The organism is Chitinophaga vietnamensis, assembly GCF_902167635.1.
Classification (GTDB): Bacteria; Bacteroidota; Bacteroidia; order Chitinophagales; family Chitinophagaceae; genus Chitinophaga; species Chitinophaga vietnamensis.
Map to the genome: position 1 here is coordinate 576,717 of NZ_CABHMS010000004.1, position 57,510 is coordinate 634,226.

56 protein-coding genes and 2 tRNA genes (2 of these 58 running past the window's edge) are annotated in these 57,510 nt (G+C 49.3%); 34 read left to right on the forward strand and 24 right to left on the reverse strand.

All coding sequences use genetic code 11. The features are described from left to right. Together FPG75_RS13585 and FPG75_RS13590 are read left to right on the forward strand one after the other, a co-directional pair. A protein-coding gene (locus FPG75_RS13585; protein ID WP_143307397.1) for an efflux transporter outer membrane subunit crosses the window boundary here: on the forward strand, window positions 1–580 show its end. 836 nt of this gene lie to the left of the window's left edge; only the last 580 of its 1,416 coding nucleotides appear in the window; its start codon lies beyond the left edge, outside the window; the stop codon is at window positions 578–580. Window positions 581–843: 263 nt separating this feature from the next. Continuing rightward, window positions 844–928, forward strand: a tRNA-Ser gene (locus tag FPG75_RS13590). A 163-nt stretch (window positions 929–1,091) separates the two neighbouring features. On the opposite strand, the gene FPG75_RS13595 is transcribed toward FPG75_RS13590, so the two are convergent. Then, complete coding sequence (locus tag FPG75_RS13595; RefSeq protein WP_143307398.1) at window positions 1,092–1,415, reverse strand: MmcQ/YjbR family DNA-binding protein; 324 nt, start codon at window positions 1,413–1,415, stop codon at window positions 1,092–1,094. A 63-nt stretch (window positions 1,416–1,478) separates the two neighbouring features. Between FPG75_RS13595 and FPG75_RS13600 the strand changes: the two genes are divergently transcribed. From FPG75_RS13600 to FPG75_RS13655, 12 genes are all read left to right on the forward strand, one after another. Further along, window positions 1,479–2,441, forward strand: a complete 963-nt coding sequence (locus FPG75_RS13600; RefSeq protein ID WP_143307399.1) for an SRPBCC family protein — start codon at window positions 1,479–1,481, stop codon at window positions 2,439–2,441. Between the two features lie 37 nt (window positions 2,442–2,478). After that, window positions 2,479–2,958 carry a DinB family protein gene (locus tag FPG75_RS13605; RefSeq protein WP_143307400.1) on the forward strand — a complete coding sequence of 160 codons (480 nt, stop codon included), beginning with the start codon at window positions 2,479–2,481 and terminating at the stop codon, window positions 2,956–2,958. A gap of 388 nt (window positions 2,959–3,346) precedes the next feature. After that, complete coding sequence (locus FPG75_RS13610) at window positions 3,347–3,715, forward strand: response regulator transcription factor (RefSeq protein WP_143307401.1); 369 nt, start codon at window positions 3,347–3,349, stop codon at window positions 3,713–3,715. 33 nt (window positions 3,716–3,748) lie between these two features. Continuing rightward, complete coding sequence (locus tag FPG75_RS13615) at window positions 3,749–4,897, forward strand: HEAT repeat domain-containing protein (RefSeq protein WP_143307402.1); 1,149 nt, start codon at window positions 3,749–3,751, stop codon at window positions 4,895–4,897. Between the two features lies 1 nt (window position 4,898). Further along, window positions 4,899–6,344, forward strand: a complete 1,446-nt coding sequence (locus FPG75_RS13620) for a glycosyltransferase family 2 protein (RefSeq protein ID WP_143307403.1) — start codon at window positions 4,899–4,901, stop codon at window positions 6,342–6,344. Then, a complete protein-coding gene (locus FPG75_RS13625; protein ID WP_143307404.1) occupies window positions 6,341–9,205 on the forward strand; it encodes a tetratricopeptide repeat protein in 2,865 nt (954 codons plus the stop codon). Before FPG75_RS13620 ends, FPG75_RS13625 begins: the two co-directional genes overlap by 4 nt. A gap of 224 nt (window positions 9,206–9,429) precedes the next feature. After that, complete coding sequence (locus tag FPG75_RS13630; RefSeq protein ID WP_236652915.1) at window positions 9,430–9,966, forward strand: RNA polymerase sigma-70 factor; 537 nt, start codon at window positions 9,430–9,432, stop codon at window positions 9,964–9,966. Window positions 9,967–10,028: 62 nt separating this feature from the next. Continuing rightward, entirely contained in the window at window positions 10,029–11,093 is a 1,065-nt protein-coding gene (locus FPG75_RS13635) for a FecR family protein (protein WP_143307406.1), read from the forward strand. 254 nt (window positions 11,094–11,347) lie between these two features. Then, window positions 11,348–14,809: a TonB-dependent receptor gene (locus FPG75_RS13640; protein WP_161596801.1), complete on the forward strand. Its 3,462-nt coding sequence runs from the start codon at window positions 11,348–11,350 to the stop codon at window positions 14,807–14,809. Between the two features lie 31 nt (window positions 14,810–14,840). Beyond that, complete coding sequence (locus FPG75_RS13645) at window positions 14,841–16,640, forward strand: RagB/SusD family nutrient uptake outer membrane protein (RefSeq protein ID WP_143307408.1); 1,800 nt, start codon at window positions 14,841–14,843, stop codon at window positions 16,638–16,640. A gap of 1 nt (window position 16,641) precedes the next feature. Further along, window positions 16,642–17,538, forward strand: a complete 897-nt coding sequence (locus FPG75_RS13650; RefSeq protein WP_143307409.1) for a metallophosphoesterase family protein — start codon at window positions 16,642–16,644, stop codon at window positions 17,536–17,538. Window positions 17,539–17,670: 132 nt separating this feature from the next. Continuing rightward, the gene (locus tag FPG75_RS13655) at window positions 17,671–18,171 is read left to right on the forward strand and encodes a VOC family protein (protein WP_143307410.1); all 501 of its coding nucleotides are present in this window, start codon (window positions 17,671–17,673) and stop codon (window positions 18,169–18,171) included. Here the strand turns inward: FPG75_RS13655 and FPG75_RS13660 are convergent. Together FPG75_RS13660 and FPG75_RS13665 are read right to left on the reverse strand one after the other, a co-directional pair. Beyond that, a complete protein-coding gene (locus FPG75_RS13660; RefSeq protein ID WP_143307411.1) occupies window positions 18,168–19,028 on the reverse strand; it encodes an SDR family oxidoreductase in 861 nt (286 codons plus the stop codon). The two genes, FPG75_RS13655 and FPG75_RS13660, sit on opposite strands and share 4 nt — an antisense overlap. 77 nt (window positions 19,029–19,105) lie before the next feature. Next, a complete protein-coding gene (locus FPG75_RS13665) occupies window positions 19,106–19,921 on the reverse strand; it encodes an AraC family transcriptional regulator (protein ID WP_143307412.1) in 816 nt (271 codons plus the stop codon). A gap of 18 nt (window positions 19,922–19,939) precedes the next feature. Between FPG75_RS13665 and FPG75_RS13670 the strand changes: the two genes are divergently transcribed. Genes FPG75_RS13670 through FPG75_RS13680 form a run of 3 tightly spaced genes read left to right on the forward strand, consistent with a single transcriptional unit; the run spans window position 19,940 to window position 21,169 of the window. After that, window positions 19,940–20,326 (forward strand): helix-turn-helix domain-containing protein, encoded by a 387-nt coding sequence (locus FPG75_RS13670; RefSeq protein ID WP_143307413.1) that lies wholly within the window; start codon window positions 19,940–19,942, stop codon window positions 20,324–20,326. Window positions 20,327–20,378: 52 nt separating this feature from the next. Next, window positions 20,379–20,774, forward strand: coding sequence for a VOC family protein (locus FPG75_RS13675; RefSeq protein ID WP_143307414.1), 396 nt, complete (start codon window positions 20,379–20,381; stop codon window positions 20,772–20,774). Next, window positions 20,771–21,169, forward strand: a complete 399-nt coding sequence (locus tag FPG75_RS13680; protein ID WP_143307415.1) for a VOC family protein — start codon at window positions 20,771–20,773, stop codon at window positions 21,167–21,169. The genes FPG75_RS13675 and FPG75_RS13680 overlap by 4 nt, the downstream gene beginning before the upstream one ends. 12 nt (window positions 21,170–21,181) lie before the next feature. Here FPG75_RS13680 and FPG75_RS13685 read toward each other — a convergent pair whose 3' ends face one another. Both FPG75_RS13685 and FPG75_RS13690 read right to left on the reverse strand, forming a co-directional pair. Further along, on the reverse strand, window positions 21,182–21,598 hold the full coding sequence (locus FPG75_RS13685) for a nuclear transport factor 2 family protein (RefSeq protein WP_143307416.1): 417 nt from the start codon (window positions 21,596–21,598) through the stop codon (window positions 21,182–21,184). An 11-nt stretch (window positions 21,599–21,609) separates the two neighbouring features. Beyond that, entirely contained in the window at window positions 21,610–22,497 is an 888-nt protein-coding gene (locus FPG75_RS13690) for an NmrA family NAD(P)-binding protein (RefSeq protein WP_143307417.1), read from the reverse strand. Between the two features lie 76 nt (window positions 22,498–22,573). On the opposite strand from FPG75_RS13690, the gene FPG75_RS13695 reads away from it, so the two are divergent. The 5 genes from FPG75_RS13695 to FPG75_RS13715 all read left to right on the forward strand — a co-directional run bounded on the left by FPG75_RS13695 (window position 22,574) and on the right by FPG75_RS13715 (window position 27,170). Continuing rightward, a complete protein-coding gene (locus tag FPG75_RS13695; RefSeq protein WP_143307418.1) occupies window positions 22,574–22,954 on the forward strand; it encodes a winged helix-turn-helix transcriptional regulator in 381 nt (126 codons plus the stop codon). A gap of 414 nt (window positions 22,955–23,368) precedes the next feature. After that, window positions 23,369–23,773, forward strand: a complete 405-nt coding sequence (locus tag FPG75_RS13700) for an HNH endonuclease (RefSeq protein ID WP_236652789.1) — start codon at window positions 23,369–23,371, stop codon at window positions 23,771–23,773. Between the two features lie 64 nt (window positions 23,774–23,837). Then, a complete protein-coding gene (locus FPG75_RS13705; RefSeq protein ID WP_236652790.1) occupies window positions 23,838–24,347 on the forward strand; it encodes a hypothetical protein in 510 nt (169 codons plus the stop codon). A gap of 11 nt (window positions 24,348–24,358) precedes the next feature. Next, window positions 24,359–25,351, forward strand: a complete 993-nt coding sequence (locus FPG75_RS13710) for a DUF4407 domain-containing protein (protein ID WP_143307420.1) — start codon at window positions 24,359–24,361, stop codon at window positions 25,349–25,351. A 208-nt stretch (window positions 25,352–25,559) separates the two neighbouring features. Then, window positions 25,560–27,170 carry a serine hydrolase domain-containing protein gene (locus FPG75_RS13715; RefSeq protein ID WP_161596802.1) on the forward strand — a complete coding sequence of 537 codons (1,611 nt, stop codon included), beginning with the start codon at window positions 25,560–25,562 and terminating at the stop codon, window positions 27,168–27,170. A 144-nt stretch (window positions 27,171–27,314) separates the two neighbouring features. Here the strand turns inward: FPG75_RS13715 and FPG75_RS13720 are convergent, their stop codons facing one another. Both FPG75_RS13720 and FPG75_RS13725 read right to left on the reverse strand, forming a co-directional pair. Further along, complete coding sequence (locus FPG75_RS13720) at window positions 27,315–27,725, reverse strand: VOC family protein (RefSeq protein WP_143307422.1); 411 nt, start codon at window positions 27,723–27,725, stop codon at window positions 27,315–27,317. A 197-nt stretch (window positions 27,726–27,922) separates the two neighbouring features. Beyond that, window positions 27,923–28,007: transfer RNA gene (locus tag FPG75_RS13725), tRNA-Ser, on the reverse strand. A gap of 383 nt (window positions 28,008–28,390) precedes the next feature. On the opposite strand from FPG75_RS13725, the gene FPG75_RS13730 reads away from it, so the two are divergent. From FPG75_RS13730 to ppsA, 5 genes are all read left to right on the forward strand, one after another. Then, complete coding sequence (locus FPG75_RS13730) at window positions 28,391–28,771, forward strand: MauE/DoxX family redox-associated membrane protein (RefSeq protein WP_143307423.1); 381 nt, start codon at window positions 28,391–28,393, stop codon at window positions 28,769–28,771. Between the two features lie 11 nt (window positions 28,772–28,782). Next, window positions 28,783–29,100: an ArsR/SmtB family transcription factor gene (locus FPG75_RS13735; protein WP_143307424.1), complete on the forward strand. Its 318-nt coding sequence runs from the start codon at window positions 28,783–28,785 to the stop codon at window positions 29,098–29,100. Further along, window positions 29,100–29,600 carry an SRPBCC family protein gene (locus tag FPG75_RS13740; RefSeq protein ID WP_143307425.1) on the forward strand — a complete coding sequence of 167 codons (501 nt, stop codon included), beginning with the start codon at window positions 29,100–29,102 and terminating at the stop codon, window positions 29,598–29,600. The genes FPG75_RS13735 and FPG75_RS13740 overlap by 1 nt, the downstream gene beginning before the upstream one ends. 131 nt (window positions 29,601–29,731) lie before the next feature. Next, window positions 29,732–30,187 carry a MarR family winged helix-turn-helix transcriptional regulator gene (locus FPG75_RS13745; protein WP_143307426.1) on the forward strand — a complete coding sequence of 152 codons (456 nt, stop codon included), beginning with the start codon at window positions 29,732–29,734 and terminating at the stop codon, window positions 30,185–30,187. Next, window positions 30,187–32,799, forward strand: coding sequence for a phosphoenolpyruvate synthase (gene ppsA, locus FPG75_RS13750; RefSeq protein WP_143307533.1), 2,613 nt, complete (start codon window positions 30,187–30,189; stop codon window positions 32,797–32,799). Before FPG75_RS13745 ends, ppsA begins: the two co-directional genes overlap by 1 nt. 13 nt (window positions 32,800–32,812) lie before the next feature. Here the strand turns inward: ppsA and FPG75_RS13755 are convergent, their stop codons facing one another. The 5 genes from FPG75_RS13755 to FPG75_RS13775 are packed head-to-tail and all read right to left on the reverse strand — an operon-like array spanning window position 32,813 to window position 36,198. Continuing rightward, window positions 32,813–33,274: an SRPBCC family protein gene (locus tag FPG75_RS13755; RefSeq protein ID WP_143307427.1), complete on the reverse strand. Its 462-nt coding sequence runs from the start codon at window positions 33,272–33,274 to the stop codon at window positions 32,813–32,815. Between the two features lie 46 nt (window positions 33,275–33,320). Next, window positions 33,321–34,565, reverse strand: a complete 1,245-nt coding sequence (locus FPG75_RS13760; protein WP_236652791.1) for an MFS transporter — start codon at window positions 34,563–34,565, stop codon at window positions 33,321–33,323. Between the two features lie 4 nt (window positions 34,566–34,569). Then, window positions 34,570–35,253 carry an ArsR/SmtB family transcription factor gene (locus tag FPG75_RS13765; protein ID WP_143307428.1) on the reverse strand — a complete coding sequence of 228 codons (684 nt, stop codon included), beginning with the start codon at window positions 35,251–35,253 and terminating at the stop codon, window positions 34,570–34,572. Window positions 35,254–35,257: 4 nt separating this feature from the next. Beyond that, window positions 35,258–35,761 carry a TlpA family protein disulfide reductase gene (locus FPG75_RS13770; protein ID WP_143307429.1) on the reverse strand — a complete coding sequence of 168 codons (504 nt, stop codon included), beginning with the start codon at window positions 35,759–35,761 and terminating at the stop codon, window positions 35,258–35,260. A gap of 2 nt (window positions 35,762–35,763) precedes the next feature. Beyond that, a complete protein-coding gene (locus FPG75_RS13775) occupies window positions 35,764–36,198 on the reverse strand; it encodes a rhodanese-like domain-containing protein (protein WP_143307430.1) in 435 nt (144 codons plus the stop codon). 110 nt (window positions 36,199–36,308) lie between these two features. On the opposite strand from FPG75_RS13775, the gene FPG75_RS13780 reads away from it, so the two are divergent. Beyond that, the gene (locus FPG75_RS13780) at window positions 36,309–36,869 is read left to right on the forward strand and encodes a hypothetical protein (RefSeq protein WP_143307431.1); all 561 of its coding nucleotides are present in this window, start codon (window positions 36,309–36,311) and stop codon (window positions 36,867–36,869) included. Between the two features lie 31 nt (window positions 36,870–36,900). Here the strand turns inward: FPG75_RS13780 and FPG75_RS13785 are convergent, their stop codons facing one another. From FPG75_RS13785 to FPG75_RS13795, 3 genes are all read right to left on the reverse strand, one after another. Beyond that, the gene (locus FPG75_RS13785) at window positions 36,901–37,257 is read right to left on the reverse strand and encodes a DUF4180 domain-containing protein (protein WP_143307432.1); all 357 of its coding nucleotides are present in this window, start codon (window positions 37,255–37,257) and stop codon (window positions 36,901–36,903) included. A 21-nt stretch (window positions 37,258–37,278) separates the two neighbouring features. Further along, a complete protein-coding gene (abc-f, locus tag FPG75_RS13790; RefSeq protein WP_236652792.1) occupies window positions 37,279–38,883 on the reverse strand; it encodes a ribosomal protection-like ABC-F family protein in 1,605 nt (534 codons plus the stop codon). 124 nt (window positions 38,884–39,007) lie between these two features. Continuing rightward, on the reverse strand, window positions 39,008–39,892 hold the full coding sequence (locus FPG75_RS13795) for an NmrA family NAD(P)-binding protein (protein WP_143307433.1): 885 nt from the start codon (window positions 39,890–39,892) through the stop codon (window positions 39,008–39,010). Between the two features lie 94 nt (window positions 39,893–39,986). Between FPG75_RS13795 and FPG75_RS13800 the strand changes: the two genes are divergently transcribed. Continuing rightward, the gene (locus tag FPG75_RS13800; RefSeq protein WP_143307434.1) at window positions 39,987–40,844 is read left to right on the forward strand and encodes a helix-turn-helix transcriptional regulator; all 858 of its coding nucleotides are present in this window, start codon (window positions 39,987–39,989) and stop codon (window positions 40,842–40,844) included. 93 nt (window positions 40,845–40,937) lie between these two features. On the opposite strand, the gene FPG75_RS13805 is transcribed toward FPG75_RS13800, so the two are convergent. The 3 genes from FPG75_RS13805 to FPG75_RS13815 form a co-directional block, all read right to left on the reverse strand. Then, window positions 40,938–41,726 (reverse strand): alpha/beta fold hydrolase, encoded by a 789-nt coding sequence (locus FPG75_RS13805; RefSeq protein ID WP_143307435.1) that lies wholly within the window; start codon window positions 41,724–41,726, stop codon window positions 40,938–40,940. A gap of 97 nt (window positions 41,727–41,823) precedes the next feature. After that, window positions 41,824–42,240, reverse strand: coding sequence for an SRPBCC family protein (locus tag FPG75_RS13810; RefSeq protein ID WP_143307436.1), 417 nt, complete (start codon window positions 42,238–42,240; stop codon window positions 41,824–41,826). A 196-nt stretch (window positions 42,241–42,436) separates the two neighbouring features. Beyond that, a complete protein-coding gene (locus FPG75_RS13815; protein WP_143307437.1) occupies window positions 42,437–43,441 on the reverse strand; it encodes a YXWGXW repeat-containing protein in 1,005 nt (334 codons plus the stop codon). Window positions 43,442–43,649: 208 nt separating this feature from the next. On the opposite strand from FPG75_RS13815, the gene FPG75_RS13820 reads away from it, so the two are divergent. The 4 genes from FPG75_RS13820 (at window position 43,650) to FPG75_RS13835 (ending at window position 48,375) form a co-directional block, all read left to right on the forward strand. After that, window positions 43,650–46,436 carry a TonB-dependent receptor gene (locus tag FPG75_RS13820; protein WP_143307438.1) on the forward strand — a complete coding sequence of 929 codons (2,787 nt, stop codon included), beginning with the start codon at window positions 43,650–43,652 and terminating at the stop codon, window positions 46,434–46,436. Window positions 46,437–46,457: 21 nt separating this feature from the next. Beyond that, window positions 46,458–47,210 (forward strand): GLPGLI family protein, encoded by a 753-nt coding sequence (locus FPG75_RS13825; protein WP_143307439.1) that lies wholly within the window; start codon window positions 46,458–46,460, stop codon window positions 47,208–47,210. 118 nt (window positions 47,211–47,328) lie between these two features. After that, window positions 47,329–47,589, forward strand: a complete 261-nt coding sequence (locus FPG75_RS13830) for a hypothetical protein (RefSeq protein WP_143307440.1) — start codon at window positions 47,329–47,331, stop codon at window positions 47,587–47,589. 285 nt (window positions 47,590–47,874) lie between these two features. Further along, the gene (locus tag FPG75_RS13835) at window positions 47,875–48,375 is read left to right on the forward strand and encodes a hypothetical protein (protein ID WP_143307441.1); all 501 of its coding nucleotides are present in this window, start codon (window positions 47,875–47,877) and stop codon (window positions 48,373–48,375) included. 80 nt (window positions 48,376–48,455) lie between these two features. On the opposite strand, the gene FPG75_RS13840 is transcribed toward FPG75_RS13835, so the two are convergent. The 6 genes from FPG75_RS13840 to FPG75_RS13865 all read right to left on the reverse strand — a co-directional run bounded on the left by FPG75_RS13840 (window position 48,456) and on the right by FPG75_RS13865 (window position 53,576). Next, on the reverse strand, window positions 48,456–48,887 hold the full coding sequence (locus FPG75_RS13840) for an acyl-CoA thioesterase (RefSeq protein ID WP_143307442.1): 432 nt from the start codon (window positions 48,885–48,887) through the stop codon (window positions 48,456–48,458). A gap of 9 nt (window positions 48,888–48,896) precedes the next feature. Then, a complete protein-coding gene (locus FPG75_RS13845) occupies window positions 48,897–49,907 on the reverse strand; it encodes a GlxA family transcriptional regulator (protein ID WP_143307443.1) in 1,011 nt (336 codons plus the stop codon). A 102-nt stretch (window positions 49,908–50,009) separates the two neighbouring features. Beyond that, window positions 50,010–50,918, reverse strand: a complete 909-nt coding sequence (locus FPG75_RS13850) for a bestrophin family protein (protein WP_143307444.1) — start codon at window positions 50,916–50,918, stop codon at window positions 50,010–50,012. Window positions 50,919–50,928: 10 nt separating this feature from the next. Continuing rightward, a complete protein-coding gene (locus FPG75_RS13855) occupies window positions 50,929–51,414 on the reverse strand; it encodes a hypothetical protein (RefSeq protein WP_143307445.1) in 486 nt (161 codons plus the stop codon). 109 nt (window positions 51,415–51,523) lie between these two features. Continuing rightward, window positions 51,524–52,882, reverse strand: coding sequence for a sensor histidine kinase (locus FPG75_RS13860; protein ID WP_143307446.1), 1,359 nt, complete (start codon window positions 52,880–52,882; stop codon window positions 51,524–51,526). Continuing rightward, window positions 52,866–53,576 (reverse strand): response regulator transcription factor, encoded by a 711-nt coding sequence (locus FPG75_RS13865; protein WP_143307447.1) that lies wholly within the window; start codon window positions 53,574–53,576, stop codon window positions 52,866–52,868. The genes FPG75_RS13860 and FPG75_RS13865 overlap by 17 nt, the downstream gene beginning before the upstream one ends. A gap of 324 nt (window positions 53,577–53,900) precedes the next feature. Here FPG75_RS13865 and FPG75_RS13870 point away from each other — a divergent pair, with 324 nt between their 5' ends. Continuing rightward, window positions 53,901–57,510, forward strand: the 5' portion of a protein-coding gene (locus FPG75_RS13870; protein WP_143307448.1) for a LamG-like jellyroll fold domain-containing protein. Its footprint extends 509 nt past the window's final position; only the first 3,610 of its 4,119 coding nucleotides appear in the window; the start codon lies at window positions 53,901–53,903; its stop codon lies beyond the right edge, outside the window.

The window sequence follows — 57,510 nt, forward strand, 5'->3', positions numbered from 1 at the left end:
GCCCACCGGCGTTCCTGCCGCCATGATCAGCCGCCGCCCCGATGTACGCGCCAGCGAAATGGGACTGGTAGCCGCCAATGCGCAGGTAGGCGTGGCCCAGGCCAGCATGTACCCGGCGCTCAACATCACCGCACAGGGCGGACTGAACTCCTTCAAAGCCAGCAACTGGTTTACCATGCCGGCCTCCCTGTTTGGTATTGTGGGTGGAAGTCTTACCCAGCCTATCTTCCAGCGCCGTCAGCTGAAAACACAGCTGGAAGTAGCCAGGATACAAAGAGAGCAGGCAGTGATACAATTCAGGCAGTCGGCCCTCAACGCCATCGGCGAAGTAAGCGACGCCCTCGTGAAGCTCGACAAGCTCAAAGCCCAGCAGACGATCGCAGGGGAGCAGGTGGTAACATCGCGCAGGGCCGTGCAACAGGCACAGATGCTGTTCCGCAGTGGTATGGCCAATTACCTGGAAGTGATCACCGCACAGAGCCGCGCTTTGCAAGCGGAACTGGGACAAACAGATATTGACCGCCAACGCCTGGGCGCCATGGTAGACCTCTACCGTTCCCTCGGCGGCGGCTGGAAATAATGGCTGGCCATTTACGGACCGGGCGAATGATGAATTATACTCTCAGATTTACAGACAAACTCAAAGAAAAACAGCACGGTAAAGAGTTTCGCTTCGGTCCGTAAATGGCAGCACCTTATAACGGTAACGGCTATATAATAGCCGGGACAGCCCGAGTCCCCGGAATGGCGTATGCTGTTCCGGGGATTTTTTATACCGGAAAAAGAAGCTTTGAAAATTTTTTTTGCTGATTCGGTTTCATTCTATACTTTTGCGTCCCACACGGAGAGTTGGCAGAGCGGTCGATTGCGGCGGTCTTGAAAACCGTTGACTGTAACAGGTCCCGGGGTTCGAATCCCTGACTCTCCGCACCCAACGGGGCAAAGCGTCGGAAAGATGTTTTGCCCCGTTTTCATTTTGGCGCAAAACCTTAACAGCTTATCTAACATTACAGACCCATGAAAACGATCTTCTCTATAGCTCTTTTTGCTATCGTTGGTATGCAGTCATAAAGCTTCCACGCAGGCGCGACTTATTTTTTCTTCTTCACAATATCATTGTACGCAGATAGCAATGCTTCCATCACCAGTTCCCGTGCTACTTTGTCCAGCACAAAGGTGGTAATGCCTCTCAGTCCCCATTTGTTAGGCACCGGGAAGATGTTCTTTTGATCCATTTGGCAGAACACCGCTTGTTCCTGTGGAGTGAGGAATATGTTAGCGGTATTGTCTTGCTCAAGATAGGTGGCATACATACGTTTGCCGGTCACTTTGAAGCCGGTCCGCTCACCATGTGGGTGAAGCTCGGTGCCGGGGAAGGAGAGCGCCATATCCATGAATCCTTTTCCGGTGATCATAGCGGTGGATTTATGTAGCACAAATATATCCAATAGGCGTAAACGTTATATATTTACGCCCGTATGAACCCTCGGAGCTTAAAAACATTTCTGATAGCGATAGGTATCCCTGTATTGTATGCCATCCTGCTGCGGTTGGTCTTTGGTGTAAAGACCTGGATGGACCTCTACAAAGTCATGTCTGTTACCTTTATATTTTGCCTGCCTGTTGTGGTGGGTGTGCTTACAGTATATTTTTCTTCTGCAAAACGGGCCGGTAAGCTGACGTATCGCCTGCTGGCGCCCTGGATACCGATCTTTTTATTCTTTGCCATCACGCTGTTGACTTCGCTGGAAGGCTGGGCATGCTGGATCATGATATTACCCCTGTTCCTGGCAGGGGCTTCCATTGGCGGGTTGATTGGCGCTTATCTCAAATTCCGCCGCCGTAATAAAACTTATGTTTCGTTGCTGGTATTGCTGCCGTTTGTTGCTGGTCCGCTGGAAAGCATGGTGGGCGCCATTCCCGGCACATATAAGGCATATACGTATATTGATATCAAAGCTTCGCCGGCCACGATCTGGAAGAATGTAACGCGGGTAAGGGCAATACCTGCACAGCAAGACAAAGGCTGGCTCACACGCTCCCTGGGCTTTCCGCGACCGGTGCGCGCGGAGCTGAATTTCAACGGGCCAGGGGCTTATCGCGCAGCGATCTTCACCGGTGGCCTCATCTTCCATGAAACAGTTACGGAATATATCGATCAACAAAAAATGGTCTTCTCTATAAAAGCTGATCCTCATGAAATCCCGGCTACCACAATGGACGAGCATGTGGTGATAGGAGGAGATTATTTCGATGTATTGAATGGTACTTATGAACTGGAAAGATTGAATGAAACCACTTGCAGGCTGCATCTGTACAGCCATTTCAAGCTAACGACCACTTTCAATTTTTATGCAAGCTGGTGGGCCAGGTGGATCATGCAGGATATACAACGGAATATTTTACAGGTAGAGAAACAACGGGCAGAGAATGATAATTAAAATTAACAACGTATATTCATATACGTAATACCGGATAATGACACCATCAACCAAACAGATCGCTAAACATTTCCGCGATGTTCATTTCGGGGGCAACTGGACCAGCGTCAATCTGAAAGATACATTGGCGGATGTTAACTGGAAGCAGGCCACCACGAAGGTGCAGGACCTCAACACGATCGCTGTTTTAGTTTTTCATGTGAACTATTATGTGGCGGCTATCCTGAAAGTGATGCAGGGCGGGCCTTTGGACGCGCACGACAAATTCAGTTTCGATCTTCCGCCGATCAGCTCGGAGGCGGAATGGCAGGCATTGAAAGAGAAAACATTTTCCGAAGCGGAGCAACTGGCCCTGATGATAGCCCAACTGAAAGATGAAAAATTGTACGATGATTTTGCTGATCCGAAATATGGCAGCTACTACAGAAATCTGCTGGGAGTGATAGAGCACACGCATTACCATCTCGGACAAATAGCACTGATTAAAAAGTTGTCAGGAACTTCATTACCTTTGTAGCGGAAAATCTGCCGAATGCAATTTTACCCGGGAGCAACCCGGTAAAATATTATTATATTTTTTATCTGTTAGGCCTTCATTTGCACAAGAAAAAATTATTGGCACGGAATATGCCAAAGGCCTGATTGAAGTGAGAACAACGAGGGTATAGTATCACTAGTGAGTCTGCAAAATTTACCATTCTTTTATTGAACATACCAAAACGCTTCCATGTTAGCCATGGGTATGTCCTAGTTATTTATACTCCTATTTTATTTCATGATCAGCCTGAGGCCGCATGCACTATGCCATGTATCAGATAACTTGCGTGCCTGCATGAAATAAACCGGGGAATAGAAAAATTGTCAATAAGTTATCAGTTATCAGTAAACACCTAACACGAAGATTTATGCGCCACATTCTCCTAGTAGAAGATGATGAGTTTGTATGCAGAACCATCGAGATTATTTTGAGGAAACAGGGTTACAACATTACGATCGCAAAAAATGGGCAGGATGGTTTGAGGTTCTTGCAACAGGGGAAGTTTGATCTGGTGATCACAGACCTGATGTTGCCCTACGCCAGTGGACTGGAGCTTGCAGGGAAAATCCGTCATGAATTGCATTCGGATGTGGCCATCCTGATATTATCTGCTATTACACATGAGAAGACGGTTACAGAAGGATTTGATATCGGCGTGAATGATTACCTGAAAAAGCCGTTCAACCCCGCTGAACTAACATCAAGGGTGAACCGCCTGATCGGTGCAAAAGCCTGAACACCTCTTCCCATTAACTAATCAATAACAAATATGCATTTTTTATCGTCGTTTCAGCAGTGGCTGGAAGACCTGACCTTCTATTTTCCTTACTTCCCCGTGATCATCCAGATCGCGATAGTAGTGAGCGTGCTGGCGATCGCCGGCACGGTAGGGGCCTACACGGCGATGCTTATATATCGTTGGCAACAGCAGCGGCATTTGAAAAAAGAAATGCCCTTGCGTGCCGTTGGCGATACCTTGTTACTCGATCATGTGATTGCTCCTGCTGTAAATACACCGGAAGGGGAGCAGCCCCTCGCGCTCCAGGCTTTTGAGCAGCTCGGCCTCGGCCGCCGCTGGGCAAGGGCCACCTTCACCAGCCAACTCATTGAATACCGTCAGAACTTTACCGGCGACATTCCCCAACGCCTTCGTGAACTATACCTTGAACTGGGCCTTCAGCATGATGCCGTCAGCCACCTGCATTCCGGCCGTCGTAAGAAAGTGATCGCCGCATTGGTGGAACTGTCGGGCATGGGCGTACTGGTAGAAAAAGATTTTATCCTTCAGCTTACCGACAGCAAGGATAAATACATTCGCGAAATGGCCCGCTGCTACATCGTGCAATGCTCTCCCGATCATCCTTTTGAGTTCCTCGATCATGTAAAAGAGCCGATCCTGCTATGGGAACAGTTTGAGCTTTTCCGGATCATCTCCCTGCGGAAAGACATACCAGCGCCGGCTTTCGAGCGATGGATCGCGGCGGAATATCATCCTACAGTGATCACGCTGGCGCTCAAGCTGGCAACGTATTACCAGCAACCGGAATCCATCCGGGCGATGCTTCGCCTGATGCCGGTATGTGTAGAACCGCTGCGCGCCCTCATCATCAATTGTCTTGGCAAACTGGTGGCCGAAACCGCAGAACCCACGCTGGTGGCGATGTACCCGCAAGAGTCGCTGTCCGTTAAAATGGAAATACTCAAAGCGCTGGGCCGTATCGGCTCCGGTCATTATCTTGACTTCCTGCGGCATGAACTGGAACACGCAGATGAGTTCCTGCTCATGAAACACGCGGCACGCTCCATCGTGAGCCATCACGCGCTGGCCAGAGACCTGATCGCACAGTTACAACAATCACTCACCGGGACCAGGCTGCTCGTACTGCAGCACAGCCTGAACCCTCTGATCAAATATTAACATGTTCAAGGATCTTTTTAAATATATCACTGACTTTTACGAAAGCGCAATATTTATCTATTGCGCCGGGTTATTCCTTTTCTATATCCTGCTGGCGGTGCTTTCGCTGATCGCTATCAGGCGTAGTTTATGGAAGAATAAAGTGAGAGGGCAACATATGCTGGTGGCGTCGCCGCTTACACCGGGCATCTCCGTGATCGCGCCGGCGTATAATGAAGGCGTGACCATCATCCCGAACGTACGTTCCCTGCTGGCCCTCAACTACAGCCGTTTTGAAGTAGTGATTGTGAACGATGGCAGCAAAGACGATACGCTCGAAAAACTGATCGGTGAATTTGAACTGGTAGAAGTGAAGTTTGCCTACCGTGAAGAGATCGTTACCAAACCAGTGAAACGCTTTTTCAAATCATCCAACCCGGCATATTCCAAATTGATGGTGGTAGATAAAGAGAACGGCAAAAGCAAGGCAGATGCCATCAATGCCGGTATCAATGCATCCTCTTTCGATTACTTCCTGAATACAGATGTGGATTGTATCCTCGACCGGGATACGCTGCTGAAGCTCATCAAGCCCTTCATGGATGATAAAGACCGTGTGATCGCTACTGGCGCGCCTTTGCGCGCCGCCAACTCCTGCGAAGTGGAAGCAGGCGTGATCACCCGCAAACGTATTCCGAAACAATTGCTGCCCCGCTTCCAGGAAATGGAATATGTACGTTCCTATCTCCTCGGAAAAATGGGCTGGACCTTCATCAACGCGGTGCCTAATGTATCTGGCGGCCTTGGTTTATTTGATAAAGAGATCGTGATCCGCTCCGGCGGTTATGATCCCGGCTCTTTCGGTGAAGACATGGATATGATCGTGCGCATGTGCCGTTATATGTGCGAGCAGAAACTGCCTTACCGCGTGCATTATATCCCTGAAACCCTTTGCTGGACAGAAGTTCCGGCTACGATGAAAGTGTTCTTCCGCCAGCGTATGCGCTGGGCGAGGGGATTGTTCCAGATATTTGCCACCCATCGGAAAGTGTTGTTCAACCCCCGTTACCGTAAACTGGGGCTGATCATCTTCCCCTATAATTTCTTTTTCGAATTACTGGCGCCGGTGATCGAATTTGCAGGGATCATCTATTATATCTACATCGTGGTGAACCATCTCATCAACTGGGATTATGCCCTCATCCTGCTGGTGTTCATCTACACATTCTCTGTATTGATCACTTCTTTGTCGATCCTCTGGGACCACCTGATATTCCGCTACTACAGCAGCTGGAAAGAAGTGATGCAGCTTTGTTTGCTTTCAATGGCAGAACCTTTTATATACCACCCGATCGTGCTTTTCAGCGCTATCCGGGGATATCTTAACCAGTTGACCGGCAAGAAACATACCTGGGGAAATATGCAGCGGCAAGGGTTTACGCAGTCAACAACAAAAAAAGAAGGATGATCATGGGAAGAGTGAGAATAATCATATTGACGATGTTGTTGCAGCTGGCGGCTGTATCGTTGTTTGCACAACGCAGCGGCCTGGTGTCTTCCGATGTGCTGTACAAGATGGCGCTCGAGGCGCGCAACGAACAAAAAGATTATCCCAAAGCGATCAAGTTGTGCAAGAAAGCGCTGGCGCAAAGTCCGGACTATACGGATATCCGCATACTACTGGGACGCCTATACGAAGAAACCGGGCAGTACATCGCTGCGAAGCATGAATGGAACACTGCCCTGAAAACCGCGCCGGGCAACGAAGAGCTGCTGCATGCGCTCATCAACCTGTACGACCGTACAGGCAACAAGGAAGAGGCTTTGTGTTATGTGGATATGTTATTGGAGAAGCATCCGCGGGATAAAGACCTCTTGTTAAAACGTTACGGCATCGCAGAAGCGGGCAGTAATGTAGTAGAGCAGGCCAAGACCATCACGCTGCTGCGCACCTTGTATCCGAATGATCCGCAGGTGAAAAATGTGTTGCATGATTATCAGTTGTCGGCCGCCAATATGGGCAACAAAAGTGGTAACCGCAGCGGCGCCGTGAAGATGTACGAGCAGGTGCTGTTGCGCGACAGTGTGAATACCGAAGCCTTGCAGGGCATTGCCGGATCGCTGGAGGCGCTGGGCCGCCCGCAGGAAGCATTGCCTTATTATGAGCGCCTGCACCGCCTGCAACCGGCAGAGGAAACGTGGATGCTGAAGATATCTTCCATTCTCTTTGCCGCGCGGCAGTACAAAGCGGCGCTGCCCTATGCAGAAGCCTTGTACCGCAAACGCCCCTCCTCAGCGACATACAAGCAACACCTGGCCGACGTATATGCGGCACTGTTACCCACAGATTCCACCGCTGTTTATGCCAGTCCGCTGGTGAATTTACAGCCTGCCAACCGGGACGCCTATATACAGTTGATTAACCAGGCTTACCGCCAGCGTGATTATACTGCGGCGAATGACTGGTGCAATAAAGCATTGCAGCGATTCCCGGGAGATGAGGAGATATGGAGAAAACAGATCGGGATACAGGAGGCGATGCCCAATACGGCGCTGGCAGCGGCTACAGCATTGAAGTTATGGCAGCAGCGCCCTTCCGCGGTGAATCAGCAGATCTATACCGACCTACAACTGGCACATGCCAATAAATTAATGAGAGCACACAAAGAAGAAGAGGCAGCGCAGGTGTTACAGCAAACACTGAAAGTAGCGCCTGGGCAAGCTGCCGTGTTGCTGTCCTTATCGAACCTCAAAGCATTGCAGGGCAAGCCACAGGAGGCGCTTACATTGCTGGACCGGTTGCTGGCGAAACAGCCGGCAGATACTGCTTTGCTCTTCAAGAAAGCAGGTCTGCTGGAAGCGATGCAGCAATACGCCGCTGCGGCGGCAGTGAGCCGTGAGTTGTTACAACGTTATCCACAGGATACGCGCTACCGCCAGGCTTATACCGACCAGCTGCTGGCTGCTGCGCGTCAACATATGCAGTTGCAGCAATACGATGCAGCCAGGCCGCTGTTGGAAGAGGTGTTGCAACAGGCGCCCGGTAACCGGGAAGCATGGAGCTACCTGGTGAATCTGGACATCGCCCGGAACCAGCCAGGGGAGGCACTTGCCAGCACTTACAACGCATTACAGCATTTCAACGACGATTCCCTGTTCCTGCAAAAGCGTTCCGCTTTGTTGCAGCAAACGGGCAACTACGCCGACGCCTATACGATATCTGGCAGATTGCATCAACGCTATCCTTCAGATACCACTTTACGCAATATGTATCTCGACCAGCTGCTGGCGCATGGCAAACAATTGCGCGATAACCAGCGCTGGGACAGCGCCTGGCAGCTATATCAGACCGCTTATAGCGTAGCGCCGAAAGATACGACCGTACTGCAAAACCTGGTTGGCGTTGCCTTTGCACGCAAGCAATACGATACCGCGCTGGCGTATGCAGATAAAGGCCTGGCACAGGATGCGCATAATACCGGGCTGCTGGAGAAGAAAGCCGGCGCGCTGGAACAGTTGCGCCAGTACGGCGCTGCGGCAAACGTAGCAAGGCAGTTGTATGCCTTGCAGCCAGAGGAAAAGAAATGGCGGAACTATGCCGACCAGCTGGCCAGTCATTCCTATCGTAACCAGGCCGGGATCATATACATGCAATCTGTATATGATAAGGACCTGCGTCCCGGCAGTATCCTGTCTTTGCAGTATCTGCACCGTTACGACCGTGGTTCCATCATCGGCCGGATCAACTATGGCAGCCGCGAGGCGGGCAATGGCGTACAATTGGAGGCGGAGACCTACTATAAACACAACCCGCGTTATTATTCCTATGGCTTGCTGGGATGGTCGCCATCATCGGTATTTCCAAGGGTGCGGGCGGGATATTCCCTGTTCCGTAATTTCAATAAAGAATGGGAAGGCGAGCTGGGCGCGCGTTATATCCGTAGCGACAGTATGAACAACTATTCTATTGTAGCGTCGGTGGCGAAAACGTGGGGCAGCTATTGGGTGAACCTGCGCGGCTTTGCCACTACCGATGAACACCAGTGGTACCAGGCTTATGTATTGACGAACCGTTTCTATATGCGGGAGCGGCAGGATTTCCTGGCCCTGATAGGCAGTATCGGCGCATCGCCGGATGACCGGAGCCGTAACTTCCAGTTTGGCAGGGTGGCGGGTTTTACATCTACATCGCTGACGGCAGGCTACCAACGTACGATCCGCGGGCGGGCCACTGCAGGGCTTTACGGCACCTGGACCCGTCAACAGACCGGTACTAATCTCTATATGAACCAGTATGATATCTACGCGTTATTCCTCTGGAATTTCTGATGTGCCGCCCCCGTCGCGGCGAGATCATAAAACGAGATAATAAAAAATGAGAAACGCTCCGGAAGGAGCGTTTCTCATTTTTTATTATTACTTTTAATAGCAACGTGAACAACCAAAATCGTAACACATCGTTAATAATAGGCTTTCCTTGATTTATATATTTTTGTGTCATGAGGAACAATGAGCAGATTAAGTCTCTTTTTGAAAGGGTCTGCGCGGATGATATGCAAGCGTACAATGAGTTGTATCTTGCTTTATGTGAGCGATTGCTTCATTTCTCCGCGGCCATTGTTTCATCGTTCCACCTCGCCGAAGAAATTGTATCCGACGTTTTTATGATGGTCTGGCAAAAGCGCCACCAGCTGGGACATGTAGAGAACCCCGCTGTATATCTGTATGTTGCCACCCGGAATTTTTCCCTGAACGCCTTACAACAGCAGAAGCGGCATTTGCATGCCAGCCTGGAATTGCTGGATACTACCGCCTTGCTGATTGCGCCTGATGCCGAGAGCGGTATGATCTCTGCGGAGGTATCGCAGAAAGTGGAAGCCGCGATCCGCAGCTTGCCAGCCCGCTGCCAGTTGATATTCCGGCTGGTGAAGCACGACCAGCTCAGCTACCGTGAAGTAGCGGAGTTATTGAACATCTCTCCCAAAACTGTAGACGCACAGCTGACCATTGCTGTGAAGAAAATAACCCAGGCTGTTCGCTTTGATCTATCCAGCGAACTGGCACAATCCTATCTTCATCTCGACTCTTAAAAAAATTTCAAAAACCTTTAGGGAATTGTTGACACCAACGTTGTCCTTTTAATATCAGTAGTATGGACCAGGAAAGATTGTATCACCTGCTGGCCAGGGAAATCGCCAATGAGCTGACCACTGCCGAGTCGGAGGAGCTGCAACAGCTGTTGCAGCAATATCCGCATGCTTCCTATATCCGGGAAGTGTTTACAAGGCGCTGGCAGGAAACCTCCCGGCAGGCGCCTGCACAGCAGATGCTGGAGCGGCATCTGCAACGTTTACAGCAACAGCCCGGTGAGCAGGCCGCAGACGAGCCTGCGCCGCGCCCTGTGCGCCGCATCTGGCTGCGAGCCGTAGCCGCAGCAGCCAGCATCGCGCTCATCGCTTTTGCAGGCTGGCGCTGGCTGCAACATCCTGTTGTACCACCGGCGCCAAAAGAACAGCTGGTAACGTTGAAGGGTACACGCTCTCATATCACTTTGCCCGACGGCTCCCAGGTATGGCTCAATGCCGGCAGCCGGCTCAACTATCCCAAAGCCTTTGCCGATAAGCAGCCACGCATTGTGCAGCTGGAAGGAGAGGCCTTCTTTGACGTAGCCGCCGATGCCAACCGGCCTTTCCGCGTACAAACAAAATCCTTTACGATACTGGTAATGGGTACTGCTTTCAATGTACGGGCCTATCCCGGGGAAGACAGCGCCGTTACTTCACTGGTGCAGGGAGCAGTGCAAGTGCAGCTCGACAAAGCCGGCAAACAGTTGGTGGCATTGCGTCCTAACGAAAAGCTCACCGTACCGGCCAATCTCTTCGAACATTCTGATGAACCGGTAAAAGAAATAGATAATAAAAAAATACCGCTGACTGTTTACAAGCAGCATCTCACGCAAGTGCGCGACAGCCTTGTATCTGAAACCGCCTGGGTAAAAAATAAACTCGCGTTCAAACATCTTGAACTGGAGAAAGTAAGCGCCATGCTGGAACAATGGTATGGCGTGGAGATCGGCTTCCGCAATAATAAACGGAAGCAATTGTATTTCACCGGCGTATTTGAAACGGATAATCTTGATAACGTGTTGGAGGCGCTCGCGTCTACCAATTCATTTTCCTATACTAAAGATGCAAGGGGGAAAATCTGGATCGAGTAGTCTTGTTTAAATCATGTAAAACCGTAACTATGGCTTAATTCACCAGTAACAAAGCTGATTTCGTCAACTTTTCCTTAACGGATAAAAAAACGGGAAATGTTCGCACCATTCCCCGTGTATTTATCGGTTAACGGCTTCGTATTGTCTTTTGCGCAACAATCCAATTAATTAACCAACAAAACAAAAGTATGAAAAAAAACACAGTGGACAATTGTGTCCCGCTGCGGCGGGGGCTGTATAAACTGTTAATTTTTATGAAGTTTTTTACGCTGCTCTTAACGGTCGCCTGTTTGCATCTGAGCGCTGCGGTACATTCCCAGTCGAAGATTACATTGAAGCTCTCGCAAGTACAGTTGGAGAAGGCGCTGGCAGCGCTGGAGAAGACCAGCAGCTACCGCTTTGTGTACAATGATGACAACATGCCGTTGCACCAGAAAGTGTCTGTTGACGCGATGGAGCAGCCGGTAGATAAAGTGCTGGAACAGTTACTGCATAATACTTCCCTGCGTTATCGCCTGATGCCAGGCAATATAATAGTGATTGCACCAGCCGCCATCGTAAGCAAGGATGTGTTGGTGAAAGGTACGGTGATCAACTCCGCAGGCGAGCCACTGCCGGGCGTTACCGTGCGTTTGAAAAATACCGCTATCGGTGTGACCACCGATGTGAAAGGCGGCTTTGAACTGAAAGTGCCGGAGAACGCGGTGTTGGTGCTGTCGTACGTCGGCTTTGATCCGCAGGAGGTTTCGCTGAATGGCAGGGATCATGTGACCATCACCATGGAAGCTTCCAGGAACTCTATGGAAGAAGTGATCGTGGTGGGATATGGTACGCAAAAGAAGATCAACGTTACCGGCGCGATTGACCAGATCAACGGCAAGCAGCTGGCAGAGCGGCCGATCGCCAATATCATGCAGGGTTTGCAGGGGCTTAGCGCCGGCCTTAATATCACGTATAAAGGTGGCGCGCCCGGGCAAACACCCAAGATCAATGTGCGTGGATTTACTTCTATTAATAATGATGCTTCCAATGCGCCGCTCATCCTCATCGATGGCATCGCTGGTTCTACAGATGACCTGATCCGCCTGAACCCTTCCGATATCGCTACTATTTCGGTATTGCGCGATGCGGCATCAGCGGCCATCTACGGCGCCCGCGCCGCTTTCGGCGTGTTGCTGATCACCACCAAACAAGGCGTGCCCGGCGGCCGTCAAACGGTGAGCTACAGCAATTATTTTGCACGGTCAAAGAGAACCGTGTTACCAGAGCCGGTTACCGATCCCTATATCTATTCCCGTGTGCTGGAAACCTCTACCAACAATACACCCTGGACCTATGTAAATTATTCCGATGAATATTTTAAATGGGCGAAAGAAAGATCCGATAATCCTTCCCTGCCGGATACCCGCATCGATCCCAGCGATCCTACCAAATGGGCGTACATGGGCAGTAACAACTGGAATGATTACTTCTTCAGTAAATCCAATTTCTCGCAGTACCACAGCATTTCGCTGAATGGTTCTGCGGAGACAGCGAAGAAGATGCCGATCTCTTACCTGCTCTCTGCTGATTTCACCGATGAAAATGGCCTCAACAAGTTGTCGAAAGATAAATGGGATCGTTATGGTTTGAGAAACAAACTGAATATCCGCCCCTTGAAATGGTTACAGATAGATAACAACTTGAGTATTTATCAAACCAAGGCGGATGCGCCCAGCAACAATATCACCGACGTATATTACCTGCAACCTACGCAAGTGGCTGTAAACCCTGATGGCACCTGGGCCAATACCGGTGCTGGCCGGCTGGCCGCTAAACTCGTGGATGGCGGTCGCAGCACGCTTACCCGCTTCGGTTTGCAGGATGTGATCAGAGGTGTTGCCTCGTTCCTGAATAACGACCTGCAAGTGACGGCGGATGCGAGCTTCAAACGCGAGCTCTGGAAATCACATGCCGACTATCGCAAATACCGCATCGGCTATGGCCCTAATGACGTACGTGAAGAAGGCGGTACCGGCTCCGTAACAGAAAATAATACGATGGTGACGCAGGATGTTTATGACCTGTTTGCCACCTACAATAAAACGCTGGCGCATGACCATCGTATACAAGTGCTGGCAGGTTATAACCAGGAGAGCTATGAATCCAGTGTGGTGAACGCTTCCAAGGCAGGATTGATCTCGTCCTCCCTGCCTTATATCAGTGTTACAAATGGCGCCCCTACTGTTTCAGGCACCTATCAATCCTATGCACTGCGTGGCTTATTCGGCAGGATCAATTATACTTATAAAGATCGTTACATCATTGAAGGTAATGGGCGTTACGATGGATCTTCCCGCTTTTTGCCTACGGGCCGCTGGGGCTTCTTCCCATCTGTTTCTGCCGCCTGGATCGCGAGTGAAGAGCATTTCCTGAAATCGCTCCGCGCGCTGTCTACGCTCAAATTCAGGGCATCGTATGGTAGTTTGGGTAACCAGAATGTGGCGAACTTCCGCCATATCCAAACTATCCCCACCGCTACTTCCGGATACCTGATAGGCGGCGCTGCCGGTTCCACCGTTGCTTCAGGCGCACCGCTCCTGAATGTGGACCCGAACTCTTATACCTGGGAGAAGGTGATCACTACCAATGTGGGCACTGATATCGGTTTGTTCGATAACCATGTGCTGGCCACTTTCGATTACTACGTGCGCAATACCAAAGGAATGCTGACCGGCGGCGTGGAGTTGCCAGGCGTACTCGGTACTTCACCCGCGCCGCAGAATGCTGCCGACCTCTCTACCCGCGGATGGGAGCTGACAGTAGCTTACCGTAACAGTGTGAATGTGGCGAAAGATCAGCTGAGCTATGGCATCAAAGTGTTTTTGTCTGATGACAAGACCAGGATCACCCGTTTCAAAAATGATCAGCAGCTGTTGGGTAATTACCGTGAAGGCCAGACCATTGGCGAGATATGGGGCCTCACCAACGACGGTATGTTCCGGAATAAAGACGAGATCAAAGCATTGGATGAAAGTGCTATCATTCCCTGGGGCGCGCTTCAGATCGTGCCAGGATGGCCTAAATACAAGGACCTCAATGGAGATGGCAAGATCGAACAGGGCACTACTGCCAAAGATCCGAAAGACCTCAGCATCATCGGTAACAGCAGCCCGCGCTACCGTTTTGGCGTTAATCTCGATGCCAGCTGGAAAGGATTCGATGTGTCGGTATTCCTGCAAGGTATCGCCAAGATGGACTTCTACCCGCATCACTATCTCTTCTGGGGCCCTTACCAGCAGCCATATGCCAATATCTATCCCTGGAACCTGGACTTCTACCGTGCTACCGCCGATGATCCGGCGATGCGCGCTCAGCATTCCAAATCATACATCGCGGCAGGCCTGGCAGACGCCAATACCAATTCTTATTTCCCGGTGCTGCAATCATGGCTGGCAGATAACAACTATGGCGCGGGCCTCGATATCCCGCAGACCAAATACCTGCTGAATGCCGCTTACCTCCGTGTGAAGAACGTAACGATCGGCTACACACTGCCGCAGTCGTTCACCAAACGTTACCGCATTGCACGTTTACGTGTATTCGTATCCGGTGAGAACATCTTCGAGTTCTCCGCCATCAAAAAATACCTTGATCCCGAATCGATCACGGATGGCTATGGATGGGAATATCCCTATCAGCGCAAATATGCAGTGGGCTTGAATCTTGACCTGTAAACAATGACGGGGAAATTTTAAAAACAGTAACATGAAAAAGCTTTTCATCTTTATAATCACCAGTATTATCATAGCTGGTACGGCCTGTAAAAAATCTTTTCTCGACAGATATCCGCAGGATGCTATCTCTCCACAACTCTTCTTTAAATCAGAAGAAGACCTGGTACTGTATGTCAACGGGCTACTCTCCATGCCTGGTACCGGGATATACTACGACGACCAGAGCAGCGACAACATGGCCACTACTGCGGCCATTGAAGTAAAAGGTGTGATGACGGGCAGCCCTTCGTCGCAAACCCTTACCAATGGCTGGGATTGGGGTCGCCTGCGTAATATCAATTATTTCCTGGACAATTATAGCAAAGCCAATGTAACGCAGGATGTGAAAGATCATTATGCCGGTATGGCGAGATATTATCGCGCCATGTTTTATTTCGGGATGATCAAACGTTATTCTGATGTGCCCTGGTACAGTCATACCATGAACCCCGGCGACAGCGCACTGCTCTACAAGCCCCGCGATCCGCGCGCATTGGTGGTAGACAGTATGATCGCTGATCTGAGCTTTGCCGCTGCACATGTGCGCAGTGCAGTGCCAGCCGGTACACCGAATGTGTGGGCCGTTAAAGCGCTGTTTGCGCGCATCGCGCTGTACGAAGGCGTATACCGCAAATACCATCCGGAGCTGAATCTGCAGCCAAGTGCCGGCCGCTTCCTCGATTCTGCGATCAAGGTAACACAGGATATCATGAGCAATGGCGGCTTCGGCATCTATAATACCGGCAAGCCGGATAAGGATTATGCAGCGCTGTTCAGCACAGTAGACCTTTCCGGTAATAAAGAAATGATCCTGGCCCATCCTTATGATGTAAGCAAAGGCGTGAGCAATGGCGGTACCGGTACGGCCTTCGGCGACTATGAGCAATCGCCTGCCCGCGATCTCGTCCAGAGTTACCTGATGGATGACGGTACCCGTTTCACCGATCAGCCAGGATATGCGCAGATGCAGTTTGTGCAGGAGTTCCGTCATCGCGACCGCCGTCTGGCGCAAACAATCGCCGCACCTGGTTTTATACGCGTGCCGGATACTAAACCGTATATCCAGCGACTGAACAAGAACTTCTCCGGTTATCACCAGGTGAAAGGTTTTATCAATACTACAGACAACAACATGGCAAATAGTGTAGCCGTGCCCGTATATCGCTATGCAGAAACCTTACTGATCAATGCAGAGGCGAAAGCAGAGCAGGGTACGCTTACACAGGCCGATCTCGACAATACCATCAACCTGCTGCGCGCCCGTGTGCAAATGCCTGCGATGAACCTCGCCATGGTCAATGGCAATATAGATCCCGTGATGGCCGCCAAATATCCTGATGTGAGCGGCGCCATGAAAGGCGCTATCCTCGAGATACGCCGCGAAAGGAGAGTGGAGCTGGCCATGGAAGGCTTCCGCTACGACGACCTGATGAGATGGCGCGGTGGCTCGCTGCTGGCGCAGCTTCCGGAGGGGATGTACTTTCCTGGCCTGGGTAAATATGATCTCACCGGCGATGGCATTGAAGATATCATCCTCATCGACAAGAGCGCTGAAATCCCTACCGACGATAAGAAAGAGAAAAACTCGCTGGGAGTGAACCTCATCTATTACAGGGCAGGCGCTTATGGAGATAACGTGACCGTATATCTGAAAAACGGTACTGCCGGCGGCGCTATCGTTACAGAGGGTATGTCGCGCAAGTTCATCGAGCCGAAATTTTATTACCGTCCGATACCTTATGCCCAGACAGTATTGAACCCGAATCTCAAACAAATTTTTGACTGGCAATAATATGAACAGAAGAAGTATTATCAAAGGCGGAGGCCTGCTGGCCGCAGCATCCTTGTTGGCGCCTGCCGCGAAAGCCGCTACCACAGCCTCCAAACGGAAACCGGCGCTCACCATTGCACATATAACGGATGTGCATATACGCCCGGATGAAGATGCGCCTGAGCGCTTCAAAAAATGCCTCGGCGCGGTTAAAAAACACGGCGTGGATTTTATCCTCAATGGCGGCGATTCCATCTTCGACGCCTCCTACGACGATGTGAAACGTGAACGCGTAACGGAGCTGTGGAACATCTGGGACCGCTGTATGGAAACGATCAAACCTTACGAGGTGTACAGCTGTTTAGGTAACCACGATATGTGGTGGAAAGCGCCTTCCAAAGAGGACGAGATGTATGGCAAACCCTATGTGGTAAAGCGTTTGGGCATACCGGCACGCTATTATAGTTTTACCAGGAAAGGATGGCACTTCGTGATCCTGGATGGTAACAACGATAATGTATCGCTGGATGAAGAACAGTACAAATGGCTGGAGAATGATCTGCAACAGCTGGCGCCCGGTACGCCGGTGCTGCTGATGTCGCATTATCCGATCCTCGGTGTAACGCCCTCGCTTGTGGGTGGCGGGCATAGCGATCATGTGAAGCTGAAGAATCTCTTCTTCAAACATAAAGATAAAATACGGATATGCCTCAGCGGGCACAATCATCTCTCCGATAATGCCGTATACAATGGCATCCGCTATTGCTGTAATGGCGCGATGTCGGGCTTCTGGTGGGGCAAGGGCGACAAAGATTCTGCCGGTCCCGGTTACTATTATGAAACGCCGCCGGGCTTTGCCATCCTCCGCTTGTATGAAGACGGGCAAGTGGAGAATGAATACATTCCTCACGGATATTAGGAAAAGAGCGGTACCTGGTACCGCTCTTTTTTTATTTGCTGGATGCCCTAAAAACGCCTGTATATTGTCACGAATGCCCCTGACTTGCCCGCGGCATACATTCTACCTTTGTTTCAAACAATAATCAATAAGATGAATAACAATGCTGCCGGGCTTGAATTAGCCCAGATCGGCTGGGTGGTGCCGGATATCCATGCCGCTACAAAATTTCTTGGCAACACTTTGGGTATCGCGGGCTTTCCCGAACCAGAACATGTACGTGCACAAGACATGGACATGACGTATCATGGAAAAGTGGTAGCTGGCGACTGGCTGGTTACGCAGACCTACAACGGCAGTGCTTTCATTGAGCTGATACAGCCGCTTTCCGGTCAGAGCATGTTCCACGACTACCTGGCAAAGTATCCCATGGGCGGCGCACAGCATCTTGCCTTCCGCTTGCCTGTGAGTGGTTTTGAGCAGGTGACCAACAAGCTGCGCGAACAAGGTTACGCAATGGTAAGCGAAGTAGATCATCCGATTGCGCGAATGGCCTTTTTCGATACCTATCAAACTTTGGGTGTGATGACGGAGATCATGGGCATTACGCCAGAAGGATGGAAGATCGTTCAGCAGATGGAGAAAGCCCGTTAAAAGAACCACTCCTTATAGTCCCTAACAAACTGCCCGAAGCTGATAGCGCGCTCGTGTGTAATATCTGTTACGGTGCTGCTCACAGCGGCAGCTTCTCCACGGGCATAATGCGCATAGTCTTCAATCAGGCCACCCACCTGCCATTCAGGGAATCCGGCCGCGCGTACAGCTGCCTCCATTTGTTCCGGCGCTGCATCAACAAATTCAATTTTTCTGCCGAGCAACCGGGAGAATGTATCTGCCATCTGGTAATGCGTAAGCGCTTCCGGGCCGGTGATGTTGTAAATTTTATTTTCATGCCCGTTTTCTGTGAGCGCCTTTGCAGCCACCGCGGCAATATCCCTTACATCAACCGCGCTGATGGCGGCATTGCCAACAGCGGCATAGAAGGCGTTGTTGTTCCTGATAAAATCTTTAAAAGCAATCGTACCCTGCATGTATAAATTAGGGCGAAGGAAAGTATAAGTTAGCCCCAGTGCTTTAATCCGGTTTTCCACTTTCGCATGATAACGTAGAAAACGAACAGGAGAATTTTCATCCGCCGCGAACTGTGAGAGCTTTACCAGATGCCGAACGCCGGCTTTATGAGCGGCATCAACAAAATTCATTTGCAGTTGTTCCGCCTGTTCAGATGAGTTGGTCAACAGGAATGCTTTTTCCATCCCTTCCAATGAACGGGCCAGCAGGGCTTCATCGGCCAGGTCGCCCACAATGATCTCAGCGTGTGGAAGATGATTGAACCTGCTTATATCATCGCCATTCCTTACTAATGCTTTAAAGGGGACGGTCAGTTTTTTTATTAATGCGGCGCCTACATTACCGGTAGCGCCAGTGATAAAGATTTTCGCTTGTGTCATAAAATAATTTTAGAGTTATTTGATAACACAAAGGTGCCGACAAGCGCGCCGATAAAATTGTAAGAAAACGAAACCGCTTAACGGGCATTGCAGATATCTTGCTGGAAGCGGAGATATTTAGACGGGCTGAGGTTGAGATAATGTTTGAAATCGTGTATCAGCTGGCTCTGGTCATAATAGCCACAGTTGGCGATTATTTCAAACCAATCTATTTTAGCATCTGCAGCAGCAATCGCTTGTATCTGTTCAATCGCTTTTAAAAAACGTTGATAGCGGTTGAGTTCTTTGGCAGAATAGCCAAAATGTTTTTTATGGCTCATTTGAACCGCTCTTTCCGAGAGGTTGTTCTTCTCAGAAATTTCTTTTACCGGGCTTAGGTTGTTGTTATGAAAACCGGCTATCTGTTCTGCAAGATGGTCGCGCGCTTTCAGGTAGGGCTTGCAAAAGTCGAGGATATGATTTACCCTTTGTTCAATACTTTCCAATTGATTCAGTTCTTCCCACAGCTGGGTGAAGCAATTGTCGGTCAGCAGCGTATCAGGGTGTGTTGGTTGGTGCTGTGGTAAACAGGTGCTTCCGAAGAAGCGGGAAAAGGCATCATCTTTAAAATTAGCCACCAGTATGGCTGTTGCCGGCGGCAGCGTGTAGTCGATCGCTTGTTTGACAGGCCCGGCCACCAGGCATTTCCCTGCTGTAATTTCCTCGCCCTCGCGGGTCTTGAAGAACGGCGGTGTGCCAAAGCTGAACATCATCATCACCCGATAGGAGGGCAGCAGCGTTTGCGTAAGGGCCGCAGGGCTATTATTACGGGAAAAATAGAAGTGCGAAAACACTTCCTCAAATGCTGGCGGAACAGCGATCCGGTAGCCCTCGTAGCCCACTTTATCTTTCATTTTCTTATATTTGAGTATATGACTTTTTATCAACAGGAAATCCTCCGGATCAAGAAAGTTTGTTATTCAAACCAAAGGCAGCTGGATGCGGTCATCAAAACAAAAAATTATATTGATGATAACATCGACAAGGAAGTGAACCTGGTCCTGCTGTCTAACATCGGCTTTGCCTCTAAATTCCATCTGCTCCGGCTGTTCAAAAAATATTACGGGCTTACCCCGAAACAGTACCTCACAGATAAACGGATTGAAATATCCAAAGATAATCTAAAGAACGGGATGACCGTTACTGATACCTGCTTTGCAGTCGGCTTTGAATGCCCGAGTTCATTCAGTACTTTATTCAAAAGTAAAATTGGCCTGACGCCCCTTGCTTTTCAAAAAAGAGCAACTTTCGCAAAGTGATTGACCATCTGCTTCGCGAATTTTATGGCCATCGCTTAAAATAAGTAATAAGATGAGAGTAAAAATTATCAGCATCCCGGTGCTGGACCAGGAAAAGGCGTTAAAATTTTATACAGAAAAATTGGGTTTTATCAAGAAGATCGACCTGCCGCTGGATGCCAGCAGCCGCTGGCTCACCGTGGTGAGCAAGGAAGAACAGGATGGGCCGGAACTGCTGTTGGAGCCGTCTCCCATCCATTTTGAGCCCGCCAGAGTATACCAGCAGGCACTGCTGGATGCAGGAATACCTTATACACAGTTTAATGTAGACAGCGTTCAGCAAGAGTTTGAGCGGCTTACGAATATGGGTGTTGCGTTCAGCGTAGGTCCAACAGAAATGGGAACCGTGAAAATTGCCGTGTTCAACGATACCTGTGGAAATAATATTCAAATAGTTGAAATGCTATGAAACAAAAGATCATCACGTTCCTCACCTTTCAAAAGAATGATGCGGAACTGGCCATGAATTTCTATATCAGCTTATTCGACCATTCCAAAGTGCTGCACATGCAGCGTTGGGGAAAGGAGGGGCCAGGTAAAGAAAATACGATTATGATGGCCGTGTTTGAGTTGAACGGACAAAAGTTCATGTGCAGTGATAGTCCGCCTGTCCATAGCTGGGACTTCACGCCTGCCGTTTCAAATTATGTCGCGTGTGAGAGCGAAGCAGAGATCCAGAAGTTCTTTTCCAGACTATCTGAAAACGGAGACGTGAAGATGCCCTTGGGCAGCTATGGCTTTAGCCGGCAATTTGCCTGGGTGACGGACCAGTTCGGGGTTTCGTGGCAATTGAATTTGCAGTAGTTTGAAATCATATCAGCGCATGGCGTTCATCACTGCGAGGGAGTCCATATAGTCACGCCAGTGAACGATCTTTCTATTGCGGATGGTAATGATCGAGCAAAACCTGTTATCATAAGGTTTGTTGGCAGGTGTTACGCCATGAACCGCATATTCCAGTATCACCACACCTGGCGCTGTTGATTTGTGAACAACAAGATTATCCGCGGTGTGAAGTGTCATCGCGTATCCGCCGAACCAGTCCATATAGGCTTTGCGTCCATTGATCTGAGAGGCGAATCCGGGGAAGTGATATAAAAATTCAAATACTGCGTCCTCCGCTACGGCATCCCAGAAATGGTTGCCATCTACTTCTCCTTGGAGACCTTCCATAATAATTTCGTAGAAGGGGGCTGCTCCTGTTTTAAATGCGGGATGATTTCTGTCGATCATAGTGCTATTTCTTAAAAGGTACTATAAATAGCGGCAAATTCCTTTGCAAAATCAACGAGCTTGCGGGGAGCGCTATGTTCAGGCCGGTGTTGGCGAAAGTCTGTGAATAAAATGCCGGTGCTGATAGCCTGTCCTATTTCTACATATAGTTTAGCGATTGCTTCCGACATTCCGTTCGCTTGCATGGTTGTAAATGTTTCCTGATCGCTGAACTGATGCCAGCTTAAGTCGGGCTTCCCGATAGCGGCGCCCAGTATGTTAGCGGCGTCGTTCATTTTCAGTTCATCGCCTACCACATACCGGTGACTTTTACCATCAAACGGGCTTTGCAGCTCCTCTGCGGCCGCTTCTGCAATGTCTTTCGGATGCACGATCGCTACGTTTATCTGGCCGCTGTAGTTATTGCCCATGATATTCTTATGGCGAATGGCGGGTATCTGGAAAAAGAAATTGGAGAAGAAGAGGCCGGGCCGCAGGTGCCTGATCGCGACGCCATCAAGGCGATTCAGCGTTTCTTCTACTTGGTGAAGTCCTGCAATCGGCCCATTGCCCTTGTCCAGATGTGCGCCAATGCTGCTGAGGTTCACCACCCGTTTTACCCCTGAGTTGGTGATCGCTTCCGCGTAGCTTTTACCTATTTCGGCCACATATTGAAGATAGTTGCTGACGTTCATGTTTGGCGGAACCATTGTATAAACGGCGTCAGCTCCTTTAAAAGCAGCGGCGAGAAAATCAGCGTCAGCAACGGAGCCAATCGCAGCTGTGGCGCCCAACAATTCAATGTCCTTTATTTTTTTCTGATCGCTGCTGATAACAGTCAGCTGATGGCCGTTCCTGATGAGCGTTTCCGCAAGTGGCTTGCCTATATTTCCAAGCGATCCGGTAATTGTGATTTTCATTTTTTTGTTTTTGTGTTGATGCAAAGCTATTTTTGTGCTTACAATCTGACAAGTACCTACCCGAAAGTAAGTGGTCATGACAAAAGTAAAAGAACACTCCACCTGGAACGAGAACAAGAACATTTCTGAAACGATCTGTCCGATAACTTATGTGATGAATAAAATCGGCGGTCATTGGAAAGCGATCATTCTTTATTACCTGATGTCGGGCCCTAAACGCTATAGTGAGTTGAAGCGGTCTATACCTGCCATCACGGAAAAAATGTTGGTGCAGCATTTAAAACAATTAGCGGCAGATAATCTAATAGTAAGAAAAGTAGAGCAGGTGATACCACCTGTTACCATCTATAGCCTTACCCCTTCGGGGCAGGGCCTGAGCCCCATACTGATGGCCATGGCTGATTGGGCGATGAAGGACAGCAGCCAGTTTGATGCGATGAAAGCAACCATGCCCTGAAGTAAAAAAGACTGCAATTCTCCCTATTCAAAAAATTCCGATAGAAAACGACTGATTACGGTTTCCCATAAAAAAGGGCGGTTCATGGAATATACTTTTGTTTCATCAGTTAAAAATAATGTCATGAAACAAAAGTATCAGCTCCTTGTCTTCTGAATCGTCCAGGTCATGAAACTTTTATATGCATGCTTGCTGATAAGCCAGATACATTCCGGCCAGGTAATGGTTTATATCTGCGACAGTAAAGATGCGACCAGATATCACTATCATCCGAATTGCCCGGGATTACATCATTGCAAGCATCAGATCATCAGCATACCTATTGAGAAGGCAATGGAGACCCGCACGCTTTGCAAGTGGGAGCGATGAATTAACTACAACGGAATTATATTTTAATACCCTTCAACCCCTGTTATGATGAGCACTTCAAACGATGCCCCGTACAAATATTTGCAGTTTAAGGGAGATCAATCTTATAGCAGATATATCCGCGAAGATATTCCTGTAAAATCTCCTCCGGCAAAATCTCAGGAGCAGGATTTACTGAACATTCAATCCCATGGCAGCTATGGGGCCTTGCTGCTTCATCCCAACTGGAAGGCGAAACGGAAAGAAATATTGCTGCGCGACATGCATCGCTGTGTACATTGCCGCAGCGAGCAGGACCTGCAGGTGCATCACAGGCAATACCACTTTATAGCCAGCGAACAAAAGTTCCGTCTTCCCTGGGAATATCCCGGTCATTTACTCATCACGCTTTGTGAGTCCTGTCATAGCAAAGGACATAATAAATATAAAGTGCCTACTATCACTATTTAATAAAATATCTATGAGCTTATTTGATATTTTCAACCGGCAGCGCCAAAATGGTCACTCCCACACGATGGCAGTTGAAAGTGCCATCCCTGACATTCCGGAATCTGTTTTTATTGAGAAGGAAGAGGAGAAAGAACCGCCAGCAACGAAGCCCATCGCGCCGCTCAATGGAGGCATCCATCTGCTGTACGAATTTCTTGACAAAAATTATGAGTCCAAAGGATACAATGATGCCTTGATCAATCCGGATGCCACCCATCTGGATCAAAATGTGATCGCGTTGAAGAATGACCTGGAAAGATCTATCCGGAAAGTAAAAACGTTCTATGAAGATTTTATCCGGCAAATCAATTTTCATATCTCGAGCAGGAGCAGAAGCGGAATGATAGATACGGTAGAAGAGCTGATCATCAAGAAGGAAACTGCCGAGAGTCATATCAATCAGGTCAAGGAAATAGAGGAGCAGGCAAAGATGAACGAGGGCGTTGGCTATGGCATCATTATCAGCTATACACGCGGGTTCAGGAATGGTCTTGCGGCTATTTCCAGTCATATCATTCTGAACAAAAACTTTTAAAACCGCGTGTTATGAAACATCTATGGATCCGCTTCGGCTGCTTCATGACCGGATATAATTACAATATCCTGCGAAACTGTAGTGAAGCTGCTTTTAAATCTGTGAAGAAGTATACCGCAGCCATGTTGATCGTTTGCATTTTATGGTTTTTTATCGGGTTTACTTTTGCGCATCGTTATTTGTCGCTCAGTTTGCCAGGTTGCATATTTGCCGGATTGCTCGCTACTGTGATCATCGTACAGGTAGAAAAGCAAATTGTCTTATCTACCCATCCAGGCCGGCTGTTGCTGATCTTCAGGGCTTGCCTGGCGCTCATGATGTCTGTGCTGGGAGCTGTGATCATTGATCAGATATTGTTCGCAAAAGATATTGAGATAGAGAAAATCTCCTACGTCTCAAAAAAAGTAGACGGGCTATTACCCTCGAAGACGGAAGAACTAAGAAGGCAGATTGCCACGCTGGATACAGCGATCAACAAAAAAGAGCAGGAAAAAGATAATTACATCCAGGATATCAGTAAACATCCAACCATCACCACCACCACTACGGCAACAGCCACCAAACGAATGCCTGAACGAAGTATAACAGCATCAGGCAGAGATACCACTATCTGGCGGACAACGCATGAAAATACGACTGCATCTATGCCGGTGCCCAATCCCAAGATGGCCTTGCTGCCAGCCATCGACTCCACCATTGGCGCCATGCGGAAACAAAAGGCCCAAAAAGAAAACGAATTGCTTGACATCAAGCCTGCCATTGAAAAGGCAATGAAAGAGAGCACAGGTTTTCTGGATGAACTAACCATCATGAAACAGATGTTATCCGCGTCCAGCATCGCATTATTTTTCTGGTTGCTGTGGATCCTGTTTTTCCTGTTTATTGAATTGCTGGTATTAGTCAGTAAGATGGGCGAGGGGGCGAATGATTATGAGAAGGTGGTATTGCATCATATGAATTTGCAGATACGAAGGCTGGAGGCGCTCGGAAAAGGATTTGAGTGATACGGTTTTTAAGAAGGACGAAGCCCGTTGGTCAGTGGCCAACGGGCTTTGTTGTGCTGCGGCTATCTCGTTCAAAAGTTCGGGCCTTTTAAAAATGGAACAGCAGTAATATCTTTCTGTTGTACGAACAAATTCGTACATTTAGTGAAAAGCCACATTCTTTTAACCTTTTATTCCAGTTTACCATATGACTACCCGTAGAGATTTTATGAAACAGTCAGGCCTGGCCTCACTGGCTTTATTAACTCCTCAGCTATCGTACGCTTTTGCCGGCGCCAGTGAAAGAAAATTTACGCAGTTACGTAAAGCAATTGCATCTCATGCCGCCACCTTGAAAATCCCTGGCCTTGTGGCAGCTGTTGTAGAAGATGGGCAAGTTACTTTTCTGCAAACAGAAGGCTTTGCTGACCTTGATTTGAAAATTCCTGTTAGCCGTAATCATATTTTTCCGGTTGCATCACTGACTAAAACATTTGCTGCAGTAACGTTGATGAAGTATGAACAAGAAGGTAAGATCAGCATGGATGACTATATTCTGGACTATCCTTTTTTTCCTGTTGGTCTTACTCCCGATCGTTTGCAAACACCCAATATCAAAATAAAACATGTGCTGAGCCATACTTCAGAGGGCGTGCCTGGTTCTAACTATATTTATAATGGTAACCGATATAGTTTCGTGTATGGCGTATTCGAGAAAATGAGCGGTAATACCAGGCATTACGAGGCCTTTGCTGATGAGCTGAATAAGCATATTCTGCGGCCACTTGCGATGAAGAATACTTTTCCTGGTTATCCCAATAAGGTGATTGCGCCGGCTTCGGTAGTAACAGCTTATTCTTGGGACCGGGAACTTCAAAAATTTAATCCGGATAAGGGTCTGCAAAATGCTACTATCTTATTTCCCGCAACAAATCTGTTCACTACCCTGGATGATCTTGTGGCATATAGTTCAGCTCTTGACAGCAATACCATTTTGACAGCGGATCACTATACAAAGTTGACAACTCCGTTTGTTACAAATAGCGGTAGGGAAAACCCGTACGGACTTGGCTGGGCAACTCAGCGGATTGCGAACAGGCATGTGCACTGGCATTATGGATATGGCGATTCATACGCGGCTCTTATTATCCGAATACCAAAGGAGAAAAAGGCGTTTATCTTACTTAGTAATAGTGCTGCTGCATCAGCGCCTTTCTTTTTAGGCTACGGGAATTTGCTAAGCTCGCCTTTTGCAGTAGCCTTTTTCAAACATTTTATCAATGAACAGGATACAATGTTCTCTTATAATGATTTAGTCCGCAATAAAAGCAGGGTACAAAATCCTTTACTATTCGATGAAGTTTTAAGCCAGGCACTGATGCGTTATTATGCTGAACAAAACTATCATGAGAATAAAGGGGAAGCCCTTGCTCTCATGCAGTACCTGGCGCAAAATGATCCTTCGGGTTTTCAAAGAATCGACGGATCTCTCATTTACTTATTGGAGAAATTAGGCAACCAGGAATTAAAGGCGCAAATGGAAGCTGCTATCAATGCTTATGCTGCTAGTGATTATTTTCATCCGGAAATTCATGATGGTATTGCCCGTTGGTTTGATCATAGTGGCAATAAAGAAGCAGCGCGGTTATGGTATCATAAATTGGCGGATAGCAAATGGTATGGCGAACAATGGCCTGTCAGAAATGCCTGTACCGAATTAGGTAAGTACTACCTTGGACAAGGTGAAAAAGAAAAAGGTCGATCATATCTATGGCAGGAAGCCTTGTATGCGCCGGACGATGCGGCCCGACAGGTAACGCTGATGAATTCCTTTAAATGAATAAATGTGTTTCAATCTTTAAAGATTTTATTTTCGATCCATACGAAAATGAAAAAGGGGACAAGCCATCGTGATGATGATTTGTCCCCGCTGTGGAAAACGGTTTACAAAAACCTGAATTTTGTTTCAGAAAAAATGTGTTTATTATCCCTGAGTTGGAAATTTAGTAATGTCCATATAGAAAACTTCCCAGGTATGTCCGTCCAAATCTTCAATGGTCCGCTGTTGCATAAAGCCATAGTCTCTCAGTTCGTTGGGTTCTTTTCCTCCTGCCTTGAGTCCATTTGTTACTAAACTGTTTACTTCATCCAGGCTATCCATAGACAAGGAGAAAAGTCCTGCCAGCGTTGATTTTGTGTCTGCTAATGGTTTGGTAGCAAAAGTTTTGAACTTTTCATGGGTCATTATCATCACAAAAATGTTCTCGCTCCAAACCATGCATTTTGCGGTGTCATCCGAAAATTGGGGATTGTTGGTAAATCCTAATGCAGTGTAAAAGTCCAGTGATTTTTGAAGGTCTTTTACCGGTAAATTGATGAATACTTGTTTTGCCATCTTATTAGTTTTTACAGGATGAATTTTAGGATAGTAAATATACGAAACGGCCAGGGTTGCCCAAGAAATTAACGGGAGGAATGATTGCCCTGCTGGAATCCCATTTGAATATGCATTTCAAATGCCTTTGATTTTGCTGAAAAAAAATCAGAGCCAAATGGAATCTGGTATTTCCATTTGGCTCTGATTGAAAGAGGCGGAGAGAGAGGGATTCGAACCCCCGGACCTTTAACAGTCAACGGTTTTCAAGACCGCCGCAATCGACCGCTCTGCCATCTCTCCGGTGCGAAAGTATAAAACGAAACTGTATTAACAAACTCCGGCGCATTTTTTTTGAAATTATTTTTCGCGTATAATACGCGCGTAGGTTGTCTTTGCTCAGGATTTAATGATTGAAAGGATTACCAGGATTTTTTTACAGGATTAAAAAAGATGAAAGGAGATTGATGAGAAGATCAACGAGGTTCCTGCCCTTGAAGCGCTCAAAGCGCTTCAAGGGCTATCATCGCGAATATCTTCCCGTCAATCTCCTTTCATCTTTTTTAATCCTGTAAAAAAATCCTGGTAATCCTTTCAATCATTAAATCCTGAGAAAAAAAATTTGAGAAACCAATTAGTTGCACGTATATTTGCAACCGAATGGTTTACTATTTAAATCTTATACAATGAAAAACAAGATCCTCTTTATTTTATGCCTGCTGACCGGCCTGATGTTTATAAATGCCGGCCTGGATAAATTCTTCCATTACATGCCGGTGCCTAAAGATATGCCGGAGAAAATGACGAAGGTCATAGCGGCATATGTGCAAATCGGCTGGCTGCTGCCGCTGGTAGGCTTTATTGAAATATTGGGCGGCGCACTCCTGATCTTCAAAAGAACCAGGGCATTAGGAGCCGTGGTTATATTACCCGTGCTCAGCGGCATCCTGCTGGCCAATATCACCACAGCGCCATCAGGCCTGCCGATCGTACTGGTGTTGATCGCTATCCTGCTTTGGGTAATGATCGAGAACAAAGAAAAATATTTACCGATGATCGGGAAATAAATATTTATGCCATGAGAAGAGATGTTTTCCAGGCCATCGCCGATCCCACCAGAAGGGCCATCATCGCATTAATCGCGATGCAGTCGATGACGCCCAATGCCATTGCCGAACATTTCGATATGAGCCGGCAAGCCATTTCAAAGCACCTGAAAATCCTGACCGAATGTGAACTGGTACAACCAGCACAACAGGGCCGCGAAATCTATTATCAGTTGGAAATTGACAAGATGAAAGAGATAGATAAATGGCTGGAACAATTCCGGAAGATATGGGAAACCCGCTTTCAACAACTTGATCAACTCCTGTCCACCATAAAAAAGAAAAAGTAATGACACCTCGCTTACAGTTCGATTTCATCGCAGACAAAAAAAATAATACCCTCACCATCGTACGTGAATTTCAGGCCGGCCGCCAGCTGGTATGGGATTGCTATACCAAAAGCGAATTGCTCGACAAATGGTTTGCACCGGCTCCGCTAAGCACCAAAACCAAATCAATGGCATTCCGCGAAGGCGGCCACTGGCACTATGCCATGGTAGAACCCAATGGCACGGAATATTGGGGCTATGTTACCTATCTCCACATCCAGCCGATCGACTACTACACCTCCCTCGATGCTTTCTCCAACGAAGCCGGCGAGATCAATAAAGACCTGCCACAGGCACAATGGCGCGTAACGTTTACCGATAAAGGAGAGAACGCCCTGGTAGAAACAGTGGTGACCTATAAATCCCTTTCCGAACTGGAGCAGGTGATGCAAATGGGCATGGAAGAAGGCATGAAAGCCACCCTGAAGAAACTGGACGAGCTGCTGCTGAGCCTTAACTAAGAATAACTGCTAAAGAAACTGGGGTACGCATACAGCCATGCGTACCCCCATTTAACGGCAAATTTTTATTTGCACACTTTCATAAAATAATATTATCTTAGTAACTAAGATATTTAGTTAATAAGATAAAGATGGATAGCGAAATCATCAAACGTGTAAGGAAGCTGAACCAGGCGCATTCCTACACCACCATCCAGCTACATGAAGCCGTAGCCCGCAAAGCAGGGCTGTCCGGCACCGATCATAAATACCTCGGCTTTCTCCTGCAAAAAGGACAGATGACCGCCGGCGAACTGGCCAGCCTCACAGGCCTCTCAACAGGCGCCATCACCGGTTTGATAGACCGCTTTGAAAAGAAAAAACTGGTGAAGAGAAGACCGGCAGATGACGATCGGCGCAAGGTGCTCATCGAACCCAACACCAAAAAAATAATGGCATTGCTCGAACCACTGTACAGGGAGTTCCGGAGCAAAACAGAAAAACTCATCGCTTCTTTCTCTGATAAAGAGATCGCCGTGATCGAAGCATACTTGTCGAAAGCCATTGATATCATGAACGAAACCACGCATAAACTGGATAGTAAATGATGGAAAAGTATATTTTAACTTTTCAGGAAACCAGCAAAAACAGCCTGCCCCTGGTAGGCGGGAAAGGCGCCAGCCTGGCGAAACTCGCCCGGATCGAAGGCATCCGCGTGCCGGATGGCTACTGCATCACCACGGATGTTTTTAAACAGGTAGTGAGCGAAAATCCTTTGATCGCGCCGCTACTGGATCAACTGTCTTTGCTGAAAATAACAGACCGGCACAAGATCGCCGCGCTCAGCGCGGAAATACGCACAGTCATTGAAAGCATAGCAGTGCCAAAGGATATCGCCGCAGCCATCACCGCGCCACTGGATGAAACCAGGGCCTATGCCGTGCGCTCCAGCGCTACCGCGGAAGACTTACCGGCAGCCTCTTTTGCCGGCCAGCAGGATACCTACCTGAACATCATCGGGAAAACAGCCATCCTGCAACATATCAGCAAATGCTGGGCATCACTGTTTACCGACAGGGCCATCATCTACCGTCTTCAAAATGGTTTCGATCATCGCCAGGTATATCTCTCCGTTATTATCCAGCAGATGGTCTTTCCCCAAACGGCAGGCATTCTGTTCACCGCCGACCCGGTAACCGCCAACAGGAAAGTACTGTCCATTGATGCCAGCTTCGGGCTGGGAGAGGCCCTGGTAGCCGGTCGCGTGAATGCGGATGTATACAAGGTGCGCGACGGTGAAATAATTGATAAGAAAATAGCCGCCAAACAACTGGCCATCTACGCGCTGAAAACGGGCGGCGCCAAAGAAGAAAAAATAGCGCCTGCACAACAAAACAAACCTGCATTAACGGATGAACAGGTATTGCAACTGGCAGGCATCGGGAGGAAAATCGAAGCGCATTTCGGCCAGCCGCAGGATATAGAATGGTGCTGGGCCGATGATGTATTTTATATCGTTCAGAGCCGCCCCATCACTACCTTGTATCCCATTCCGGAAGTGAGCGACAACGACAATCACGTGTATCTCTCCGTTGGCCATCAGCAAATGATGACCGATCCCTTGAAACCTTTCGGCTTGTCTTTTTTCCTCTTAACCGCCCACGGTACCATGCATAGCGCCGGCGGACGCCTGTTTGTAGATGTGAGCAAAAGCCTCGCCGCTCCTGCCAGCAGGGACAACCTGCTAAATGTGGTAGGCGCCGATCCCCTGATCAAAGGTGCATTAACTACCATCCTCGAACGGAAAGATTTTATCAAACCCCTGCCGGATGATGGAAAAGGACCCGGCGTCATCAGGGGCAGCAAAGGCTTGTCCGTGGCGGATATACTGGCGCCGATCACCAACGATCCTGCCATTCCTGCTGAGCTGATCCGGAAAAACCAGGCATCCATTGCCATCTTGAAAGAGGAGATACAGACGAAATCAGGCGTCGGCGTTTTTGATTTCATCAGGGAAGATATCCAGCGACTGAAACAGGTATTGTTTGATCCGCAAAGCTCGCGTGTGTTCATGGCCGCCATACACGCTTCTTTCTGGATCAATGAAAAAATGGAAGCCTGGCTCGGCGAAAAGAATGCCGCAGATGTATTGACACAATCAGTGCCCAACAATGTTACGTCTGAAATGGGACTGGCGCTGCTGGACCTCGCAGATGTGATCCGGCCATATCCCGAAGTGATCCACTATCTGCAACACCTGGAGAAAGAGGATTTTTTAGATGACCTGCACCGGCTGGATGGTGGAGAGATAACAGCTACGGCTATACGTACTTTTCTTGACAAATACGGCATGCGCTGCGCCGGAGAGATCGATATCACCAGAACCCGCTGGAGCGAAAAACCCGCTACGCTGGCGCCGCTGCTACTCGGCAACATCAGGAACTTTGCCCCTGGCGCCAGCAAACGGAAGTTTGAACAAGGCCTGCGGGAAGCGAAAGAAAAGGAGCAATCGTTACTGGAACGCCTGAAACAATTGCCGGATGGCGAACAGAAAGCAGATGAAGCCCGGCAGATGATCAGCGTGATCCGCCATTTCATGGGCTACCGTGAATATCCGAAATATGGATGGATGAGCTGTTATTTTGTGTACAAACAAGCCTTGCTGAAAGAAGTGGCGCAACTGGTGCAAGCCAATATCCTGGCTGAAAAAGAAGATAGCTACTATCTCACTTTTGATGAACTGCGCGAAGTAGTACGTACGCACCAGGTAGATGAACAGTTGATCTGGCAAAGAAAAGAAGCATATAAATTATTTGAAAAACTGTCGCCGCCGCGTGTAATGACATCCGACGGTGAGATAATTACAGGGCGGTACAACCGGGAACACCTGCCTGATGGCGCCATCGCCGGCTTGGCAGTATCTTCCGGCGTGATAGAAGGACGGGCAAGAGTGATATTGAATATGGAAGATGCTAACCTGGAAGAAGGTGATATCCTGGTGACCGCCTTTACTGATCCCAGCTGGACGCCTTTGTTCCTCTCCATCAAAGGCCTGGTAACAGAAGTAGGCGGACTGATGACGCACGGCGCCGTGATTGCCCGTGAATATGGCTTACCCGCAGTAGTAGGCGTGGAACAAGCCACCAGCCTGATCAAAGACGGACAACGCATCCGCGTGAACGGAACCTCCGGTTACATAGAGATATTAACGCCCTCCTGATCTTTTCGGCATTTTATTCATCCCACATGGAGAGGCGCTCATCCAGTATCTCCAACATGCTGCTCCAGGAAGCTTTTATACGGTCGGCATGTTCAGCCCATTTGATATCCATATCATGTTGCAGGATAAACGTACAGCCCTCTCCGGAGGGTTGTATGCTGATGGTAACGGTGCTCTCGTCTCCGGCATCAATATTATTGCCCCAGGTGAAAACAAGGCGGATGGGCCTCACTATTTCCAGGTAGGTGCCGATATGATCAAGTATCATATCGCCTCTTTTTACTTTATAGCTGAAACGGCCACCAGGGCGGGGATCATTGGTGAGATGGATGATCTCTTCTTTCCGTACCGTAGGGCCGAACATCCATTTGCCCAGCAATTCCGGGGTAAGCCAGGCGTCAAATATCTCTTCTGCCGGATGATGAAAATGTTGTTCAATATGAACGACGGCCCTGTTATCGGATTCCAGTTTCATATGTACAAAGTTGTTACAGTACAAATGTATTCACTTTGCAACGAAATTATTTTTTCTGCATTGTCTCTTTCATCCTTATCCAAACAAGTACACCTGAGAGAAAGGTAACAAACCCTGCAATGTGAACGGCCCATACAAGTCCGAACAAACTGGCCGCTATACCGGCCATGAGGGCGCCCGCAGCATAGCCGATATCCCGCCAGAAACGGTAGACGCCGAGTGAGGAAGCACGCCAGGAAGGATGTGCCGCATCGCTCACCGCCGCCAGCAGCGCGGGGTATACCATCGCGGTGCCAATGCCCAGCAATACCGAACCGGTGAGGCCGGATGCCAGCGGTGGCAACAGTTCCAGCCCAATCACGATGTGGCCCAACACCTGCACAAACATGCCCCATACGATCAGCGGCTTTCTGCCGATACGGTCTGCCAGTGGCCCGGTGATGATCTGCCCTACGCCCCATACCACCGGGTAAACGGCTTTGATCCAGCCAACGCCTTCCAGTCCTATGCCCAGAGAAATGAACAGCAAAGGGAAAACGCCCCACGACATCCCGTCATTGAGGTTATTGATCAACCCTGCCTGCGATATGGCAAAAAGATTTTTGTTCCGGATAGATGTTTCTTTGAACACCCATAACAAGTTGGGTTTGTGCGCCCGCTCTCCCGCGCCGGTGCTGGCCGTTTGCGCGGACTCCAGCCGTGCATGGCGGCGGGTGTCTTTGATCACAAGCATGGATAATAATAATCCGGCAATGGTATAGAAGATGCCAATGTAAAAAGGTTGTGGCCTTAATCCGTATATCGATGCGAGGTAACCGGTGAGTAATGCGGTGAGGCCTACAGCGCCATATCCGGCGGCTTCGTTGAGGCCCATAGCCAGACCGCGTTTTGTAGGCCCCACGAGGTCTATTTTCATGTTCACTGTCATGGACCAGGCCAGCCCCTGGCTGATGCCCAATAGTACATTGGCCAGGATGATCCAGTTCCAGGAAGGGCCCCAGGCCAGGAGAAAAGGCACGGGCAGCCCAACGAGCCAACCCAGTACCAGTACACGTTTGCGGGTATATCTATCTGCCAGTACCCCGGAGACAAGATTCGTGAAAGCCTTGACTACTCCAAATGCAATGATGAAACTGAATACCACCATATCGGAACCGATCTTGAATTCCTCTGTTCCTACCAATGGCACCACCGTTCTTTCCAGGCCTACCATACCGCCTACCAGCATATTCACCAGTACCAGCCAGGTAAATTGTTGCCAGTTCTCCTTTAATCCTAACTTGATTTCCACGTGATCATATTTGAGGTGAGTGCTGCCGCTTATGCGCCACTGGCAAGCCTTTCAGGGCCCAGTCGGGATACCCTTCGTTCATGCGCATAGCTTTGTAGCCCTTCTTTTTCAGCAGTGCTACGGCTTCGTCGGCATATACACAGAAAGGTCCGCGGCAATAGGCGACGATCATTTTATTTTTCGGGAGATCTTTTAACATCCTTCCCAGCTTGTCCACCGGCATGGAGATCGCGCGGTGGATATGGCCCCTGTTGTATTCTTCTTCCGGTCTTACATCCAGCAAAATCACATCCCCTTTCCTGATGATCTTCGCCAGCGTTTCGGCATCGATCGCTTCCAGGTCGTGATGGCCTTTTCTGAAATCCGCCACAACCTTCTCCACTGCTGCATTGCAGGCCATGCCTAATTCACGCAGGCCGGCCCAGGCCTGGAAAACGTTTTCACCGGCGAGGCGGTAATGAATAAAGTTTCCGTTGCGCGTGATGCTCACGAGTTTAGCGCTCTTCAAAGTTTGCAGATGTTGAGAAGCATTGGCTACGGACATTCCTGTATGATGGGCAATCTCCTCCACTGAAAATGGTCCCTGGGCCAGCAGGTCTATTATTTCCAGGCGATGCGGGTTACTCATGGCTTTCGTTACCTTCGATAATTCCGCATACACTTTATCTTTAAAATCTCGCTTGTTCATATGCCTATGGCTTTCCTGACAGATGCTCATGGATAAAATCTTCCAGCTCCTTACCATGCAGGTTGAAGGCGATGATCTTGCCACTTTCATCCACCAATACGTTAAACGGTAATGCCTCTACGCCGTAAGCCTTTGCTACCGGGCTTTTCCAGAAACGCAGATCACTTACCTGCGGCCAGGTGATAGCCAGTTTGCTGATGCCCTTCTCCCAATGCTCTTTCTTGCTATCCAGCGATACGCCCAGTATCTGGAATTTCCCCTGCTTTACGAAAGCCTCATTTTTTTGATAGATCGCTTTCAAGGCTGGTTGTTCCTGCACGCAGGGCGCGCACCAGGTGGCCCAGAAATCCACCAGCACCAGCGCGCCTTTCAAGGCGCTGAGATGAAAAGGCTGGCCATCGGGCTGCGACAATGCTATCTCCGGCGCTTGCTGACGGATTTTCAATGCCTGCTGCGCGTTCGCGGCCAGACTGAAAAAGCAGCAAGCCAATAACAACATACGTTTCATGGCTAGTCTTGTGTTGGGTAATCTTTATCGATCCAATCTGTTTTCAGGTTTTTGGACAGATTGAGTAATCTGGCATTTTTGAATCCCATGTCCTTGAGCACCTGGAAAGCAGGCCGCACATTGGGGCATTTATCAAAAGGGCAGCAGCCGCAGTAGATGACAATTTCTTTGTCTTTCTTCACATCTTTCAGGTAGTCTTTGAGTTTTTGCAGGCGCTCTGCTTCATGCGCCGGGCCTATGTCTACAGATCCCCTGATCTGGGCGGCAGGGCCAATGCCCAGTATCAGCAGGTTGTTTGTTTGATGCGCGTTGATCTTGTCGGCCAGCGCTTTTGGCGCCATCAACTGGCTGCTGTTCCAGTTCTCTTTAGGTTGCTGTGCAAATGCAGCATGGGCAAAGGTGGTGAGTACCGCCAGGCATAGCATGATGTATTTCATCGGATAAATTTTTTCAAAGATAAAAACTATTCAATAAATATATTGAATAGAAGGTTCCGGTTTTTCTATTATCTTGCGTCGGAATTTTAACCCAAACCTTTACATAAACGATGAAGAGAATCCTGCAAACAGCGGTGGTAGTACTTTCCACCTTATTTTTATTTTCCTGTGGTAAAAAGAATGACAACGCCCCCGCCCCCGCAGCTGGCAGCGATGCTTCCTGGAAATTTGGTACCTACACCTATACGAGAGGCGCATCTGCACAGTCGTCTTCTGCCAGCAATGGTACTGTTGTTACAGCGATTGCATGCACTACCGCCGGCCCTGGCAACTATGGCGCTTATTCCGGTAGCTCGCTGACCATTACATTTTACAGCAACCTCGGTACCGGAAAATATACGCTGGGCACCACAGAAGCCATGGTAGCCAATCCGGGCTCCCGGATCATTGTGATCGACTGCACCATCGGTACTGCCGTGAACACCGGCTCGCTGTTGTATTCCTATTTCGCCACCGGCGCTACCGCTACTGCGGATGTAACGAAAGACAGTAACGGCAAGTTCCACGTGACGATGTCTGCGCCGGTTACTTTCAAAAAGAACATCGCGGTGAATGGCGGTATACCGGATGCAAAAGACACCTACGACCTCACGATCAATAACGCTTATTAAATAACAAAGGCGGCTTGGAAGGCCGCCTTTGTTATCCCACCTGTGCCAGCGCTGCCGCTACAGAAGGCAGAAAATTGACCACCTTCCCTTTATTGCTTTCATAAATAAAATCTTTAAGGCTCTGCGCCGGATATTTGGCGAAATCGCCGATGATGATCAGGTGCATCCGGTAGGTAGCGCACTTTTGCAGCACCTCGCCGGCGAGGCGCGTTTTCAGGTCAAAAAATTCCGGCTGAATATTTTTTTCATGGATGATCACCGGATCAAATCCCTGGTAATACAGGTCCATCAAGAGTTGCAGGCTGTCGTCGGGATTGCTGATCAGTATCTCGTCTGCAACGATTTCGGCTATCTGCCGATTGCCTTTGGTATGGGTATGCAGTTGCATGTTTTTCCGTTTGATAGCAAATTACTGAATATTATTTTCCAGCAGGATCTCGCGGGTCACCTTCACTTCTTCCAGAAAATAAGTATCGTGGGAGATGACCAGCAAGGTGCCCTGGTATTCATTGATGGCGGCAGTTAATATTTCCATGTTCTGAATATCGAGGTTGTTGGTAGGTTCATCAAGCACGATGATATCCGGCGCCTGGCTGCCGATCATAAGGCAGCAGAGGAGGAGCCGCATCTTTTCACCACCGCTGAGGGCCGCGCAGGGCTTGTCCCAATCGGCCTGCGTGAAAAGGAAGCGGTGCAGGCGTATCTTGATCTCATGCTCCTGCAATGCCCCTGAATTGTATGCATTGGCCTGTTCATATACCCTTAGCGTATTATTGATCAGGGAATATTCCTGGTCGATATAGATGGCATGAACGGCGGCCCGGGTAATGTGTCCGCTGCATGGCGGCAGCTCGCCCAGCAATAGCTTGATGAGCGTGGTTTTGCCGGAGCCGTTACTACCCTTTACGGCTATACGTTCGCCGCTCCTGATCCCGATATCGAGCGGTTGTGGCCATAGCGGCTGATCGCCATATCCGAAGTTAATCCCTTGCGCAGTGATCAATACTTTCCCTTTGTGCAGGGCGGAATTGTCGAGGTCCAATTTCATTTTATCGGCGGCAGGCAGCTCTTTGCGCAGCTGGCCCAGCTCCTGGGCCATGGCCGCGGTTTTTTCGGCATGTACGTCTTTGAGGCGGGCCGTACTTTTTTCGGCATTGTTGCGCAAAGTGTTCATGGAAATAGTTGGGAGTCCTGCCTTCTCCTGCTTTTTCTTGCCGCGTGCATCCAGCTTCTGTTGCCGCTCTGCGGATTCCCGTTCGGTTTCTTTGGCTTTGCGCAAGGCTTTCTCCTTGCTTTTCAGCTCCTGGTGCAGGGCATTGCGTTCGATCTCTTTCTGCGCTACATAAAAATCGTAGTTGCCGCCATAGATGGTGATGCCTTGCGGCCCCAGTTCGTAAACGGTATCGAGCAGGTTGAGCAGGGTACGGTCGTGGCTCACCACCACCAGCGTGCTTTTGGTGGAAGAGATATAATCGTACAACAGCTGCCGGCTTTGCACATCGAGGTGGTTGCTGGGCTCATCGAGCAGCACGGTTTCCGGCTGATGGATGAAGATGCCGGCGAGGAACACCCTTGTTTTCTGGCCGCCACTGAGGCTTTGCATGGACTGGGTCAATTGCAGGCCGTTCAGCTGCCAATGCGCAAAGGCTTCCTGGCAACGCTCCTCAATGCCCCAGTCGTCGTTGAGGGTGGCGAGATGCGCATCCGTCACATCGCCGCTGAGGATGGTATGGAGGGCTTGCAGCTGATCCGCTACCCGCAAGGCTTCTGCAATAGTTTGATCATTGAACTGGCCAAAGTGCTGCGGCACGTAATACGGCGCCGGGTCGGCTTTTAATTGTCCGGCCGACAAGGGCAACTGCCCCGCCAATATTTTCAGAAGTGTAGATTTCCCGGCGCCGTTATTACCGATCAGCGCAATTTTTTCCTGCTTGTTGATAGCAAGCTGTATATCTGTAAACAGTGATGATTTATCCGGATGTGAATATCCGCCACCTTGAAGAATGAGCATCATTTCTTTTCTTTAAAAGTCAATAACGACGGGCCTTTGAGGAGAGCCCTTATTTATCTGATCGAAAAGAAATTAAATCTCACATGGACGGTATTGTTTTTTTAGATAGATGGCAAAGATACACACTTTATGCAAAATGTGAAAGATGATCTGCAATAAATGTTTTTACACTTCGGGCTGGCCGGCCCAGGATCGTCTCCACATGCGGACTAACACAAGCGGTCTTCCCCTCTCTTTGCGCGGTGGCATATGCCAGCAGCGTTTGTACAGCCACAGGCGGAATATTTTTCTTCAATAATCTTTCCTGTGCTTGTTCACTATTCAATGAGGCAAATGTTACCGTTTCCTGTAGTGCTTCACTAAGCAGATGAGCCACTTCATAGAAATTCACGGCTGTGCTGCCGGTGAGCAGGTAGCTTTTGTTACGGTGCAGGGCTGGCTCCGTGAGCACTTTGAAAGCAACTTCACCGATATCCCGCAGGTCAATATAGGCGCGTGTTCCATGGCCCGTAGCTTCATAGATGGTACGCTCCTTTCTGACGGTGGCGGCGAGGTCGCCAAGCCAGTTCTGCATAAAACCGTTGGGCTGTAGCATGGTCCAGTACAAGCCTGAGGCTTTCAGGAAGTCCTCTACTTCAGCATGTAGCTGCCCGATAGCGCCACCAGGGATATAAAACGGCGAATGCTCATTGGCCGTGCCGGAGGAGAGTTTTACTATATGCTCCACACCACTTGTGATGGCGGCTTTGATCACATTGGTTTGTTGTTGTACGAAATCAGGACTATGACCTGATAAAAGAAATAGCGCATGGCTATTGTGCATAGTGGCAGGTAGAGATGCGGGATCAGACATATCCGCGCTTATCCACTGCACGGCGGGCAGGGGCATAGCTTTGCCGGCGTCTCTCGTAACGGCGATCACTGGTAGCTGCGCCGCGGATAATAATTGTAGTAAATGACGGCCGATATTGCCTGTTGCGCCGAATACCGTAATGTGGCTCTTATTGTTCATTTTCTGAGTAATTTTAGGAGATCAAAATTAGCGGGTATATGAGCTCAGGCTCCACGTTATCCGCTATCACATCAACGCAAAAGGATATTTTTATATGAGAAGGGAAGCCCCACTGGAACAGCGTGTCTTGCTTACCAGCCATACGGGATATGCCATGCAGCTGGAAGAGGTATCCTGTCAGGATATTACTTTTTGTTGGGGGCATTACACGGCCGCCCATGCAGAGATATTACCCCTGCATGCCGGCAAATCGGCCGTGGTATCGCATTTTATGTTGTCAGGTACACAGGAGTCCCTGCGGGAGAAACAGTTTGTATTATACAACCAGTATGCGGAAGATGATGAGCTGGAGATCGCCGCTACCGGTGCACAGCCGCGCACCTTCTTTGAATGGAGGATGACGGAAGATTTCTTTGAAGGCTTGCTCACCGATGAAAGCGCCTTCCTGAAAGGATGTAGCGGCATGCAACATGTGGGCGACATGCTGCCTGAGATGTATGCTATTATCAATGACATGCATCATGCGCCTTACAGCGGCGCACTGAAAGGATTGTACCTCGAGGCGAAGGCAACGGAGCTATTCCTGGCGCAGCTCGGCCAGCTGAACCGCCGGCAGCGTACTACTGCCAGACTTAAACCCTACGATATTGAATGCCTGCACGGTATCCGGGAATATATCGATCAGCATTACCTGGAACCACTTACCTTGAGCGCACTGGCCCGGAAAGCGGGCATCAATCAAACCAAGCTGAAAAGTGGCTTCAAAGCTTATTTCGGCGATACCTTGTTTGCATACATACAACGCTTACGCATGCACGAAGCGCGACGCCTGCTATTGGAAAAGAAACATACCGTAGGCGAAGTGTCCGCCATTATCGGCTATCAACATCCACATCACTTTACCGTAGCCTTCAAAAAGGCATTCAATATGCTACCCAGCCAAATTATTTGAGTATTTTGATATTTGGTTATTTTGATATTTAAATCCATGTAACGTGTTGCCTGGGCCTAAATATCAAAATAACAAAATATCAAAATATCAAAATTATTGCAGGAAGGGTGTGATGATTTCGGCGAGTTTGGCGGTGGCCATCATCAGGGTAACGTGCGTGGCGCCGGGGATGATGGCCAGGCGGGAGGGCGGCAGGCTCACCATATCGGCGAAGAAAACAGAGCCGCCTACCAGGTCGTAGAGGTCTGCTACATGGTGTTTGTCTACGCCATCATTGTCGCCATTGATGAGGAGCACGGGTACTTTTATCTTCCGGATATTCTCTGCACCAAAATCATATTCTTCATTATCAAATTCGATCATCTTCTTCACGAAAGCAAGCCAGTGGCTCTTATCGGGCGCAAGGAGATCGTATTCCGTTTTCAAGGGGGTATTGGTGAGGAAGTCCGCTTTCATATCCAGAAAGCCTTTGCGGGCTTCGGGCGTCCATCCGGATGTTTTGTAAGTGCCGGAGATGAATACCAGTTTGCTGACCATTTCGGGATGGCGCAGCGTCATCTTCAGGGCTACTACGGCGCCGAGGCTGTAGCCCAGCACGTCGGCGCTGTCGATCTTCAGGTATTTTAATAATCCGGCGGCATCGTCGGCGAGCGCAGGATAGGAAAACTTACGGTCAATATCTGCGGTACGGCCATGGCCCTGCATTTCGAAAGCAATTACCTGATGCGTTTTTGATAATTCCGGGATCAACTTTGCATAGTTCATGCCGATGTTCATATAGCTGCCATGCAGCAGCAGCAGAGGTTTGCCTTCTCCATATATTTCGTAATAGATCTTTAAACCGTTCACTGGTGCGTAACCGGCGCTTTTCGGCGTGGGCATGCTATGATTTTTTTGTTGTGAAAATAAAGGTGTGCCGGCAAATAAAAGCAGCACACCTAACAAAAGGCAATTGCAGGTTTTCATAATGAAGAGCGTGTTAGCGATGAGCTTCTGTATAGCTTTTGAAATTATCCAGGATGTTCTGCCAGCCTTGCTGCTGCATCTCAAGCGGGTTTTCATTTTCTGGATCGAAGGTTTCAACAATGTTGGTGGTATTGCCTTTGCCTTCAAAATTAACAGATACTTTTCTGCCATCGCCCAAGGTATAGGTGATCAGTTCATGGTTTTTAACGTCGTCGTAAACACCGCCGAAGTCGAAACCGAAGCTGCCATCTTTCGCTTCCATACGGGTGAGGAATTTACCGCCGGGGCGCAGATCGTTTTCTGCGCGCGGCGCATGCCAGTCGGGATGAGCGGAAGCCCATTGGGTAATGTGTTGCGGGCCTGCCCAGTATTCCCAAACTTTTTCAACCGGTGCATTGATAGTGGCCTTTACAGTGATAGTAGCTTGCATAATATTTAATTTTTGTTAGTACAAACTTACTGCGGCAAGGGGAGACCGGTGCAGGGGGAACAGGACAATTGAACGGTGAATTTAGGACATTCCGCGGCACGGGTAAAATGAAAAACCGCCAGAACATGCTGTCCGGGCGGTTCTATATCCATTGGTCCTTATTTTGGGGCTGCCAGAATGATATGGAAGAAAGGCGTTATCGTCTGGGTCTTCCATGCATTTCGTGTCCACCATCAATCCGTTGCGGGTGGCCTTCCATGCGTGGCTGCATATTATGAGGAGGCGCCTGCGCCATCATGCGGTTGTTAGCATGTCTGTCCATCATTTCCGGTCGCGGCATATCGCGATGTGGCGCCATTTGCTGCGGGTGCGATTGTCCGGGCTGATGCATGGCCGCGGCTCTCATGGCGTTGTTGTTATTGCCTGGCCGGCCATTATTATTGTTATTAATAGCGGCCGCCTGGTGAGATGCCATTTGTTGCGGGCGTTGTTGTTCCTGTTGTGCAGGCTGGCGCATGGCGGCTTCTCTCATCGCCAAGGTTCCTGGCCGGCCATTGTTAACAGACGCCAGCTGATGGCGGTCGAGGCTCGCCGTATGTTCATGCGTCATTTGCAAATTGGTAGGCGCTATCCTGGATTCCCGCATGGCCGACTGCTCCTGCGCTGTGGGCCGTGCCGTTACGCCGCCTGGTCCGTTAAAGCTGGTGCGGTTGATGGTGGTATTGTTGTTATTGATCACTGTATTGTTAACATAAGTATTGTGAACGATGGTCGTATTCACATTGGTCACTGCGGTGTTGTAGTGGTACACATTACCCTGCCACATACCGCCTGCAAACCCTACGCCGCTATAGCCGCAGCCATAGTTGATACCGCCGTAGAAGCCTACATGTACGCCCCAGTAGCCGGCATGCCAGCCGTAGATACCATCTGAAAAGCCCCAGTAGCCGGGCGTCCAGAGTAATCCGGGCCGTGGTGGCGCTACCCATACGCCAGGTACCCAATAATATCCATAGGGGCCATAGGCCCAGTAGCCGGGTGTCCATATGTAACCCTCAACAGGACACGGCGGCTGCGTGTATACCGGTATGGCCGGTGGCGCTATCCTGATGGATACGCCCACACTCACCTGTGCATTGGATACGCTGGCTGTAAAGATGAACAGCAGCAGCACGGCGAAAGATATGGCAGTTCTTTTCATGTTTGCAGATTGAAGAATTTGTGTTTTTTATTTCTGACCAGCAGTATATCCCGAAGTTTAATGGGGCAAATTCAGTCGTCATTTCCTACATGATAAGTAGATTAAATATTAACAGATGTTTATCATACGGTAAATGAAAGTATTGCGTTTTATTATGGAATTTTATTCCGGTCGCATTTTTCTGTTTAACCTGTATCACACGCGGTGAATGAAAAAATTATTTACGCTCCTTATCTTATTGTCGCTCGCCCTGCTCAGTCATGCACAGCACGCCACTGTGAAGGGCCATGTTGCAGACACGCTGAACCGTACTACGCTCTCCAATGCAGTAGTGGCGCTGCTTGCCGCCAAAGATTCTATGCTGTACAAATTTGTCCGCACGAACGAAAAAGGACAGTTTGAACTGAAAGACTTGCATGCAGGCAAGTATCTTGTCATGATCACCTATCCCTCCTTTGCAGACTACGTAGATGCGTTGACGTTAGGAGATACCAGCGTCGTCGATTTCGGGCAGGTGAAACTCACGCAGCGTTCGCGACTCCTGCATGAGGTGGTGATCAACCAGCAGGTAGGGGCGATCAAGATCAAAGGCGATACCACCGAGTTTAATGCCGACAGCTTCAAAACCGCTGCCAACGCCAATGTAGAAGACCTGCTCCGGAAGCTGCCCGGGTTCCAGGTGGATAGCAAAGGACAGATCACGGCGCAGGGAGAGAAGGTGAAGAAAGTATTGGTAGATGGAGAGGAATTTTTTGGAGATGATCCCACCCTGGTGACCAAAAACCTCCGTGCAGATATGATCGACAAAGTGCAGCTATACGACAAAAAGAGCGACCAGGCCGCCTTTACCGGCATCGATGATGGCGAGAAGTCGAAAACGGTGAACCTCAAACTAAAAGAAAATAAGAAAAACGGCTACTTCGGAAAGGTCGAAGCCGGCGCCGGTACCGAAGGATATCATAACAGCGATGCGATGTTCAATCTCTTCCGCGGCAAGCGCAAATTTGCCGCCTATGGCATCGTATCCAATACCGGCAAAACAGGCCTCAACTGGGGCGAGCGCGAGAAGTTCGGACAGAGCTTCGCCGATAATGCCTCCTACGACGAAACCAATGGCTACTACTTCGTGATGGGCGGCGGCGATGACGCCATCGAAGGATGGGATGGCAGGTATAACGGTGTCGGCTATCCGCTGGTACAAACCGGCGGCCTGCATTTCAACAACAAATGGAACCAGGACAAGCAAAGCGTAAATGCCAACGTGAAAGCCATGAACATGGGCCTGGAAGAAAACAGCAACACCGCCACCAAAAATATTCTCAATAACACGGTGCAGTACAGCAACTCCGCATCAACCGCCAAACGGGAGATCTTCCGTACCCGCGCCAACGGCAGTTATGAAGTACAGCTGGATTCCAGCTCCTCCATCAAAGTATCTGTGGACGCCGGCCTGGATCACAAAAACAACCACAGCTTCAACAGCGGCAGCATGCTGAATGCCGACAGCGCCATGATCAACAGCAATGAGCGCTACCTCACCGGCAGCGGGGATAACGGCTCCTTCAACTCCAATTTATTATGGCGTAAGAAGCTCAGGAAAAAAGGCCGTACCATCTCCATCAACCTGTCTGAAAATTATCTGAAAGATAATAGCGATGGCTTCCTGAATGCTTCTACAGAATTTTATTCCAACAACAAACTGGACTCTACCCAACATATCGACCAGCGTAAAAAAGGGAACTCGGAAAGTTTTAACTTCAATAGTAATATCACGTACACAGAGCCACTGACGAAGTACGCCTCACTGGTGTTCAACTACGGCCTGAGCACCAACAACAACCACTCCGGCAGAAGCTCTTTCAATAAAGATAACAGCGGTAAGTATGCACAATTAGATTCTACTTACAGCAATGATTATGCATTCAATATCCTCACGCACAGAGGCGGCCTTAGCTATGCTTACGTGAAAAAGAAATTGCGCGTGAACTTCGGTACCAACGTAGGTTTTACCTCCTTCATGCAGGAAGATATGTTCCGCGAAGTGAAGCAGCAACGCGATTTTGTGAACTGGTATCCCAGGGCCAGCTTCTCCTATTCCATCGGTACGCAGCGCGCGATCATGTTCAATTATAATGGTAATACGCAACAGCCGTCCATCAACCAGTTGCAGCCGCTGCGCTCCAACGAGGACCAGCTGAACATCACCATCGGTAACCCCGATCTGAAGCCGGCTTTCAACCATTCGTTCTGGATGGGCTATCGCGATTACAAGGTGCTTACCGACCGCAGCATCTGGCTATCGGTCTCCTATAATATTACCAGCAACGCTTTCAGCAACAGCAGCACCATCAACGAAAAAGGACAGCGTGTTATACAAGCGGTGAACGTGAACGGTAACAGCCATCTGAACTTCAATGCCAGCCTGGGCTGGAAGATCAAGCCGCTGGACCTTTCCTGGGGCATTGACGCCAATGGCAACTGGAGCAAGAATGTGAATTTCATCAACGCGGCACAGAACATTACTAATAGCACCAACAGCACGCTCAGCCTGTATTTCAGGAAAGATAAAGACAAAAAGTATAACAACTATTTCCGCGTAGGGCCTAATTATACTACCAGTACTTCATCGGTACAGAAAGATATTCGTACCGACTATTGGAGCTATGAGCTGGAATACAATGGACTGGTGATGTTGCCCGCGAAGTTCGAAATAACGTCACAGGTCAATTACTCTATCCGTCAGAAAACGCCTGTTTTCCCGGACAACCTGAACGTTTGCCTGTGGAATGCCGCTATCAACAAGAAGTTCGGAAAGAAAGACGCTGTGATGCTGAGCTTGTCCGTCAACGATCTGCTGGCGCAGAACAGGGGTATCAACCGTTCGGTGAACAGCAACTATATCACGCAAACCACTTACGGTACGATCGGCCGTTATGCGATGCTGTCGTTCCTCTGGAATTTCAACAAAATGGGAGCGGGAGCGCCCAAGCAGTAATTCATCTTTAAACCGTGAAAAATGAAATTTTTAATAATATATCTCTCCGGCCTTTTGTATTGTCTGGGCGCCAGTGCGCAGCAGGCGATGTTCCTGCAACAGGGCCGGATCGAATATGAGCGGAAGATCAACATGCATGCCCGCCTGGACGCCATGTACCTGGATGCGGACAACACGTCCTGGCGCGATCTGCAAAAGAAGGCGACGCCTAAATTTTTCGTAAGTTATTTCGATCTCCTTTTCAGCAACAATACTACTTTGTATTCGCCTGGCCGGGAGAACCCCGATAATGCCCGCCATTGGGAAACGCCGGCGGAAGCCAATGTGGTGTATAGTTTGCTCGGCAGTGGTCGCAGCCTCGCACAGAAAAAAGTTTTTGAACAAACCTTTCTGGTTGATGACAGCCTGCGGCAGATCAAATGGAAGATCACGGATGAAACCCGTAAGATCGCGGGCTTCGACTGCCGCCGTGCCAATGCTGTGATCATGGATTCTATTTATGTAGTGGCTTTTTATACTGATGCGATCGTTACGCCCGGCGGCCCCGAATCCTTTACAGGCCTGCCCGGCATGATACTGGGAGTGGCCCTGCCACATGAACATGTGACCTGGTTTGCCACCAAAGTGCTCGTGGAAGATGTGAAAGAAACTGCACTGCAGGCGCCTAAAAAGGGGAAGAAGGTCAACAATGCCACCCTGGCTGAAACCGTTGGCAAGGCCCTGAAAGAATGGGGTAACTACGGTAAAGACTATCTGAAATCGATCGCCTTGTAATCCGCTGTGGTAGCACATTACAGACTTATTAACAAAACTTTAAGTTGGAAAAGGCGCATCCTGGCCGCATAGAGGAATCATTTTTGTTTTACCTGCCGTGGACCAAAAAATTTTAACCATGGCAAAGCACAATGTAGCGGCAGTAAAACACGAAATCCAGGAATTGGCCATTGGCAACTATAAAAGTTACCCTGGTGAATTCAGTCCGGCCGATCAAAGCACACCAGGGCATATCCAGTCGCTGGCAAAAGGATACTGGGACTCACGTGATGGTAAAGAGGTTGTCCGCGATGAGAAGCTGGGCATCCAACTCGAAGATTACCAGGACTGGACCAAAGAGGCATATGATGCCTTCCTCCAACAGGAATCACTCAACTAATACTTTTGATTTTTTTGTTTTTAGATGTGGGGAAGATCTCCCCACATTTTTTTTGCCTTCCCGCAACTTTTTCCCGCAAATCGTTGTTTTATCTATATTCTGATCTGCTCCGAACTATCTTTTTTTATCGTCTCAACCAAAGTCTTGCGCAGGAATTTTTCCGCGGTCGTTTTGCATAACGGATCGACTGGTCATGACCGCAAGAGAGCACCCCGGTACCAACGTTTACGGCTATACGCTAACAACCTCCTCAGGAACCTGTCATCATGAAAAAATGGTATCATTATGAAAAATCTCGTCTGTTTATTGTTTGTCGTGAGTATTGCATTGCCGCTACAGGCGCAGGTACGGCCTGCTGCAACCTATGATGAAGAGGACCTGGTAACGGCCATCTTCGGCAAGAACAAGGAATCCCTGATGAATGATTACCTGCATATTTCGCCGGTAGAATCCAGAAATTTCCAGACCGCCCTGTTTGAATATGAAAGTGAAAAGAAGCCCTGGTATTCAGAGCGCATGGCTTTGTTGAAGATGTATAACGAAGAATTTTCTTCTCTGGATGAGCGGAAGATGAACTCTCTCTCCCGCCAGCTGATCAACAACGACCTGGAATTTGGCCGTTTGCAGATGCGTTATTTCCGGCGCATGAACAAGCTGTTGGGCGCCACCCGCGCAGCGCAGTTCTTCCAGCTGGACAGCTATTTTGAACAGTCGACACGTGCCTATGTACAACATCAGCTGCCTTTTATCAAGGAGCTGGAATCAGATAAGAATGTGAGAATGTGAGAATTTAGGGATTTACGGATTTAGGGATTTGCTTAAATTCCTAAATCCGTAAATCCGTAAATCCCTAAATTCTCCCATTCTCACATTTCTTCGAAGTCGTCACTCCGGGGGATGCTGCGGAATTTCTCCATCAGTTCTGCGGGGAGGGCGGTGAGTTTGCGCTGGGCTACGTTGATCCAGGCGCCGTCTACGTTTACGGTGGCGGATTTGGTGCCGTCGCCGCGGAATATTTCGTGGCGGATGGACCAGCGGGAACCATCGGCTTTGCAGCGCGTCATGACGCAGGTAACGGTAACGCGGTCGTTGGCGCCTATTTCGCGGTGATAGATCAGCTCTTCACGGAAGAGGATAGGGCCTATCTTGAGGGTGAGGAAATCGCGGGCGGTCATGCCGGATTGCTCCAGCAGGCTTAACCTTGCCTGTGCGGCGAAATCTGCGTAGGCGGAGTGCCGCAGGTGCATGTTTGCATCGATCTGTGACCAGAGCACTGGCCCTTCAAAAAATATGTTCATCTTTTAAATTTACGGATTTACCAGTGATAAAAATGGCGCCTGGCGGATGCTTTTGCCATACTTTTCGCGGTAGGCGGTGGGCGTCATGGCCACATGGCGTTTGAATATCTTCCTGAAAAAACTCATGTCTTCATAACCGCATTTACCTGCGATCTGTTCGATGCCTTTGTTGGTATTTTCCAGCATTTTCTTGGCGGCTTCCATGCGTACACGTTGCAGGTATTCCAGCGGCGTATTGGAAGTGGCTTGTTCAAAGCGGCGGATGAAATTGCGCAGGCTCATATTGGCCTGTGCGGCGAGTGCTTCCACGCTGATACTGCGGTGGTATTGTTTTTCGATGAACTGTTGTGCCTGTGCGATATCTTCATCTGCATGATCTTTTTGTAACTGGAAGATGGAGAAGGTGGTTTGCGGTTGCTGGTGGATGTTGATCATCAGCAGCTTGGAGGCCACCATAGCGGCTTCCGGGCCGCAGAACTTTTCTGCGAGGTACAGGGTGAAAGTGGTGAAGCTGAAGGCGCCGCCGCAGGTATAGATGCGGCCCTGGTCGATGATGATCTTGTCGTCCTGCAAGGTCACTTCCGGGTACATTTTGCGGAAGAGGTCTGCGAACATCCAGTGGGTGGTAGCGGTTTTGCCATTGAGCAGGCTGGTGGCGCCCAGCAGGAAGGCGCCTACGCAAATGCTGGCCAGTTCTGCATGCTGGCGGTATTGTTGTTGCAGCCACCGGATCAGGTGTTGCTCTTTGCGGAGCACCGGCATGATCTTGTCTGATTGCATGGCGGGGATGATCACGAGATCATAACGGTATTGCGGCGACAATTTCTTGCGGGTATGGCTGCCGAAGGGCTGACGGAACAGTTGCCCTTCTTCTTCACTAACAATATCGATCTCAAAATCTACGGGCAATGCGTTGCCGGTGAACCGCGGATAGGAGCGACTCATCGCGCTGAGGATGTCGGCCGGCCCTGAAACACTGGTGGGTACTGCGTTTTCGTAATTAAGGATACCAATCCGCATAATATTTTGATATTTGGGTATTTTGATATTTAGACCTACGCAATATGCTAACCTGGCCTAAATATAAAAATACCCAAATATCCAAATATCAAAATGATCAAATTATAGCACGTAGTAGCTTGCTTGTACTTCTTCCTGTGGTTCGTATTGTTCGTGCAACATCTGCCGCAGGTCTTTTTCAATGTTACGTGCAATGGCGGTAACGGGTGTATCGGTAGGTTTGTTTTCAAATGGATCTTGCAGGTTGATGCCCATCTTCTCGATCAGCAGGAAAGAGGAAGCGATGGCGATCACCAGCGGTATCTCCATGAAGCCCAGCACATCGATGAGCGCGAAGGGCAGCAGGAGGATAAAGAAGATCACAGTGAAATGCGTGTAGAGGCTGTAAGTGGCCGGGAACACGGTGTTCTTGATCCTTTCACATTTACCCATGGCATCACAGAGGCGCGATAGCGTAGCATCGATAGTTACCTGTTGGTACTGGTTGATCCAGCCCTGTTCCATGGCGTATTTCAGGTCTTTACCGTGTAAAAGCAGCAGGGCAGCCGGCACATTATCATATCTCATCACATAGTTCAGCTCCCGGCGCGTGAGCAGCCTCTCGAGGCCTTTCACAGGGTCTGTCTTCCGTAAGGATTGGCCAAGACTATAGCACCATGCTGCCTGCCGTTTTACAAATCGCTCCTGGAAATGTTGCAGTTCTTCCGACTGATACGTTGCATCCATCAAACTTAAAACCTGCCTTGTCAGTGAGCGGGAATCATTTACGATAGCGCCCCAGATGGTTCTGGCCTCCCACCAGCGATCGTAGGCCTGGTTGGAACGGAAGGCCAGCAGCAGCGACAGTACAGTGCCCAATACCATTGGAACGGCTATAGGAATGGAAATATTGGTAAGCTCGAAACGATAATAGAGCATGTTGATCAGCAAGGCGTAAACAGCCACCAGCAGCAGCTCGTACTTGATCTTTCCGAAAACATATTTTAAGGGTATATTCTTCTTCAGTAACATATGCAAATGTTTATTCTGTTGCCAGCAATAGCGCTGAGAGGGTGGCTTTGCTCACCACGGTTCTGCCTATGGGCAGGTCGCTCCGGAGCAGCGGCAGTTTGCTGCTGCGGATGAGTTTCGCCGGGTTATAACTTCTTTTCGATGGCAGGTTGAACTGCTGGTCTGCCGGCAATAATATCATATCAATATTCTGTGCGAGACAGAAATTGCGGAAGGCTGTGCGGGTATCGCCATGAAAGAATTCCACTTTCAATTGTTTCACTGCGGACGCATATTTGTTGCGGATGATCTCACAGCCATCTTTGAAATCCGCGGTGATCAGGTCGATATGCCTGCTGTTGCGGGTGTAGGTGATGAGATCGAACAGGGAGTCCGGCATCTTCAGCGCGTGCATAAAAATTATATTAACCACCTCGCCCGGGAACTGCGCTACTACGCTGTGTACATAGCCGAGGGAACGGATGGAGAAGTCTGTAGGAATGAGAATATTTTTCATAGCTCTTGCTTTTATAATAGCAAAGCTATCGCTACGAGGTTAGCAAGTGGTAAGAAGACGGTTAAAAGGTCGTAAGAATGTGGTAAGAAAACGGTAAGAAAGAAGATGATTACCGTGGTAATTCCACACTGATCTCGGTTCCGGCGTTTACCTGGCTGTTAACGAGGATATCTCCTTTGTGCATGCGTACGATGTTCATGGCCAGCGGCAGGCCGATGCCGTATCCTTTGAAATGCCCGGTGTTGGAGGCTCTGAAGAAAGGGGAGAAGATATAGGGCTGATCTTCCGGCGGGATGCCGATGCCCTGGTCTTTCACGATGATGATCACTTTTTTATCGGTGGCGGCGAGCGCGATGGATACCGGCTGGTTGTTGGAATACTTACAGGCGTTCATCACGATGTTGCTGAGGGCGAGTTCCAGCAATTGCCCGTTGCCGTGGATGGTGAGTTTTTCTTCTTCTTCGGGGAAGAGGCTATAATCTATTTCCACGCGGTTGCCGGCGTTGATTTTGTCCACTGTATTTTTTACGATGAAGAGCAGTTCATCGGTGCGAACGAGGCCCCAGTCCTGCTTTTTGCCATCGAAGCCGGTTTGCGCGAGGTGGAGGAGGCTTTTGGTGATGTGTTCGAGGCGGCCGGCTTCATTAAGGATATTCGTCAACGCATGTACGTAGTTTTCGCGGGCGCGGTCTTTATTGAGTGCCAGCTCTGCTTCGCCGATGATGGCCGTGAGCGGGGTGCTCAGCTCATGGGAGGCATTGCTGACGAAATTATTCTGGGTTTCAAAAGCTGTTTCGAGGCGGTCGAGCATATTGTTGAAGGTAGCGGCCAGCTCGTGTATCTCATCGCGGCTGTTGGCTACATTGAGCCGCAGGTGCAGGTTTCGGGAGCTGATACTTTTTACCTGCGTCATGATATGCCGGATAGGTTGCAGGATATATTTGGAGAAAAAGATGCCGGCGCCGATCAGTATAGCGGCGGATATGATGGAACAGATCAGTAATATTTTCCGCAGCCAGCTGAGGTAATCGATGCTGTACTGGTTGATAGCAGATACGATCACGATATACAATCCCTGCTTGCTTTTATAGAGCACGCCTTCATAGAAGCGGTTACCTTCGCGGTGGGTAGCGCGGCCGGTGGCGATGACTTGTTTATAGAAATCATCCGGCAGCTGAAGGGAGGCATCCCGGTGAACCTCGCCATTGGCGCCCAGTTGCAGGAAATATTCTTTTTCTGCCGGTAGTTTTTCCAGGTGTTCGTCGCGGATTTCGTTATAGATAACAGAATCGGCTTCGTAGTAGGGCAGGGTAGCTTTGGCGCTGAGATAGGCGCGTATTTCCAGGCGTTTGTAGAAATCTTCAAAAGAGTGCTGGTTGACGAAATAGTAGACGAGCACGCTCATCACGAGGATGGTGGAGATGGTGAGACCTGCAAACAGCATCAGTATCTTAGTGCGTATCTTCATCCGTATTTTCTTTAAGCATGTAACCCAGTCCTGTTATGGTTTGTATGAGTTCGGGCTGATTGTTTTTATTGATCTTTTTACGGAGATAGTTGATATAAACATCCACTACTTTGGTGTTCATATTGAAATCTATTCCCCATACCTGTTCCAGTATTTCCATGCGGGACAATACCTTGCGCGGATTTTTGAGCAGGTATTCGAGAAGGCGGTATTCGGTGGCGGTGAGTTGTATACTTTTTCCTTTGCGGCTGGCGGCTTTGGTGTCGGTATTCAGCTCAAGGTCGGCCAGTTGCAGTACGCCGCCGGGCGCCACAGGAATGGCCGTGGCGGGGCCTTTGCGGCGCATCAGGCTGCGGATGCGGGCTTCCAGCTCAGCGAGCTTGAAGGGCTTGACGAGGTAATCATCGGCGCCGCTGTCGAGGCCCATCACAATATTTTCGGTGGTGCCCAATGCCGTGAGCATAAGTATCGGTGTGGCCAGCTGTTCGCGGCGCAGGGAGCGGCATACCTCGATGCCGTTCATGCCGGGCAGCATAACATCCAGTATGATCAATACAAAGGAAGGGTTATCGAGTGCCATACGCAGGCCGCTGGCGCCGTCCGGCGCTACGCTTACTTCATAGCCGGCTTCCGTCAGGCCCCGCGTGATAACGGATACCACCGCAGGTTCGTCTTCAATTAGCAATAACTTCATATCAACGAAAATACGTAAATCGAAATTATCGGTCTTATAAGGGTAGCGCCCCGCCGGGGCGCGAGCGTAACATTTCATTTTCGTCTACCAACACGTTGCCCCTACGGGGCATGATGATGTATCATCGATTGTGCCCCGTAGGGGCAATATATTGGTAGATCCGATGATGGCGCATTATTCGCGCCCGCCGGGGCGCAACAGGATCTTGCTTGGAATTACCGATCCAATGTCATATCTTGATACAAGATTACTATGAGCGACCCGGAAGAACAATGAAAAAATAATATACCCATCTGTCGAACTCGCGTTAAACCACTCTTACATATGAAAAAACGCTACACACTCGGCGTGTTGTTGCTGCTATTATTGAGCAATATCACCTTTGCACAAAAACGGGAGCGAAAAGAAAAAGAAGAGGAGGAAGAATATGAGCAACTGGAACATGCCAATGAAAAAAATGAATACGTACATGCCCACAGCTCCTGGTATAAGGAGATGATGAAAGCCCGGCCAGACCTGCAAAAAGCAGAAAAAGCATTCAACGATTATTTCAGTAAACATGCAGGAGAAGACAGCAAACTGAAAAGCCGCTTCGTTTCCTGGATACAGGTTGCTGCGCTTTACAAAGACCAGAAAGGCTTTGGCGCCACCTATCCCGCCGCACTGCGCGCACCCTATGTGGCCAGCAAAGCTACCGGCACGGCCTCCGTGGCCGGATATTTCGGCAACTGGAAAATGATCGGCCCTGCCAACATGGTACGGCAAGCCTGTAATAACAGCAATATGGTGACCGGCGGCTTCTGCGACCGCGTGTTCGTGAATCCGTATAATACCAGCAATCTTTTTGCAGGCTTCTCTTACGGCGGCTTGTGGGTAAGCACCGACCAGGGCGCCTCCTGGCAGCTGACGGATGGCAGCTTCGCCAATGGTACCAACACCTACGCCAACCGCGATTATTACTATGGCGAAATTGAAGCGCATAAACTGGACAGCACCCTCGTGTTCGCCGCTACCGAAGCGGGTTTGCTCAAATCCACCAATTCCGGCATCACCTGGACATTGCTGCCACAGCTGAACCGGAATACTTCTGCCACTGAAAGGCCTTACTTCATTGCACTGGCAGGCGATGATAAAAATGTAGTATTAAGCACCTTCGGCAGAAAAGTATACCGCTCCGCCGACGGCGGCAACACCTGGACCATGGTGTTCGATAACAGCGGCGGCGGCACTAATCACACGTCTACCTCCCAATATACTTTCAATACGCCCTATGGCCTCAACGACCGTTGCTACAACTTCTTCGGACTGGAAGCCAACCTGAACAATGCAAACGAATTTTATCTCGGTGTATGGAACAGCAGCAACAAAGCGTGTATCTATAAATCTACCGATAAAGGCCAGACATGGTCTTTGCTCCTCAATCTCAATACCGCGCTGGGCACCAGCTGGGGCACATCTACGGTGTTGCAGATGAAGGCCGTGCCTTCCTCCACCGGCGAAGTGAATATCTTCGAACAGTTTGCCAGCAACAAGCCGAGGTACCGCTACGCGCCCAATGGCACATTGCTCGGAGCAGACACTATCCGCGCCTATGTGGAAGCATTTGATATCGACTGGAAAAACCGCAATACCATGTACCAGGGCCAATACAGCCCGGACTACATCACCAAATCCGTCGATAGCGGCGCTACTTTCGTACAGCCGTATACGGTATCCTGCCACTATCTGCACCCGGATATCCGTGGCATCAGCGCAGTAGGTAATATTGTATTGGTGGGTAATGACGGCGGTCTCGGTCTCTCCCTCGATGGCGGCAAAAGCATTGCTGGCACCGGCTTTGAGATCAACTCCATGGATATGTGGGGATTCTCTTCCGCTGCAAAAAGTGATATCTGTCTTACTGGTCTGGATCATAACCAGACTTTCGTACGCAGCTTCGATGGCTTTGGCGGATGGCGCAATATCAAAGGCGCCGATGCAGGCCCCTGCACCATCAACCCTTACAACGACCATTGGCTGTATTACGACTGGGCTTATGGCGTAAATAAAGGTTACCTCAACAGCGACGGCAGCGTTACCGAATCCAGTGTGAGCAACGACGCGGATCTCGGGGCATTGCAGTTCAACCCTTTCAATGCATTCACCATCTGGGGCATCAAAAAATCCAACAACAATGTGCTGGTCATCTCATCAGATAATATGGTCACCACTACTACTGTCAAGGATTTTGGCGCGAAGATCAATGCCGTGAGGCCCACCCGCACAGATGCGCGCACCTTGTATGTTTTGCTGACGCAGAACAAGATCATGAAAACGACCGACAGCGGCGCCACCTGGGTAAACGTTACGCCCTCCTCCAGCGCCAGCGGCGGACAAACAAACATCACCGCAATAGAAGTAGGTAAAACCCCCGGAGAACTGTGGGCGGCCTATGGCAATGCGCAGAACGCCACGAAAGTGCTCTATTCCACTGATGGCGGCAGCAGCTGGACGAATATCACTACCTCCAACCTGCCTGCGGCGGCCGTAAGCGATATCGCTTATCAACGTGGCACTAACGGTGGCGTATATATTTTTGTGATCACCAGCAGCGGCGCTACCGTATGGTACCGCAACAACAGCATGCCGCAATGGCAACAGGTAGGCGGACAGCTGCCGCTCATGGGATACCTGAAGAGCAGGCTGTTTGTAGTGCCTGCGAAAAACAAGATCCGTTTCGGCAGCAGCAGGGGCGCCTGGGAAACAGATACCTATGAATCATCCGGTGTGGTAGCAGGCATCGCAGCGGAAAATACCCTTACCAAATGTAGTCAGGATAACATCCGTTTTCGTGACAACTCCGCTTTCAAGCCCGGCGCAGTACAGTTCCAGTGGTCGTTTCCCGGCGGATCGCCCGCTACTTCTACATTGGAGAACCCGAACGTATCTTACAACAATCCCGGCACTTATAGTGTAGCCCTTACCGTTACAGATGCCGATGGTAATAAAGACAGTACCACGCTGAACAATTTCATACAAGTGCAGGCCAGCGAATGCGCGCTGGATACCGTTGCCGGCAAAGCAGCTGATCTTACTGCCGTGGATAATTATTATAATATCGCGCCTATCACCAATTTCAATTCCAGCAATCGTCTTACCATGACGATATGGGTGAAGCCCAGCGGTATCCAGACAGATTATTCCGGTATCTTCATCAATAACTCCACCCGTACCGGTGTATTTGTAAAAAATGGCAGCAATGAACTCGGCTACATGTGGCATGATAAATACTGGGGTACCAACAGCGGCCTGAAACTCCCTGCTGGCCAGTGGTCGCACGTAGCCTGGGTGATCACGCCCGACTCCTGCTACCTGTATCTCAACGGCAAAGGCATTGGCTTTGCTGCCGCCAATGATACATTGAACCTCTCTGCCGCCAACTGGCAAATAGGTACCGACCGTTTCGAAACCGGCGCCAGCTCCCGCAATTTCAACGGACAGGTAGATGAACTATGTATCTACAACCGTGCACTCAACCGCGCTGAAATCCGCGACCGCATGCATTTTGTACGTAATGGCACAGAGGCCGGTCTGGTAGGCTATTACCAGTTCAACGAAAGTTCGCCGGCCATCGCTTACAATAAAGTAGGCAGCGCCAATGCTGCCGGTACCGGCACCATCACGCAGATCGTTAGCCCGATTCCCGTAGCCACCGGCGTCAGTCAGCGTTTGACGGTAAGCGCTGCGGGCACTTACGATTTCACTGCTCCCGGTGTGGGCGTCACTTTTGCTTCCGGCACCTTGCCCAATGGAGAAGTGATCGTGAACCGTCTCTACGCCCAACCCGACACACAGCCTGATTCCACCGCTACCTTAGCGCCGGTCTATTTCGTGCTGCGTAACTTTGGTACCAACGATACCATCACTGCTTTAACCGCTATCACCTTCCGGAATC

Bases quoted from the DNA above. Each gene is read 5' to 3' on its own strand.
- FPG75_RS13595 (WP_143307398.1), bottom strand. From the start codon at position 1,415: ATGATCACCGGAAAAGGATTCATGGATATGGCGCTCTCCTTCCCCGGC.
- FPG75_RS13600 (WP_143307399.1), top strand. From the start codon at position 1,479: ATGAACCCTCGGAGCTTAAAAACATTTCTGATAGCGATAGGTATCCCT.
- FPG75_RS13605 (WP_143307400.1), top strand. From the start codon at position 2,479: ATGACACCATCAACCAAACAGATCGCTAAACATTTCCGCGATGTTCAT.
- FPG75_RS13610 (WP_143307401.1), top strand. From the start codon at position 3,347: ATGCGCCACATTCTCCTAGTAGAAGATGATGAGTTTGTATGCAGAACC.
- FPG75_RS13615 (WP_143307402.1), top strand. From the start codon at position 3,749: ATGCATTTTTTATCGTCGTTTCAGCAGTGGCTGGAAGACCTGACCTTC.
- FPG75_RS13620 (WP_143307403.1), top strand. From the start codon at position 4,899: ATGTTCAAGGATCTTTTTAAATATATCACTGACTTTTACGAAAGCGCA.
- FPG75_RS13625 (WP_143307404.1), top strand. From the start codon at position 6,341: ATGATCATGGGAAGAGTGAGAATAATCATATTGACGATGTTGTTGCAG.
- FPG75_RS13630 (WP_236652915.1), top strand. From the start codon at position 9,430: ATGCAAGCGTACAATGAGTTGTATCTTGCTTTATGTGAGCGATTGCTT.
- FPG75_RS13635 (WP_143307406.1), top strand. From the start codon at position 10,029: ATGGACCAGGAAAGATTGTATCACCTGCTGGCCAGGGAAATCGCCAAT.
- FPG75_RS13640 (WP_161596801.1), top strand. From the start codon at position 11,348: ATGAAGTTTTTTACGCTGCTCTTAACGGTCGCCTGTTTGCATCTGAGC.
- FPG75_RS13645 (WP_143307408.1), top strand. From the start codon at position 14,841: ATGAAAAAGCTTTTCATCTTTATAATCACCAGTATTATCATAGCTGGT.
- FPG75_RS13650 (WP_143307409.1), top strand. From the start codon at position 16,642: ATGAACAGAAGAAGTATTATCAAAGGCGGAGGCCTGCTGGCCGCAGCA.
- FPG75_RS13655 (WP_143307410.1), top strand. From the start codon at position 17,671: ATGAATAACAATGCTGCCGGGCTTGAATTAGCCCAGATCGGCTGGGTG.
- FPG75_RS13660 (WP_143307411.1), bottom strand. From the start codon at position 19,028: ATGACACAAGCGAAAATCTTTATCACTGGCGCTACCGGTAATGTAGGC.
- FPG75_RS13665 (WP_143307412.1), bottom strand. From the start codon at position 19,921: ATGAAAGATAAAGTGGGCTACGAGGGCTACCGGATCGCTGTTCCGCCA.
- FPG75_RS13670 (WP_143307413.1), top strand. From the start codon at position 19,940: ATGACTTTTTATCAACAGGAAATCCTCCGGATCAAGAAAGTTTGTTAT.
- FPG75_RS13675 (WP_143307414.1), top strand. From the start codon at position 20,379: ATGAGAGTAAAAATTATCAGCATCCCGGTGCTGGACCAGGAAAAGGCG.
- FPG75_RS13680 (WP_143307415.1), top strand. From the start codon at position 20,771: ATGAAACAAAAGATCATCACGTTCCTCACCTTTCAAAAGAATGATGCG.
- FPG75_RS13685 (WP_143307416.1), bottom strand. From the start codon at position 21,598: ATGATCGACAGAAATCATCCCGCATTTAAAACAGGAGCAGCCCCCTTC.
- FPG75_RS13690 (WP_143307417.1), bottom strand. From the start codon at position 22,497: ATGAAAATCACAATTACCGGATCGCTTGGAAATATAGGCAAGCCACTT.
- FPG75_RS13695 (WP_143307418.1), top strand. From the start codon at position 22,574: ATGACAAAAGTAAAAGAACACTCCACCTGGAACGAGAACAAGAACATT.
- FPG75_RS13700 (WP_236652789.1), top strand. From the start codon at position 23,369: ATGATGAGCACTTCAAACGATGCCCCGTACAAATATTTGCAGTTTAAG.
- FPG75_RS13705 (WP_236652790.1), top strand. From the start codon at position 23,838: ATGGCAGTTGAAAGTGCCATCCCTGACATTCCGGAATCTGTTTTTATT.
- FPG75_RS13710 (WP_143307420.1), top strand. From the start codon at position 24,359: ATGAAACATCTATGGATCCGCTTCGGCTGCTTCATGACCGGATATAAT.
- FPG75_RS13715 (WP_161596802.1), top strand. From the start codon at position 25,560: ATGAAACAGTCAGGCCTGGCCTCACTGGCTTTATTAACTCCTCAGCTA.
- FPG75_RS13720 (WP_143307422.1), bottom strand. From the start codon at position 27,725: ATGGCAAAACAAGTATTCATCAATTTACCGGTAAAAGACCTTCAAAAA.
- FPG75_RS13730 (WP_143307423.1), top strand. From the start codon at position 28,391: ATGAAAAACAAGATCCTCTTTATTTTATGCCTGCTGACCGGCCTGATG.
- FPG75_RS13735 (WP_143307424.1), top strand. From the start codon at position 28,783: ATGAGAAGAGATGTTTTCCAGGCCATCGCCGATCCCACCAGAAGGGCC.
- FPG75_RS13740 (WP_143307425.1), top strand. From the start codon at position 29,100: ATGACACCTCGCTTACAGTTCGATTTCATCGCAGACAAAAAAAATAAT.
- FPG75_RS13745 (WP_143307426.1), top strand. From the start codon at position 29,732: ATGGATAGCGAAATCATCAAACGTGTAAGGAAGCTGAACCAGGCGCAT.
- ppsA (WP_143307533.1), top strand. From the start codon at position 30,187: ATGGAAAAGTATATTTTAACTTTTCAGGAAACCAGCAAAAACAGCCTG.
- FPG75_RS13755 (WP_143307427.1), bottom strand. From the start codon at position 33,274: ATGAAACTGGAATCCGATAACAGGGCCGTCGTTCATATTGAACAACAT.
- FPG75_RS13765 (WP_143307428.1), bottom strand. From the start codon at position 35,253: ATGAACAAGCGAGATTTTAAAGATAAAGTGTATGCGGAATTATCGAAG.
- FPG75_RS13770 (WP_143307429.1), bottom strand. From the start codon at position 35,761: ATGAAACGTATGTTGTTATTGGCTTGCTGCTTTTTCAGTCTGGCCGCG.
- FPG75_RS13775 (WP_143307430.1), bottom strand. From the start codon at position 36,198: ATGAAATACATCATGCTATGCCTGGCGGTACTCACCACCTTTGCCCAT.
- FPG75_RS13780 (WP_143307431.1), top strand. From the start codon at position 36,309: ATGAAGAGAATCCTGCAAACAGCGGTGGTAGTACTTTCCACCTTATTT.
- FPG75_RS13785 (WP_143307432.1), bottom strand. From the start codon at position 37,257: ATGCAACTGCATACCCATACCAAAGGCAATCGGCAGATAGCCGAAATC.
- abc-f (WP_236652792.1), bottom strand. From the start codon at position 38,883: ATGATGCTCATTCTTCAAGGTGGCGGATATTCACATCCGGATAAATCA.
- FPG75_RS13795 (WP_143307433.1), bottom strand. From the start codon at position 39,892: ATGAACAATAAGAGCCACATTACGGTATTCGGCGCAACAGGCAATATC.
- FPG75_RS13800 (WP_143307434.1), top strand. From the start codon at position 39,987: ATGAGAAGGGAAGCCCCACTGGAACAGCGTGTCTTGCTTACCAGCCAT.
- FPG75_RS13805 (WP_143307435.1), bottom strand. From the start codon at position 41,726: ATGCCCACGCCGAAAAGCGCCGGTTACGCACCAGTGAACGGTTTAAAG.
- FPG75_RS13810 (WP_143307436.1), bottom strand. From the start codon at position 42,240: ATGCAAGCTACTATCACTGTAAAGGCCACTATCAATGCACCGGTTGAA.
- FPG75_RS13815 (WP_143307437.1), bottom strand. From the start codon at position 43,441: ATGAAAAGAACTGCCATATCTTTCGCCGTGCTGCTGCTGTTCATCTTT.
- FPG75_RS13820 (WP_143307438.1), top strand. From the start codon at position 43,650: ATGAAAAAATTATTTACGCTCCTTATCTTATTGTCGCTCGCCCTGCTC.
- FPG75_RS13825 (WP_143307439.1), top strand. From the start codon at position 46,458: ATGAAATTTTTAATAATATATCTCTCCGGCCTTTTGTATTGTCTGGGC.
- FPG75_RS13830 (WP_143307440.1), top strand. From the start codon at position 47,329: ATGGCAAAGCACAATGTAGCGGCAGTAAAACACGAAATCCAGGAATTG.
- FPG75_RS13835 (WP_143307441.1), top strand. From the start codon at position 47,875: ATGAAAAATCTCGTCTGTTTATTGTTTGTCGTGAGTATTGCATTGCCG.
- FPG75_RS13840 (WP_143307442.1), bottom strand. From the start codon at position 48,887: ATGAACATATTTTTTGAAGGGCCAGTGCTCTGGTCACAGATCGATGCA.
- FPG75_RS13845 (WP_143307443.1), bottom strand. From the start codon at position 49,907: ATGCGGATTGGTATCCTTAATTACGAAAACGCAGTACCCACCAGTGTT.
- FPG75_RS13850 (WP_143307444.1), bottom strand. From the start codon at position 50,918: ATGTTACTGAAGAAGAATATACCCTTAAAATATGTTTTCGGAAAGATC.
- FPG75_RS13855 (WP_143307445.1), bottom strand. From the start codon at position 51,414: ATGAAAAATATTCTCATTCCTACAGACTTCTCCATCCGTTCCCTCGGC.
- FPG75_RS13860 (WP_143307446.1), bottom strand. From the start codon at position 52,882: ATGAAGATACGCACTAAGATACTGATGCTGTTTGCAGGTCTCACCATC.
- FPG75_RS13865 (WP_143307447.1), bottom strand. From the start codon at position 53,576: ATGAAGTTATTGCTAATTGAAGACGAACCTGCGGTGGTATCCGTTATC.